This window comes from Achromobacter pulmonis, from assembly GCF_002885955.2.
In the GTDB taxonomy this organism is placed as follows: Bacteria; Pseudomonadota; Gammaproteobacteria; order Burkholderiales; family Burkholderiaceae_B; genus Achromobacter; species Achromobacter pulmonis_A.
Genome location: NZ_POQS01000005.1, coordinates 368119 through 424779 on the forward strand (window position 1 = coordinate 368119; position 56661 = coordinate 424779).

The following is a 56661-nucleotide window of genomic DNA, read 5'->3' on the forward strand; positions in this document are numbered from 1 at the left end:
CTGGGCAGCCGCAACATCACGGTCAACTGCGTGGCCCCCGGCTTCATCGATACCGACATGACGCGCGCCCTCGGCGAAAATCAGACCGCGGCTTTGCTGCAGCAGATTCCGCTGGGCCGCCTGGGAGCGCCCGAGGACATCGCGCACGCGGTGGCATTTTTGTCCGGGCCGCAGGCGGGTTACATTACCGGCACCACCCTGCACGTCAACGGCGGGATGTACATGCAATAAATCACGAACCGCGCGCAGGCCGCTCCGCACGGGGCGATGCGCGGTTCAACCGGAAACGCCGCACACGGGTTTCCTGCGCCATTCCCGGCGACAGATCAAGTGCGCGGTGTTATTTTTGTCACGGCCAGGCGTCGCAAAACTCCGCGCTTGGCTATAATTCGCGGGATTTTTCCCAATTGGAGATCTGCATGGAAAGCATCGAACAGCGCGTCAAGAAGATCGTCGCTGAACAACTTGGCGTCAACGAAGCCGAGATCAAGAACGAATCCTCCTTCCTTGACGACCTCGGTGCCGATTCGCTCGACATGGTCGAACTGGTCATGGCGCTCGAAGACGAATTCGAGACCGAGATCCCCGACGAAGAGGCCGAAAAGATCACGACCGTGCAACAAGCGATTGACTACATCAATTCGCACGGCAAGCAGTAAGCTGGGCTTACTCCCTTCCGGCGGTCCGAGGACGGACTTCGGGGCCAGCCGGAAAATCGGGGCGGTTTCAGGAGTTGCCTTTGCGGTGCGCATGCGGGAAGGGCGTGAAAACGCCCGACCCGCTTTTGTGTGTACCGCAAGCGCAGCGCATCCCGAAAACCGCCTTTCTTTTGTCTGTTTGAGGAGTCATCCGTGAAGCGACGTGTCGTCATCACCGGCCTGGGTATCGTTTCCCCCGTGGGGAACGACGTGACCACGGCTTGGGACAATATCGTCAACGGACGTTCTGGCATCAGCCGCATCACCCGTTTCGATCCCTCGGCCATCACCACCCATATCGCCGGCGAAGTCAAAGACTTCGACATCAGCGCCTATATCTCGGCCAAGGAAGCCCGCCAGATGGATACCTTCATCCATTACGGCCTGGCTGCCGGGATGCAGGCCTGGCGCGACAGCGGCCTGGAAGTCACCGAAGCCAACGCCGAACGCATCGGCGTGATCGTCGGCTCGGGTATCGGCGGCCTGCCGCGCATCGAAGAAACCCAGGTCGAATACCTGTCCAAGGGCCCGCGCCGCATTTCGCCGTTCTTCGTGCCGGGTTCGCTGATCAACCTGATCTCCGGCCACCTGTCCATCGCCTACGGCATGAAGGGCCCGAGCTACGCCGTCGTGTCGGCCTGCACCACCGGCCTGCACTGCATCGGCGATGCCGCCCGCCTGATCGAGTACGGCGATGCCGACGTCATGCTGGCCGGCGGCGCCGAGTCGACCGTGTCGCCGCTGGGCATCGGCGGTTTCGCCGCCATGCGCGCCCTGTCGACCCGCAACGACGATCCTCAGACGGCTTCGCGTCCCTGGGATCGCGACCGCGACGGATTCGTGCTGGGCGAGGGCGCCGGCGTGCTGGTGCTGGAAGAATACGAACACGCCAAGAAGCGCGGCGCGCGCATCTACGGCGAATTCGTGGGCTACGGCATGAGCTCCGACGCGCACCACATCACGGCGCCGGACAAGGACGGCCCGCGCCGCGGCATCGTCAACGCGCTGCGCAACGGCGGCGTCAACCTCGAAGACGTCCAGTACGTCAACGCGCACGGCACCTCCACGCCGCTGGGCGACAAGAACGAGACCGACGCGCTGAAGCTGGCCTTCGGCGACCACGCCAAGAAGCTGGTGGTCAACTCGACCAAGTCCATGACCGGGCACCTGCTCGGCGCGGCCGGCGGCATCGAGGCGGTGTTCACCACGCTGGCCGTCTACAACCAGGTCTCGCCCCCGACGATCAACATCTTCAATCAGGATCCGGAATGCGATCTGGATTACTGCGCCAACGAAGCGCGGCAGATGAAGATCGACGTGGGCCTGTCCAACTCGTTCGGCTTCGGCGGCACCAACGGCTCGATGGCCGTTCGCCGGGTCTGATTTGGCAGGCCCGGTCGGGGAGCGCTGGTCGTTTCGCGTGCCCGTCGTGCGTCCGGGCAGCGTCCAGGCGGTTTACGGCCTGGCGCTGGCCCTGGCCGCGGGCAGCGCGCTGACGGCCGCCTCCTGGCATGGCCCGGCCGCGCTCGCGGGGGCGGCGCTTGCGCTGCTGCTCGGGCTCGGCGGGCTGTTACACTCGGCACGGAGCGGCCCGTCCCCGGTATCCGCGTTACGTACGGCGGCCGGGGCAGGGCATTGGCAGCTGCGGCTGCCGCAGGGCTGGCGCGACGCAAGTCTGCTGGACCGGCGGCGCGGCCCGCGCTGGCTCACGCTCACCTTGCAGCCTTTGCCCACCGGGAGTACCGCCTTTACCCCTAGCACCATCACCCTCACCGTCTGGCAGCGGACGCTGCGACCCGAGTCCTGGCGGCGCCTGTGCCTGCTGACGGGCACGGCGCGGCGCACGCCGCCGGCGGCCGGCCCCCAGGAGGCGTCATGAGCGAGCGCGAAGTCGACGCCGAGCTTGTCGCGCGCGTCCAGCGGGGCGACAAGAAAGCCTTCGACCTGCTGGTGCTCAAGTACCAGCGCAAGATCCTCCGCCTGCTGGCCCGGATGATCCGCGACCCCGCGGAAATCGAAGACGTGGCCCAGGAAGCCTTCATCAAGGCCTACCGCGCCTTGCCCCAGTTCCGGGGGGAGAGCGCCTTTTACACCTGGCTGTATCGCATCGCGATCAACACCGCGCGCAACTGGCTGGCCTCCCAGGGCCGGCGTCCGAGCGCGCCCAATGCGATAGAAACGGAAGACGGTGAAACTTTTAACGAAACCGACAACCTAACCGATATAAGCACGCCGGAATCCATGGTCGCCAGCCGCGAAATCGCCGAAACGGTGAACGCGGCCATCGAGGAATTGCCTGAAGAGTTGCGCACCGCAATCGTCCTGCGTGAAATCGAAGGTATGAGTTACGAAGACATCGCCCAGAGCATGGACTGCCCGATCGGTACGGTGCGCTCCCGCATTTTTCGTGCGCGTGAAGCCATCGCCACCAAGTTGCGCCCATTGCTAGGCACCGATGACGAGCGTCGCTGGTAAGGAGTGGCAGTCATGCAAACAGCAGCCAAATCCGTCGAGATATCCGAGTCCTCCTGGGAGGAGTCGCTCTCCGCCTGGATGGACGGAGAGGAATCCGACGATATTTTTCCCGGCTTGTTGTCCCGCGAGGGACGCCAGACCTGGGACACCTATCACTTGATCGGTGATTCCCTGCGCAACGCCGACCTGGCGCTGACCCCCAGTTCGGCCTTCCAGGCCCGGCTGGCGCGCGCCCTGGACGCGGAATTGCCCATTGTCGCGGCGCCTCGGCGCCGCTCGCCTTTGCGCGTGGGCCTGTCCGGCCTGGCGGTGGTGGCGGCCGTGGCGACCGTCGCCTGGGTGGCGCAGCCCTACCTGACCGGCGAATCCGGCGGGGAAGTGCGGGTGCTGGCCGACGCCAGCGCGCCGTCGTCGGCCTCGGCCGCGGACGATTCCGGCCTGCGCGACTACCTCGAGGCGCATCGCCAGATGGCCGGCCCCAGCGCCGTGCGGCAGGTGTCGTTCGAGATGGGAGCGGGGCGCTGATGGCGTTGGTGATTCCATCGCGCTGGCCGGTGCTGGGTCTGGGACGAACCGCTACCTTGCAGGCCCATCGCGCCGCCTGGCTTGCCGTAACGCTGTTCACCGTTTTCCTGGCGGCGCAGGAGCCGGCCCGCGCCGCCGACGCCGCGCCGCCCGCCGAGGACGTGGTGCAGCTGCTCACCAGCATCCAGCAGGCGGCCCGCAAGCAGGACTACGCCGGCGTGTTCATGTATCAGCCGGGCGAGACCATGCAGTCCTCGCGCCTGGTGCACGTCCTGGACGGCACCGGCGAGCGCGAGCGCCTCGAGATCCTCGACGGCCAGCCGCGCGAATACCTGCGCCACAACGACGACGTGCAGTGCCTGATCCCCGAGCGCAAGACAGTGCTGCTGGAGCGCCGCCGCGGCGACCGCTTCCCCGGCCTGCTGCTGGGCGAGGCCGCCGGCCTGTCCGAGAACTACACGATCCGCACCGAGCCCAAGCTCTATCGCGTCGCCGGCCGCGAGTGCCGCCTGATCACCATAGAGCCGCTGGACAAGCTGCGCTACGGCTACCGGCTGTGCGCCGACGTCGAGACCAATCTGCTGCTCAAGGCCCAGACCCTGAACGCCGCGCGCGGCGTGGTCGAACAGGTGGCCTTCACCTCGCTGCGCCTGGGCGCCGAGGTCGATCCCCAGCTGCTGACTTCCCGCTGGAGCACGCGCGACTGGAAGGTGATGGAAGCCGCCATGAAGCCGGTGGACCTGGCCGCCCAGGGCTGGCGCATTCCGGCCCCCAAGGGCTTCAAAACCGTCATGCAGGTGACCCGGGCCATGGGCCGCGGCGCCACGGTCAGCCAGATGGTATTGTCTGACGGGTTGGCGGCCATTTCCGTGTTCATCGAGCCCTACGACAGCCAGCGCGGACACCGTCCGCCCCATGGCGCGGCGCAGCGCGGTTCGATTACCGTATATGGCACGCGCATCGCCGATTTCTGGCTGACGGCCGTGGGCGAGGTGCCCGTGGCCACGCTGGAACAGCTGGCCGAGTCCACAGAATACGTGCCCGCCGCCGGGTCCCGCTGATCCGGGGCGGCAAGCAGCAATTTCGGAGAAGTCTATGAATGCAATGACAGTGTCGAACGGGTATTTCCGACGCTTTCTGGCGGCCGCCGCGCTGGGCGTGATGATGTCCGTCGGCCAGGCGCCGGCGGCGCTGGCCCAGGCGCCGACGGTCGCTTTGCCTGATTTCACCAGCATCGTCGAAAAGGCCGACCCCGCGGTCGTGAACATCCGCACCACGGCCACCGTGCCGGTGCGCGGCATGGGACCGGGCGGCGGCAACGACCCCTACGAGCTGTTCCGCTGGTTCTTCGGCCCCGAATTCCAGCCACCGGGCGCGCCGCCGTCGCCGCGCCAGCGTCCCCAGCCCCAGCCCGAAGAGCGCACCGTGCCGCGCGGCGTGGGCTCGGGCTTCTTCATTTCCGAAGACGGCTACATCCTGACCAACAACCACGTGGTCGTGGACGCCACCGACATCTACGTCACCCTGACCGACGGCCGCGAATTCAAGGCCAAGGTCATCGGCACCGACGAGCGCACCGACGTGGCCCTGATCAAGATCGAGGCCAAGGACATGACGCCGCTGGTCATCGGCGATCCCAAGAAGCTCAAGAAGGGCCAGTGGGTGCTGGCGATCGGCTCGCCGTTCGGCCTGGATTCCACCGTGACCTCGGGCATCGTCAGCGCCATCGGCCGCGACACCGGCGAATACCTGCCCTTCATCCAGACGGACGTGGCGGTCAACCCCGGCAACTCGGGCGGCCCGCTGATCAACCTGGAAGGCGAGGTGGTGGGCATCAATTCCCAGATCATTTCGCGCAGCGGCGGCTTCATGGGCATTTCGCTGGCCATCCCGATCGACGAGGCCATGCGCGTCGTCGACCAGCTGCGCACCACCGGCAAGGTCACGCGCGGACGCGTCGGCGTGCAGATCGGCGAAGTCGGCAAGGACGTGGCCGAGGCCATCGGCCTGCCCAAGGCCGAAGGCGCGCTGGTCAGCAGCGTCGAGCCCGAAGGCCCGGCCGAGCAGGCCGGCGTGCAGCCGGGCGACGTGATCCTGAAGTTCAACAACGAACCCATCAAGCGCTGGTCCGACCTGCCGCGCATCGTCGGCGAAACCAAGCCGGGCACCCGCGCCGACATGCAGGTGTGGCGCAAGGGCAAGACCGTGACGCTGACCGTCAAGGTGGGCGAGATCCCGACCGAGAAGAGCCCGGCCGCCGGCAAGCAGGGCGCGGCGCCCGTGCCCGAGGCCACCAACGCGCTGGGCCTGGGCGTGGCCGACGTGCCGGCCGACGTGCAGAAGAAGCTGCGCATCAAGGGCGGCGTCCAGGTCAAGATCGCCGAGGGCGCGGCCGCCAAGGCCGGCCTGCAGGAAGGCGACATCGTGCTGGCCCTGAACGACACCGACGTCACCAGCGCCAAGCAGTTCGGCGAACTGGTCGCCAAGCTCGACAAGGGCAGGGCGGCCGGCCTGCTGGTGCGCCGCGGCGACCAGACCCAATGGGTGGCGGTTCCCGCCAGCAAGTGATGCTTTACGGCGACGCCCCTGAAAAGGGGCGTTTTTTGCCGTCGCGGGCCTGGCGGCAAAAAAATGGTTCAAGACCGGCTAAAATGGCTGGTTGCCGCAAGAGGGGGCGCATGGCGCCCCCTCGTTTTGCCCGGGCTATGCCCACAGGCACCCCTCTCGTCAGCCGTGCGTACTCCGGCGGCGGTGTCTTCCGGCCTTGTGCCGAGTGTTCCGTCCCCTTATAACTTCAAGCATGCAGCATATCCGCAACTTCTCCATCATTGCCCACATCGATCATGGCAAATCGACCCTGGCCGATCGCCTGATCCAGCGCTGCGGCGGATTGGCGGACCGCGAAATGTCGGCGCAGGTGCTCGACTCGATGGAAATCGAGCGCGAGCGCGGCATCACCATCAAGGCGCAGACGGCCGCCCTGCACTACAAGGCGCAGGACGGCAAGGTCTACAACCTGAACCTGATCGATACCCCGGGGCACGTGGACTTCTCCTACGAAGTCAGCCGCTCGCTGTCGGCCTGCGAAGGCGCGCTGCTGGTGGTCGACGCCTCGCAGGGCGTCGAGGCCCAGACCGTGGCCAACTGCTACACCGCCATCGAGCTGGGCGTGGAAGTCGTGCCGGTGCTCAACAAGATGGACCTGCCCCAGGCCGATCCCGAAGGCGCGCGCCAGGAAGTCGAAGACGTGATCGGCATCGACGCCTCGCAGGCCGTGCTGGCCAGCGCCAAGACCGGCATGGGCATCGACGAAATCCTCGAGGCCATCGTCGCCCGCGTGCCGGCGCCCCAGGGCGATCCCGACGCGCCGCTGCAGGCGCTCATCATCGACTCGTGGTTCGACAACTACGTGGGCGTGGTGATGCTGGTGCGCATCATCAACGGCGTGCTCAAGCCCAAGGACAAGATCCTGCTGATGGCCTCCGGCGCCACCCACCTGTGCGAGCAGACCGGCGTGTTCACGCCCAAGTCGCAGCAGCGCCCGCACCTGTCGGCCGGCGAAGTGGGTTTCGTCATCGCCGGCATCAAGCAGCTTGCCGACGCCAAAGTGGGCGACACCATCACGCTGGCCGGCAAGCCGGCCGCCGCGCCGCTGCCGGGCTTCAAGGAAGTCAAGCCGCAGGTGTTCGCCGGCCTGTACCCGGTGGAAAGCTCCGAGTACGACCAGCTGCGCGACTCGCTGGAAAAGCTCAAGCTCAACGACGCGGCGCTCATGTTCGAGCCGGAAGTCTCGCAGGCGCTGGGCTTCGGTTTCCGCTGCGGCTTCCTGGGCCTCCTGCACATGGAAATCGTGCAGGAGCGCCTGGAGCGCGAGTTCGACATGGACATCATCACCACGGCGCCGTCCGTGGTGTACGAGGTCGAGCAGCGCGACGGCTCCATCATCACGGTCGAAAGCCCGTCGCGCATGCCGGAGATCGGCAAGATCGCCGACATCCGCGAGCCCATCGTCAAGGTCACGCTGTTCATGCCGCAGGACTACGTCGGTCCGGTCATGACGCTGTGCAATAACAAGCGCGGCGTGCAGATCAACATGAGCTACCACGGCCGCCAGGTGCACCTGGTCTACGAGATCCCGCTGGCCGAGATCGTGCTGGACTTCTTCGACAAGCTGAAGTCGGTCTCGCGCGGCTACGCCTCGATGGACTACGAGTTCCAGGAATACCGCTCGGCCGACGTGGTGCGCGTGGACCTGCTGATCAACAACGACCGCGTCGACGCGCTGGCCATGATCGTCCACCGCAGCAACGCGCGCCACCGCGGCCGCGACGTGGTGACCCGGATGCGCGGGCTGATCCCGCGCCAGATGTTCGACATCGTGATCCAGGCCGCCATCGGCGCCGAAATCATCGCGCGCGAAAACGTGAAGGCCCTGCGCAAGAACGTGCTGGCCAAGTGCTACGGCGGCGACATTTCGCGCAAGAAGAAACTGCTGGAAAAGCAGAAGGCCGGCAAGAAGCGCATGAAGCAGGTGGGTAGCGTGGAAATCCCGCAGGAGGCGTTCCTCGCCATCCTGCAGGTGGAAGACAAATAGAACCAAAAGAAGGCGGTTAGCTGATGAGTTGGAACTTTGCCCTGATCCTGTTTGTATTGCTGGTGGTGACCGGCATTATCTGGGTGCTCGATCTGGCGGTGCTGCGGCGGGGCCGGGAACGCCGGGCCCAGGCGGCGATGGCGCAATACGACGCGGCCCTGGTCGGAGACGCCCAGGAAGCCGAGCGCCTGCGCCGCGAGGCCGGCGACGCGGCGCGCCGCGTGCCGTGGTGGGTGGAGTACGCGGTCAGCTTCTTCCCCGTGATTCTGTTCGTGTTCCTGCTGCGCTCGTTCGTCGTCGAGCCGTTTCGCATCCCGTCGGGCTCCATGCTGCCCACGCTGCAATCGGGCGACCTGATCCTGGTGAACAAGTTCAGCTATGGCCTGCGGCTGCCGGTCATCGACAAGAAGGTGATCGAGGTGGGCGAGCCCAAGCGCGGCGACGTGTTCGTGTTCCGCTATCCCGTGGACCCGGACGTCGATTACATCAAGCGCGTGGTCGGCCTGCCGGGCGACGAGATCGCCTACCTGGACAAAAAACTGTATATCAACGGCGAACTGGTGCCGCACGTGCGCGACGGGGATTATTTCGAACCCGACCGTGTCTCGTATATTGCGCAATATAAAGAGAAGTTGGGCGAAGTTGAGCACCAGATCCTGCTGGATGAAGGCAAACCGCAGGAATACGGGCCGATGTGGCAATTTCCCAACCGTCAGAACTGCCAATACAGCCGCAATGGGGTACGCTGCAAAGTACCCGAAGGCCAATTTTTCGCTATGGGCGATAATCGGGACAACAGCGCGGACAGCCGGTACTGGGGCTTCGTACCCGAATCCAATATCGTCGGACGCGCGTTCTTCATCTGGATGAATTTCAGCGACCTCAGCCGCATCGGCCGGTTCAACTGATTATGTCGCTAGCCACGCTAGAAAACCGCCTGGAGCACCACTTCGGTGATCCGGCATTGCTCGAACAGGCGCTGACGCATCGCAGTCACGGTTCGCGCCATAACGAGCGCCTGGAATTCCTCGGGGATTCCGTGCTGAACTTCGTCGTCGCCGCGATGCTGTTCGAGCGCTATTCCAAGATCGACGAGGGCGACCTCTCGCGCCTGCGGGCCAACCTGGTCAAGCAGGCCTCGCTGGCCGAGATCGCCCAGCGGCTGGAGCTGTCGCAATACCTGCGCCTGGGCGAGGGCGAACTCAAGAGCGGCGGTTTCCGCCGCCCCTCGATCCTGGCCGACACGGTCGAGGCGCTGTTTGGCGCCGTGTTCCTGGACGCCGGCTTCGACGCCGCGCGCCGCGTGATCGTGCGCCAGTACCAGCCGGTGCTGGCCTCGGTCGATCCCAAGACCCTGGGCAAGGACGCCAAGACGCTGCTGCAGGAATTCCTGCAGGGCCGCAAGCTGGCGCTGCCGCAGTACACGGTGGTGGCCACGCACGGCGCGGCCCACAGCCAGCAGTTCGAGGTCGAATGCGCCATCCCGGCGCTGGAGATCAAGGTCATGGCCGCGGGCGCCAGCCGCCGCGCGGCCGAGCAGTCGGCGGCCAAAGTGGCGCTGGAGGCCGCGTTGGCCGTCAGCCCGGCTTCCAAGGCTGCCCGCAAGTCGGGCAAGGCGCGCAAGACCGCGCAATTGTCGCTGCCGGTGGCAGTGGCTCAAGAGACTAAATGAGCGATACCCCTTTCCGTACCGGCTTCGTTGCCATCGTCGGCCGTCCCAACGTCGGCAAATCCACGCTGACCAACGCCCTGATCGGCTCGAAGATTTCGATCGTCTCGCGCAAGGCGCAGACCACGCGCCACCGCATCCACGGGGTGCTGACGCGCGAGCACGAACAGTTCGTGTTCGTCGACACGCCGGGCTTCCAGACGCGCCACGGCGGCGCCATGAACCGCATGATGAACCGCGTGGTCACGCAGGCGCTGGCCGACGTGGACGTGGTGGTGCACGTGGTCGAGGCGGGCAAGTGGTCCGAGGGCGACGCCAAGCTGCTGCCGCTCTTGCCCGCGCCGGAGCGCACCATCCTGGCCATCTCCAAGATCGACGCGCTCAAGAACCGCGACGATCTGTTCGCCTTCGTCTCAAAGATCATGGCGCTGCATCCGTTCGGCGCGGTCGTGCCGGTCAGCGCCACCAGGAACCAGCAGCTCGACCAGCTGCTGCAGGAAATCGCCGCGCGCCTGCCCGAAGGCGAGCCGATGTTCGAAGAGGACACGCTGACCGACCGGCCCATGCGCTTCATCGCCGCCGAGCTGGTGCGCGAGAAGATCTTCCGCCTGGTGGGCGACGAACTGCCCTACGGCTGTACGGTCGTGATCGAGCAATGGGAAGAGAACGACAAGGGCGCGCGCATCGCCGCCTGTGTGGTGGTCGAGCGCGACAGCCACAAGCCCATCCTGCTGGGCGCGGGCGGCATGCACATGAAGCGCATCGCTACGGAGGCGCGGCAGGACATCGCCAAGCTGCTGGACAAGCCGGTGCACCTGGAGGTCTACATCAAGGTGCGCAAGGGCTGGTCCGACCGCGAGGGTGCGCTGCGCGACCTGGGCTATGAGTAGAAGGGCGCCTCGCGTCCAGGACCGACCCGGCTATATGCTGCACGCCACCGCGTGGCGTGAGACGTCCCTCATCGTTCAGACTTTCTCGCGCGACCACGGCTGTGTGGCCATGGTCGCCAAGGGCGCCAAGCGCCCGTATTCCGTGCTGCGGCCCGTGCTGTCCGCGTTCCAGCCGCTGCTGCTGTCCTGGACCGGCAACGGCGAGGTCAAGACGCTCACACGCGCCGAGATCGCCGGCATCCGGCCGCTGACCGGCACCGCGCTGATGTCGGCCTGGTACATGAACGAGCTGCTGCTGCGGCTGCTGCCGCGCGAAGACGCCCACCCCCTGCTGTTCGACGCCTACGATTTCGCCCTGCAGCAGCTTTCGGGCGGCACGCGCGCGGCCGGCGCGCTGCGCCGCTTCGAATGGACGCTGCTGCGCGAGACCGGCTATGGCGTGGACGAGGCGCCGCCCGATTTCGACGATCCGGCGATCGAGCCGGCCCTGCGCCGCGACCTGCGCGAACGCCTGGCCGAAATCCTCGCCGGCCGGCCTTTGTCCACGCGCCGCGTGCTGCTGGACCTGCAGCGCATCTGAGCGCCATGACCTTCACGCTCAAACAGGTCGAGACCTTCCGCACCGTCTACGAGACGGAAAGCGTGACCGCCGCCGCCCGGCGGCTGGACGTGTCGCCGGCCACCGTCAGCGCGACCCTGGCCGCGCTGGAAGCCAGCATCGAGCTGCGCCTGTTCGAGCGCGTGCGCCAGCGCATGCAGCGCACCCCCGAGGCGACGCTGCTGTACGAGGAAATCCGGCGCCTGAACGTCGGCCTGGAGAGCCTGGGCCGCAAGATCCGCGCGATCCGCGGCGCCGCGCAGCCGCGGCTGCGCGTGGGCTGCATCCACGCCTACAGCGGCGCCATCATCAGCGACACCATCGCGCGCTTTCGCGCCCGCTATCCGGACACCGCGCTGTACCTGCAGATCCGGGATTCCAACACCTTGCGCGACATGGTGGTGTCGGGCGAGCTGGACCTGGCCGCCGTGGCCGACGAGTCCGAACTGGAAGGCCTGCGCGGCCACCGGCTCGCCAGCCTGCGGGCCGTGGCGGTCTTTCCGCGCAGCCATCCGCTGGCGCGCCTGGAGTGCGTGGAGTTCTCGCACCTGGCCGGCGCCGACGTGATCGCGCTCAACGCCGAGGACGGCTCGCGCAAGCGCCTGGACGCCTTGCTGGCGCAGGCCGGGCAGCATCTGAAGGTGGCGATCGAAACGCCGTATTCCAGCACCGTGTGCCAGCTGGCGCTGGCCGGCCACGGCGTGGGCATCGCCAATCCGGCGACCGCGCTCGGCATGGAAGCGGCCGGCCTGGACCATCGGCCGCTGGCCGCGCCCGTGCATTTCGAATGCCACATGATTCTGCACGGCAGCCGCCCCTTGTCGGAGGCGGGGAAGTTCTGGGCCACCTGTTTGCGCGCAGCGCTGGCGCCGCTGGTGGAAAGGTACGGCGTCTAGCCCCTTCGCCCATCCGAAGTCAGCAGCAGCACGACCGACGATTCCGCGTCCAGCAGCCCCGACCGCCGCAGCCGCGACACCGCCGCCAGCGCCGCGGCCGACGACAGTTCGGTGGCCAGCCCGGAGCGCTCCAGGCGCTGCTGCGCCTGCGCCGCGGCGGCGTCGGACACTTCCACGGGCGAGCCGCCCGAGCGCGCCAGCGCTTCCAGCGACTGCAGCGTGCTGGTGCTGCCGGCGATCGAGTACTGGTCCGTCACGCCCTCCCAGTTGCCGCGCGCATCGCCCGTGGCGCGCGCCCGCGACAGCCGGGCATAGGGCTCGACCGCGTGCATGCGGGGCAGGCGGTCGATGCGGCCGCTTTCCCGCAGATGCTGCCAGCCCAGGTAAATGCCCCACAGCAGGTCGCCGCGCGCGGTGGGCACCACGATATCGGTGGGCACGCCGCAGGCTTCGAAGATCTCCAGCGCGATGGGCTTGTAGCCTTCCACGCCATAGGCATGGGTGCCCACCGGCGGATTCAGATAGTTGGTGCCGGCGAACGCGCCGTGGTCGCGGCACAGGTCCGCGACATAGGGCCAGCGGCTCAGGCTGTCGTCGAAGGCGCGCAGGCGCGCGCCGAAGCGCTGCATGGCGTCGCGCTGCAGCGGCGGGCAGTCGCGCGTGATGGCGATGTCGGCCTCCAGGCGCGCCGCGGCGCAATAGGCGGCCAGCGATACGCCGGCGTTGCCGCTGGAGGCCGCCGCCACGCGGGTGGCGCCGGCCAGGCGCGCGCGCGAGACCAGCTGGGCCGCCATGCGGTCCTTGTGGCTGCCGGTGGGATTGGCGCTTTCGCACTTGAGCCACATCCGGCCGACGCCCTCGGCCTGCGCCAGCGCCGGCGCGGCCAGGCAGGGCGTGGCGCCTTCGCCCAGCGTCACCGGGTCCAGCACCGGCAGCGGCATGGCCGCATCCCCGCCGGGCTCGTAGCGGCATTCCAGCGAGGCGGGGTGGCCGGCCTCCAGGCAGCCGGGGCAGCCTTCGGGATAGTCGGCGACGGGCCACAGGCGTTCGCAGCGGATGCAACGCAGGCCGGACAATCTGGGGTTCATCTGCATGGTTCTTCAGTACCTCGAAGGAAGCGTATCCAGGGGAAGGGCGGGCGCGATCTGGAACAGGCAGTCGCCCTCGCCGCTGCGGGCGATGGCGCGCAGGCACACCACGGTGCCGCTTTGCGGGCTGACCAGCGCGCGCGGCGCAAGCTCGGGGCGGGCGGGTTCTATCAGCTGGCCGATGCGCTGGCGCGCCGTGACCGCCTGCCCCAGCTCCACGCCGGGGACGAACACGCCCGCTTCGCGCGCGCGCAGCGTGGCGGCCGACGCGTCCAGGTCGTAGAGCCGGACCTCGGGGTTGCGCGGCAGCGGGCGGCCGGGCAGCAGGCCCAGCTCGGTCAGGCAGCCCAGCAGCCCGTCGCGGCAGCGTTCGACCAGGGCGGCGCTGGTTTCGCGGCCGCCGCCGATCTCCGCGCTCAGGCGCAGCACGCCGTGGCGGCTGGCGGCGGCCGGCATGGACCCGGCTTCGACGCCGCGGAAGAACACGCATTGCGGCAGCCCGAAGGCGCGCGCCAGGCCCGCCAGGCGCGGATCGTAGGCGTCCTCGCCGTACCGGGTGATCACCGACGAAGGCAGGTAGCGCAGCGAGGCGCCGCCGCTGTGCACGTCCACCAGCGCCTGGATGCGCGGCAGCAGCCGGGCCTCCAGCGCGGCGGCCACGCTTTCGGTGTAGCCGCGCGCCGGCGCGCCCAGGAAAGCACGGTTCAGGTTGCCGCCGTCGGAAGGCGAGAGCCGGGTGCCGGCCAGCGAGGCCTCGACGTTGGCCGCCGGCAGCAGGTAGACCGTGCCGCGCTGGAGCATGCCGGGCAGGCTGTGCCACAGGTCCAGGATGGCCGCCTGGCCTTCCCATTCGTCGCCGTGCACGCCGGCCATCAGCGCGACGGCCGGCCCGGGGCCGGCGTCGATCCTGAGCACCGGCACCGTGACCCGGCGGTAGGCCGATTCGTTGGTGGCGGCGGCGCAGGAAAAATCCTCGCGGCTTACCGTGGCCATGCGCGCGCTCCTGCCTGGCTCAATCCAGCGTGGTGCCGGCGGCCTTGATGATGCCTTCCCATTTGGGCAGCTCCTTGCGAATCTGGGTCTGTACGTCCTGCGGCGTGCCGCCCAGCGGTTCCTGGGAGCGGCTGCGCAATTCCTTGCTGACATTGTCCGAGCGTAGCGCCTGGTTCATGGCCTCGTTGAGCCTGGCGATGACGGCGGGCGGCGTGCCGGCCGGCGCGACCAGCGCGCTCCAGGCCGACTGCTCGTAGTCGGGGTAGCCCTGCTCGGCCACGGTGGGCACGTCGGGGTTGGAGGCGGCGCGTCCGCGCGTGGTGACGGCCAGCGCGCGCAGGCGGCCGTCCTTCAGGTTGCCGATCAGCGGCGGCAGGTTTTCCATCATCGAATCCACGTGGCCGCCCAGCAGGTCGGACAGCTGCGCGGCCGTGGCCTTGTACGGAATCTGGCGCACCTCGGCGCCGGTCTGGGCGATGAACAGCTTGACGCCGACCTCGCTGGTGGTGCCGGGGTCGGCCGAGGTCATGGTCAGGCGCTGCGGCTGGGCGCGGCTGGCTTCGATGAAACCCTTCAGGTCGCGATAGGGCGAGGCCGCGTTCACCACGATGACGTTGGGCGTTTCGGCCACCAGGCCGATGGGCGCGATGTCGCGGTCCAGGTCGTACAGCTGCTGCTTGAACAGGTAGCGGTGCAGCACCAGCGTGCCCACGTGGGCGTAGCCGATGGTGTAGCCGTCGGGCGCGGCGCGCACCACGGCCTGGGTGCCGATGCGCCCGCCCGCGCCGACGCGGTTTTCCACCACCACCGGCTGGCCCAGCTGGCGGCTCATTTCCTGCCCGATGAGGCGGGCGGTGATGTCGGCGTTGCCGCCGGCGGCGGCCGGCACGATCAGCGTGATCGCGCGCTCCGGGTAGTCGGCCAGCGCGGCAGGCGCGGCCAGGCAAAGCGACAGGGCGGCAAGACAGGCGATGGCGTTGCGGTTCATGGCGGTTCCCGAGGCATTGAAAGCGCTGCCATTGTGCGGCGGCGGCCCCCGGAATCCGTTTGGGCCAATGATATGCATGTTCAGTAAAACCTAATCGCCGTCGGCGCGCCGCCCCAGCGCGTAACCCACGGCCGCCGCGCCCAGCGCGAAGGCGGCGCCCAGCAGCGCGACCAGGGCCGCGCCGTGGCCCAGCATGTCCACGCCCGCCTTGACCCAGCCGCTGGCCGCGTCGCCGGCGCGGTAGACCACCGTGTCGATCACGTTCTTGGTCTTGTACTTGTCCTCGGGCGGGACCGTGGTGAACAGCATTTCGCGCCCGGGCCGGATGAGCGCGTATTCGCCCACGCGGCGCGCGATCATGACCGCCGCCAGCACGCCGAAGACCGGATACGCCGCCAGGACCAGGAACCCGGCCGCCATCGCCAGCGGCACCGCGGCCAGCAGGAAGCGCAGCCCCAGCCGCGCGGCCACGCGCCCGGTGACGAATACCTGCGACAGCAGCGAAAGCGACTGGACCGCGAAATCCAGCATGCTGAAGACCCGGATGCGCTGCGCCGTGTCGGGAAAGGCGTCGGCCACCAGCCGCGCCTGCTCCATGTAGAGAAAGGTGTTGAGCGTGGCCAGCAGGATCACCAGCAGCGAGATTCCCATCAGGTAGCGCGAGCGGAACACGCCCGACAGGCCAGCCAGGATCGAGCCTTCGATGGGACGCCGCATGTCGTCATTGGCCATTTCCGGGCGGTCGGCGGCGCGCCAGCGCAGCAGCCGGGCCTTGAGCGGCAGCGTCGCCGCCAGCAGCAGCGCCGACAGCAGCAACAGGCCGGCCGGGCCCAGCGCGCCGGCCAGCAGCCCGCCCAGCAGCGGGCCGCACAGCCCGCCCGCGCTGGCGCCGGCGGCGATCAGGGCGAACAGGCGCTTGGCCGATTCCATGCGGAACACGTCGGCCATCAGGCTCCAGGCGATGGAGACCACGAACAGGTTGAACACCGACAGCCACACGTAGAACACGCGCGCGGCCCAGGCGCTGCCGGGCAGCAGGTGCAGCACCACGCCGAAGCCCGCCATGGCCAGGGCGAACACGGCGTAGACCCAGCTCACCAATGTGGCGCGCGGCACCCGCGCCGACAGCCAGCCGAACAGCGGCGCCACCGCCAGCATGGCCACGAAGGTGGCGGTGAACAGCCATTGCAGCTGGTCCACGCCGGCCTGTATGCCCATGGTTTCGCGGATCGGGCGCAGCATGAAATAGCCGCAGAACAGGAAGAAGAAAAAGGCGAAGCCGCAGGCCGCCGGGCCCAGTTCGTCCTCGCGTATGCCCAGCGTCAGCGCCGCTCGGCCCCGCAGGGTGGCTGGGGGCGCCATGCCGTCAGGCCAGCAGGGCGGCGATGCGTTCGCGCAGCGCGGCGTCGGGCTGCTGGCCAAACCCCGCGCGGGCGTTGTCCGCCATGTTGGCCGGCTTGGAGGTGGCGGGGATCACCGCCGTCACGGCGGGATGGCCGATGATGAATTTCAGGAACAGCTGCGCCCAGGAGGTGCAGCCCAGCTCCGCGGCCAGCGGCGGCAGCGCCATGCCGCGCACCTGGCGAAACAGCGCCCCGTCCTGGAACGGCCGGTTCACCAGCACCGCCACGCCCCGCGCCTGGCAGGCCGGCAGCAGGCGCTTTTCGGCGTTGCGCGCGCCCACGGACAGGTTGACCTGTACGAAGTCGGGCCGCTCGCGCTCGACCTGCGCGGTCAGCTCGTCGTGCGCATGGTCGGCGTAATGCGTGATGCCGACGTAGCGGATCACGCCCTGGCGTTTGAGGTCGCGCAGCAGCGCCAGCTGGTTGGCGGTGTCTATCAGGTTGTGCACCTGGACCAGGTCCAGCTTGTCGCTGCCCAGCGCCTTTTGCGACTGGCGCAGCTGGCGCATGGCCGACTCGCGCCCCTGCGTGCTGATCTTGGTGGCCAGGAAGGCCTGCGACCACAGGCCGCCGTTGCGGGCCAGCAGCGCGCCGGTCACGGCTTCGGCGTGGCCGTAGCTCGGGGCCGTGTCGATCAGCGAGCCGCCCGCCTGCAACAGCGTGTCCAGCACCTGGGCCAGCGGCGCCAGGGCGGCGGCGTCGCCGGGCGGAACGTTGAAGGTGTCGGCCGTGCCCAGCCCTATCACCGGCAGCGCCTCGCCGGTGGCGGGGATGGCGCGCGTCAGCATGGGCGCCTGCCGGCTGAGCGCGCGGGCGGTCCAGGACGGGCCGAGCAGGGCGGCGCCGGCGGCGGTCTGGATGAAGCGGCGGCGGTTCGGCATGGCGCGGGCTTCCCGAATGAAAAAAGGGCCTACATGGAAATGTAGGCCCTTTGGACTGGCAGGCGGACGGCGATTACTCGCGGTTACCGCCGAAGATGCCCAGCAGCATCAGCAGGTTGGAGAAGACGTTGTACACGTCCAGGTAGATCGCCAGCGTGGCGGACACGTAGTTGGTTTCGCCGCCGTTGACCACGCGCTGCAGGTCCACCAGCATGAAGGCCGAGAAGATCACGATGGCCAGGACCGAGATGGTCAGCATCAGCGCCGGCAGCTGCAGGAAGATGTTGGCCAGGGCCGCCACCAGGATCACCACCGCGCCGATGAACAGGAACTTCTGCAGCCCCGAGAGATCGCGCTTGATGGTGGTGGCCAGCGTGGCCATGGTGCCGAACACGATGGCCGTGCCGCCGAAGGCCGTCATGACCAGCTGGGCGCCGTTGCCCATACCCAGCACGAAGCCGAGCAGGCGCGACAGCATGATGCCCATGAAGAAGGTGAAGGCCAGCAGCAGGGCGACGCCCAGCGAGTTGTTCTTGTTTTTCTCGATGGCGAACATCATCCCGAACGCGCCCACCAGGAACACGATCGCGGACAGGCCGGGGCTGGCGCCCATGACGGTGTTGATGCCGGTGTACAGGCCCACGGCGGCGCCCAGCACGGTGGGGATGAGCGACAGCGCCAGGAGCCAATAGGTGTTGCGCAGGACCTTGTTGCGCGCGACCTCGCCCGGCGCGCCGGCCAGCGCGCCGGAACGGTTAAAAGGGGACGGACGATATTCGTTCATGGAGAACTCCTGTGTGCGGCGAAATGACGATTGCCTAGAATTAGATGCGAAGGATACCTTACAGTTCCCTGAAGAATCCAGTTTCGTCAGGAATTAGACCAGACGCCGGGCGAAGGTTCCAGGCGGATCAACCCGGGCGCACGTCGCGCAGCACGCGGGCCACGATGACGGGCAGCTCGGCGTCCATGCGGGCCTGGATCTGTTCGACGGCGTCGGCCAGCGCCTGCTGCATGAGCTGTTCCACCTCGGCCTGCAGGCGGGCGCTGAGCACCGCCGGGTCGGGCAGGGGGACGGATCTGGCCGGCGCGGGCTGCGCCACTTCGGTCAGCACCGGAAACGCCTCGTCGGCGTCGTCCGCGCCCGGGTGTAGCGCGGGTTCGGCCCGCTGGGTCAGGGTGGGGATGCCGGGGTCGTAGCGGCGAGAGGGCATGTTGGCTCCCGAAAATCGATGGGGCGGCGCGCGGAGCGCCGGCTGCCGGTTCAGCCGCCGGCGGACTGGCGGCTGAGGTCGTGGCTGTGCGGCGTATGGCCGGCCCCCTGGTAGGCGCGCCAGCGCTGGCGCGCGGCCTGCTTGTCCTCGGGGTCGTCGGAGACGATTTCGAGCAGCCTTTCGAAGGCCTCGAAGCCGGGCGGGCAGTCGTTGTCCAGGTTCAGCAGCCAGGCGGGGGGCGGCTGTTCGCCCTGGCCCGCGGCCGCCGCGGCCTGCTGCGGATCGCCCGCCGTCAGCACCACCGGGGTGTCGGCCGCCAGCGGGTCGTTGGCCAGCACGTGCGGCACGAAAGACGTGTCGTCGAACGCCCACAGCATGCGGTCGAACGCGGCCAGGCGGCTGCCGTCTTTACAGTACACCACCAGCCGCTGGCCTGCCAGGTAGCGCTTGCGCACGACCTGGCAGGCCATGCGCAGGCGGTCCGGCGCGCCGAAGGCGAAATCGATGCGCGTCATGCCGGATACCGTCGCAGGCGCTTCAAGCCTGGTCCAGCAGGTACTGCATCAGCAGCGGCACGGGGCGGCCGGTGGCGCCCTTGTCCTTGCCGCCGCGCCAGGCGGTGCCGGCGATGTCCAGGTGCGCCCACGGATAGGCCGTGGCGAAGCGCGACAGGAAGCAGGCCGCCGTGACCGCGCCGGCCGGGGGGCCGCCGATGTTGGCCAGGTCGGCGAAGTTGGACTTCAGCTGTTCCTGGTAGGCCTCGTCCATGGGCATGCGCCAGGCCGTGTCCAGCGAGGCGCGGCCGGCGGCGGCCAGCGCCTCGGCCAGCGCGTCGTCCTTCGAGAACAGGCCGCTGTTGACGTTGCCCAGGGCGACCACGCAGGCGCCGGTGAGGGTGGCGATGTCGATGACGGCCGAGGGCTTGAAGCGCTCGGCGTAGGTCAGCGCGTCGCACAGCACCAGGCGGCCTTCGGCGTCGGTGTTGAGGATTTCGATGGTCAGGCCGGACATGCTGGTGACCACGTCGCCCGGCTTGTTGGCCTTGCCGCTGGGCAGGTTTTCGCAGGTCGGGATCAGGCCGACCACGTCCAGCGGCAGCTCCAGCTCGGCCAGGGCGCGGAACGAGCCCAGCACGCTGGCGGCGCCGCACATGTCGTACTTCATTTCGTCCATGGTGGCGGCGGGCTTGAGCGAGATGCCGCCGGCGTCGAAGGTGATGCCCTTGCCGACCAGCACGATGGGGCCGGGGGCGTTCTTCGCGGTCTTCTTGGCGGTCTTGCTGCCGGCGTGGCGCAGCACGATGAAGCGCAGCGCCTCGTCGGAGCCGCGCGCCACCGACAGGAACGAGCCCATGCCCAGCGCCTCGACCTGCTTCTTGTCCAGCACTTCGACCTTGAGCGACTTGAATTCGCGCGCCAGGCGCTTGGCGGTTTCGCCCAGGTAGGTGGGGGTGCAGATATTGCCGGGCAGGTTGCCCAGCGTGCGCGTCAGTTCCATGCCGTTGGCGATGGCGGCGCCTTCGCGCAGGCCTTTCTGGGCCTGGGCGGCGTCGGCGCGCTCGACGACCTGCACGATCTTCTTGAGCTTGGGACGGGCGTCGCGGTCGGGCTTGCCGAAGCTCGCGTCGTAATGATAGGTGGCGTTGCCGGCGGCGATGGCGGCGCTGCGCGCGCGGGCCGCGACGGCCACGTCGGCGATGGGGTTGGCGACCAGCGTGGACACGCCTTCGGCGAGCTGGGCGGCCACGCAGGCCGCGGCGAAGGCCTGCTCGGCCGAGGCGTGGGCGCGGGCCGAGTATTCCTCCTGCTTGCCCAGGCCCACCAGCACCACGCGCTGCGCGGTCACGCCGGGCAGGTTGCGCAGCGTCAGGGTCGAGCCGGTGCGGCCGCGGAACTCGGCCTTGACCACCGCGCGCACGGCGCCGTTGGAGGCGCGGTCGATGAGGTCGGCGGCCGGGCTCAGCACGCCTTCCGCATAGACGCCGACGGCCAGGGCGGCGGTTTTCACCTGGTGCAGGGAAGCAGTGGTCTGTGTGCTAAATTCCATGAGGGTTTCCCGTGTACGTCTGTGTATGATGCGGTCGATTATCCCGCATATTCTCCCATGTCTCTATTCAAACGATCGGTCGTCAGCGAGATCACCAGTCACGCTGTCGTTGTCTTCTCCACTCTGCTCGTCGTGTGGCTCAGCGTGTTGCTCGTGCGCCTGCTCGGCGAAGCCGCGGGAGGCAACATCGGGGCCGACGTGGTGCTGGTGCTGGCCGCGCTGTCGACCATCACGGCGCTGCCGACCGTGCTCGCGGTCTCCGTCTTCATCGCGGTCCTGACCACGGTCACGCGCAATTACCGCGAATCCGAAATGGTGGTGTGGTTCGCCAGCGGCCTGTCGCTGGCCGACTGGCTCAAGCCCGTGCTGCGCGTGGCCATTCCGGTGGCGCTGGCGGTGGCCGGGCTGACGCTGGTGGCCGCGCCGTGGGCCTATCGCCAGATCGGCGAATACCACGAACGCTTCGAGCAGCGCTCCGACCTGGCCAAGGTCACGGCCGGCCAGTTCGCCGAATCCTCCGGCGGCAGCCGCGTGTTCTTCGCCGAAGATCCGCTCGACGCCAGCGACGAGCTCGGCACCGTGTTCGCGCGCGAAACCGGTCCCGAATGGCTGAGCGTCCTGACCGCCAGCAGCGCGCACAGCGAAACGCAGCCCAACGGCGACCGCTTCCTGGTGCTGGGCGAAGGCCACCGCTACGATCTCAAGCCGGGCACGCCGGAACTGCGCCTGGTGCACTTCGAGAAATACGGGCTGCGCCTGGAAAGCAAGGCGGGCGCCGATCCGGTGGCCGAGGCCCGCGCCGCAGCCGAGCGCTCGTCCAAGGCGCGCACCACCATGCAGCTCATGGAAGACAACACCGACAGCAGCTGGTCGCAGGTCATGTGGCGCATCTCGCTGCCGCTGGCGGCGCTGAACCTGGCGCTGCTGGCGATTCCCCTCGGGGCGGTCAACCCGCGCCTGGGCCGCTCGGGCGACCTGCTCATCGCGGGCCTGGTGGGCCTGCTCTATATGAACCTGATCAACCTGTCGCGCGCCTGGATCTCGGGCGGCAAGCTCAGCTTCGGCGTGGGCGTGTGGGCCATCCACGGCGTGGTGGCCCTGTTGACGGTGTTCCTGCTGATGCGCCGCCTGCGCGTGAAGGCGCCGCGCAACAACGCCTGAGCCCGGCCGTCACGGCAGGTATTTCATGGTGCCGCGGCGGCCGGCCAGCAGGTCGGCGTTCTTCAATATCGACCTGCGGATGAACTCCCACAAGACCGTCACGCGCTTGAGCTTGCGCAGGTCTTCGTGGCAGTACATCCAGAACGAGCGGGTGATGGCCACCTCGTCCTCCAGCACCGGCTTGAGCCGCGGGTCCTGCGCGGCGATGAAGCAGGGCAGGATCGCCAGCGACTGGCCCTGCAGCGTGGCGTGGTATTGCGCCACCACGCTGGTGCTGCGCAGCACCACCTTGCTGGCCGGCAGCAGGTCTTCCAGATAACGCAGGCGTTCGCTGAACAGCAGCTCGTCCACATAGCCGATGAAGGAATGGCCGGCCAGGTCCGCGCGCGACGTGATCGGCGGGTGCCGGGCCAGGTAGCCCGGCGTGCCATACAGGCGCAGCGTGTAGTCGCACAGCTTGCTGCATACGTAAGGGCCGCGCTGCGGGCGTTCGATGGTGATGGCCAGGTCGGCCTCGCGCTTGGACAGGCTGACGAAGCGCGGCACCGGCAGGATGTCCAGCGTGATGTGCGGATAGCGCCGCTGGAAGTCGGCGGCCAGCGGCGTCAGCACATAGCTGCCGAAGCCCTCGGTGGCGCCGATGCGCAGATGCCCGGACAGCGCCTGGCCGATGCCCGACAGGTTCTCGCGCGCGGAGTGCACCGCGCTTTCCATCTGTTCGGCGTGGACGAAGAGGCGCTGGCCGTCGTCGGTCAGCATGAAGCCGGCGCTGCGCGATTTCTCGAACAGCAGCGTGTCCAGCTCCGCCTCCAGCGCGCGGATGCGCCGCGACACCGTGGTGTGTTCGACCCCGAGCTTGCGCGCGGCCGCGCTGACCCGCTGCGTGCGGGCCACTTCCAGGAAATACCGCAGACTGTCCCAATCAAGCACGATCCGGCGCTCCGCGCCCGCGCCGCCATGGCGGCGGCGGGCATCCATCCTATTGTTCATTCATGCACAAGGAATGTGCATTTCTGGCCTTGCTTGTTGATTTTCACACATCTACACTGGGTTGGCAGGTCCAGGGGGAACCCCCGGGGCCGCAGGCCGCAAAGACGGCGCAACAACGCATAAAACTCAGGAGACAAATCCATGAAATTGCACGCACGCGGGCTGGCCGCAGGGCTGTGTCTGGGCGCCGCCCTGGTCGCCCAGGCCCATGCGGCGGATAAGCCGCCGGTGAAGATCGGGATTCTGACCGATATGTCGGGCACCTACGCCGCCATGGGGGGCGCGGGATCGGTGGCTGCGGCCCAGTTGGCGATCGACGATTGCCTGGCCGCGGAGTGCAAGGGCATGAAGATCGAGCTGGTGTCCGCGGACAACCAGAACAAGGCGGACGTGGGCGCGGCCAAGGCGCGCGAATGGTTCGACCGCGACGGCGTCACCGCCATCGCCGACCTGACCAACTCCGCCGTGGCGCTGGCGGTGCAGGGCATCGCGCGCGAAAAGAACAAGGTCGTGATGTTCTCCGGCCCGGCCACCACGGCCCTGACCAACAAGGAATGCTCGCCGGTCGGCTTCCACTGGATGTTCGACACCTATTCGCAATCGGCCGGCGGCGCCAAGGCCACGGTGCGCGCGGGCGGCAAGTCCTGGTTCTTCATCACCGTGGACTACGCCTTCGGCCACTCGCTGGAAGCCGACACCGCCAAGGCCGTGCAGGCCCTGGGCGGCACGGTCGCCGGCAGCGTGCGGCATCCGCTGAACGCGCCCGACTTCGCTTCCTACCTGCTGCAGGCGCAAAGCTCCAAGGCGCAGGTGGTGGCGCTGGCCAACGGCGGCCAGGACACGGTCAACGCCGTCAAGCAGGCGCGCGAATTCGGCATCGTGGCGGGCGGCCAGCGCCTGGTGTCGCTGCTGATCTTCCTGTCCGACCTGCGGGCGCTGGGCCTGGAGAACGCCCAGGGGCTGTCGTACGTCGACGGCTTCTACTGGGACTACGACGACAACACCCGCCAATGGTCCGGACGCTTCGAAAAGGCCTTCCGCGGCCTCAAGCCCACCATGACCCAGGCCGGCGTGTATTCCAGCGTGCTGCACTACCTGCGCGCGGTGGCGGCTACCGGCAGCACCGACGGCAAGGTGGTGGCCGACAAGATGCGCGAGCTGCCCATCAAGGACCCGATCATGCGCAATGCCTCGATCCGTCCCGATGGCCGCGTGATCCACGATATGTACCTGTACGAAGTGAAGAAGCCCGCGGAATCCAAGGGCGGCTGGGACTATTCCAAGCTGGTGGCCACCATCCCGGCCGCCGAGGCCTTCCAGCCCCTGTCCGATTCCACGTGCCCGCTGGTGAAGAAATAAGGCAATGCGGGCGCCGCCCCCGCGGCGTCCGCTGAATCCATGAACGCGGAGTCCGCTCCGCATCGACTAGGCAGTGTGAGGAGCATCAAATGAGTGAAGTCCCGCGCGTTCCGCTATTGATCGGCGGCAAGCTAGTGCAGTCCAAAACCACCGAATGGCGAGACGTGATCAATCCCGCTACCCAGGAGGTCGTCGCCAAGGTTCCCTTCGCCACCCGCGAGGAACTGGACCTGGCCGTCTCCAACGCCAAGGAGGCCTTCAAGACCTGGCGCAACAGCGGGCAGGGCTTGCGCATGCGCGTCATGCTGAAGTTCCAGGAGCTGCTGCGCGCCAACACCGGCAAGCTGGCCGAGATGATCACCCGCGAGCACGGCAAGACCCTGCCGGACGCCGAGGGCGAAGTCGGCCGCGGCCTGGAAGTGGTCGAACATGCTTGTTCCATCGCCAACCTGCAATTGGGCGAATACGCCGAGAACGCCGCCACCGGCATCGACGTCTACACCCTGATCCAGCCGCTGGGCGTGTGCGCGGGCATCACCGCGTTCAACTTCCCGGTGATGCTGCCGTGCTTCATGTTCCCGATCGCCGTGGCTTGCGGCAACACCTTCGTGCTCAAGCCCTCCGAGCAGGACCCGACGTCCTCGCTGTTCCTGGCCCAGCTGGCGCTGGAAGCCGGCCTGCCGCCGGGCGTGCTCAACGTCGTGCATGGCGGCCCCGACATCGCCAACGGCCTGTGCGAGCATCCCGACATCAAGGCGGTCTCGTTCATCGGCTCGACCCGCGTGGGCACCGAGATCTACAACCGCGCCTCGGCCGCCGGCAAGCGCTGCCAGTCCATGATGGGCGCCAAGAACCACTGCGTGGTGCTGCCCGACGCCGATCCCGAAGTCGCGCTGAACCAGCTGCTGGGCGCCGCCTTCGGCGCGGCCGGCCAGCGCTGCATGGCCTCGTCCGTGGCCGTGCTGGTCGGAGAAGCGCGCAACTGGCTGCCCGACTTCGTCGAACGCGCCAAGAAGCTCAAGGTCAACGCCGGCACCGACCGCGCCGCCGACCTCGGCCCGCTGGTCTCGCCCAACGCCAAGAAGCGCGTCGAAAGCCTGATCCAGAAGGGCGTGGACGAAGGCGCCAAGCTGCTGCTCGACGGCCGCGAACTGAAGGTGGCCGGCTTCGAGCAGGGCAACTTCGTGGGCCCGACCATCTTCGAAGGCGTCACCGAGAACATGACCATCTACACCGAAGAAATCTTCGGCCCGGTCCTGTGCGTGGTGGGCGTCGAAACCCTCGAAGAAGCGGTGGAGTTCATCAACCGCAACCCCAATGGCAACGGCGTGGCGCTGTTCACCCAGGACGGCGGCGCGGCCCGCTACTTCCAGAACAACATCGACGTTGGCCAGGTCGGCATCAACGTGCCGATCCCGGTGCCGGTGGCCTGGTTCAGCTTCACCGGCTCGCGCGCCTCCAAGCTGGGCGACCTGGGTCCCAACGGCAAGCAGGCGGTGCAGTTCTGGACGCAGACCAAGACCGTCACCGCGCGCTGGTCGGCCCATGCCAAGAGTGTGAACACCACGATCACGATGCGCTGAAAGCGGGACGCCTTGCGCCTAAGCATATACAAATAAGTCATATAGCAAGGCGTCCTTATTACTTATAATTGGCCCGTCTAACAGGGGCCAATTCATGAACCTGCAGCAATTTCGTTTCGTGCGGGAAACCATCCGGCGCGACTTCAACCTCACCGAAGCCGCCCGGATGCTCTATACCTCTCAGCCGGGGGTATCCAAGGCGATCATCGAGTTCGAGGACGAACTCGGCATCAAGATCTTCGAACGCCACGGAAAACGCATCAAGGGGCTGACCAAGCCCGGCCTGGCGGTGTCGCAGGTCATCGACCGCATCATGCGGGAAGTGGACAACCTCAAGAAGGTCAGCGACGAGTTCGCGCGCCGCGACGAGGGCGGCCTGGTCATCGCCTGCACCCACACCCAGGCGCGCTACCTGCTGCCCAGGGTCATTCCGGCGTTTCGCAAGCAATTCCCCAAGGTCCACCTGTCGTTGGCCGAAGGCAGCCCCGCCCAGCTGGCGGAAATGGTGCTGCACGAGCAGGCCGACCTGGCGCTGGCCACCGAATCGCTGGCCCTGACGCCCGGCCTGGCCACGCTGCCGGTCTACGCCTGGGAGCACACGGTAGTGGTGCGCCCGGACCATCCCCTGGCCGAACTGACCTCCAGCGCCGCCAAGCGGCTGACGCTGGCGCAGTTGGCCGAATACCCCATCGTCACCTATGACCGCGCCTTCACCGGCCGCACCACCATAGACGAGATCTTCGCCAACCAGGGCATACACCCGGACATCGTCCTGGAAGCCATCGACGCCGACGTGATCAAGACGTACGTCGACGTAGGATTGGGCATAGGCATCATCGCCGGCGTGGCCTACGACCCGCGGCGCGATTCCAACCTGGTCGGGCTGGCCGTGGGCCACCTGTTCGGCACGCATACCACCCGTGTGGGCGTCAAAGCGGGCGTGTTCCTGCGGGACTACGTCTACACGTTCCTGGAAATGCTGGCGCCGTCCCTGACCCGCGCGGTGGTGACCGAAGCCGTGCAGGGAAGCCCCAAGTAGGCTTGGCATGCCTTCGCGGGCCACCCGCACGGCGCCTTCGGGCGCCATTTTTTTTGTCGATCCGGGGATCTCGCTATCCCCGTTCAGGGGCTCATAAAAATAATTAAATAAGAACCGATCTCATTTGGGTTGACTAAAAAATGGGAATCATTATCATTACTACCAGTCTCAACGACCCAGCGAGGTTCATCATGACCGCAGGACTCAGTGCAGTGATAGTGGGCGCCGACCGCCTCGGCAACATTCCCGACCTACTCAAGGGGCACAACATTTCGATCACGCACCACATCAGCGGGCGCGATCCTTCGCACCAGAAAAAAACCTTGCAGCTGCCCTCGGGCACCCAGCTCGTCATCCTGCTGACCGACTTCCTCGGCCACAACGTCATGAAGACCTTCCGCAACGCGGCGCAACGCGGCGGCATCCGGGTCGTCGCTTGTCGCCGCTCGGTATGCAGCATGCAGCAGGCGCTGCAGCAGTGCGGCCTGTGCGCGCACGCGGGCACGGTGCACTAGGCAGGTCCTGCCGCCGGGGCAAGCTGGGTAGACCCGCTGCCGGCAGGCCGCAAGATCAAGGCAAAACGCCGCCGGACTTCGCAGTCCGGCGGCGTTTTGCTTGTGCGTTATCCGGGGGGCGGGCGGATCAGTTGGCCGCGCGGGCCGAGGCGATCAGGCTGTTGTCCAGGCGGCGGGCGCCGTTATAGCGCTTGGCCCAGTAGGTCATGGTCATGTTCTCGACGCGGACCACGCCGCCGGAACTGGGCGAGTGCACGAAACGGTCGTCGCCAAGATAGATGCCGACGTGCGAATAGCGGCGGCCCAGCGTGTTGAAGAAGACCAGGTCGCCGGCCTTCAGTTCGCTCTTGTCGATGACGGTGCCCTGGCGCGCCATTTCGGCGGCGTTGCGCGGCAGTTTCAGGCCCAGCGAGCGTTCGGCCGTGTAGGTGACCAGGCCGCTGCAATCGAAACCGGTGTCGGGAGAACTGCCGCCGAAGCGGTAGCGGATGCCGAGGTAGTTCAGCGCTTCGCTGACCATGGCGTTGTCGCTGTCGACGCCGGTGTGGGGCTTCTGGCGCTCGCGCTTGAATTTCTGCGCCACCAGCATGCCGATGGGGTCGTAGCTGGCGGTCAGCGCGCCGGATTCGTAGGGATCGATTTCCGACGTATAGGCGGTAGACTTTTGACTTGTGCCGGCACAGCCGGCCAGAACCACGCACGCCGCCAGCGCCAGCAATTGCAGACTGCGAGGCAGACCGCGGCTTGCTTGGCCCGGGGATGAATTCAGTCGCGCGCGTGTGGAGTGTCGATGCATTCGCCTGGGGAAGATCCGCTGATGACGGCAGAAAACACGGCGATCACCGTGAATCTGGCCAAGATGTCAGCAAAATCAACATTTTTGTACAACTTCGCGGGGATTCTACCAAACTTTCAAGTCCGGTTTGTGACGTTTGTGTCACTTTAAGGACTTTAATGTCCATGCAGCGTGGACGTCGGGCAGAATGTTTTGACTTGCGGCAAGCCTCGTGCAAGGTTCGCCTACCAAAATGTGGCTGAAAGATTCCAGAAAAAAGCAATCAGCCCAAAGGCGGAAGAAAGATAACAGGAGACATAAATGCAAAAAACCCGGGATTTCCATTACCGCTCGGTACATGACCGCGACGCGTTCTGGCGCGAACAGGCCGACCGCGTGCATTGGGAGACGCCGTTCGAGTCCGTGCTGGACTTTTCGCGCCCGCCGTTCGCCAAGTGGTTCACGGGCGGGCGCACCAATCTCTGCTACAACGCGGTCGACCGCTGGCTGCCGACCCAGGCCGACAAGCCGGCCCTGATCTGGGTCTCCACGGAAGTGGACCGCGAGCGCGTCTATACCCGCCAGGAGGTCTATGACGAGGTCAACGCGGCCGCCGCCATGCTCAAGGAACTGGGCGTGGGGCGGGGCGACCGGGTGCTGCTTTACATGCCGATGGTGCCGGAAGCCGTGTTCACCATGCTGGCCTGTGCCCGTATCGGCGCGGTGCATTCGGTGGTGTTCGGCGGTTTCGCCTCGGTCAACCTGGCGCAGCGCATCGACGATGCGGCGCCCAAGGTGGTGGTCTGCACCGACGGCGGTTCGCGCGCCGGCAAGGTGGTGCCGTACAAGCCGCTGCTGGACCGCGCGCTGGCCCTGGCCAAGTCGCCGCCGGCCTCGGTCGTGGTGTTCGACCGCGGCCTGGCGCCGTTCGAGCCGGTGGCCGGGCGCGACCTGGACTACGCCACGCTGCGCCAGCGCCACCAGGGCGCGCGGGTGCCGGTCGAATGGCTGGAGTCGTCCGAGCCCAGCTATATCCTCTACACCTCCGGCACGACCGGCAGGCCCAAGGGCGTGCAGCGCGACACCGGCGGCTACGCCGTGGCGCTGGCCTCGTCCATGGAATACCTGTTCAACGGCAAGGCCGGCGACACCTTCTTCTGCACCAGCGACATCGGCTGGGTGGTGGGCCATTCCTATATCGTCTACGGCCCGCTGATCGGCGGGCAGGCCACGGTGCTGTACGAAGGCACGCCGGTGCGTCCGGACGGCGCGATCCTGTGGAAGCTGGTCGAGCAGTTCGGCGTCAACACGCTGTTCTCGGCCCCGACCGCGGTGCGCGTGCTCAAGCGCCAGGACCCCGAACTGCTCAAGCGCCACGACCTGTCTTCGCTGCGCGCGGTCTACCTGGCGGGCGAGCCGCTGGACGAGCCTACGGCGCAATGGATCTCCAGCGGCCTGGGCAAGCCCATCATCGACAACTACTGGCAGACGGAGTCGGGCTGGCCCATCCTGTCGGCGCAGCCGGGCGTGGAAAAGGTGCCCACCCGCTATGGCAGCCCGTCGTTCCCGGTGTACGGTTTCGACGCGCGCATCGTCAGCGAATCCACCGGCGAGGACCTCGGGCCCGACCAGAAGGGCGTGGTGGCCATCGTGCCGCCGCTGCCGCCCGGCGCCATGTCCACCATCTGGGGCGACGACGAACGCTTCGTGCAGACCTACTTCACGTCCATCCCGGGTCGCCAGGTGTATTCGACCTTCGACTGGGGCCTGGTCGACGCCGACGGCTACTGGTTCATCCTGGGCCGCACCGACGACGTGATCAACGTGGCCGGCCACCGGCTGGGCACGCGCGAGATCGAGGAATCGGTCAACAGCCACAGCGCCATCGCCGAATGCGCGGTGGTGGGCGTGGCCGACTCGCTCAAGGGGCAGGTGGCGATGGCCTTCGCCGTGCTCAAGAATCCCGCCGGCGCCGAGACGCCGGAGGCGGCAAAGCAGCTGGAAGGCGATATCATGCGGCTGGTGGAAGATCAGCTGGGAGCGGTGGCCCGACCCGCCAGGATCAGGTTCGTGGGCGCGTTGCCCAAGACCCGCTCCGGCAAGGTCCTGCGCCGCGCGATCGTCGCGGTATGCGAAGGACGCGATCCCGGAGATCTGACCACCATAGAAGATCCAACCGCCCTGGAACAGATAAAGGAGTCGCTGCAATGAATACCAAGCCCGTGCTGAGCGCCGAAGACGTCAAGAAGATCCTGGCCGCGGCCGAAGCACACGCCCTGCAGAACAAGTGGGCCGTCACGATCTCCGTGGTCGATGACGGCGGCCACCTGTTGGGCATGCTGCGCCTGGACGGCGCGGCTCCGATCTCGGCGCACATCGCTCCGGCCAAGGCCAAGACCGCGGCGCTCGGCCGCCGCGAGTCGCGCGTCTACGAAGAGATGATCAACAACGGCCGCTACTCGTTCCTGTCGGCCCCCTCGCTCGACGGCCTGCTCGAAGGCGGCGTGCCGGTCGTGGCCGATGGCCACGTGGTCGGCGCGGTCGGCGTGTCCGGCGTGAAATCGAGCGAGGACGTGCTGATCGCTCAGGCAGGCATCGCCGCGCTGGGCCTATGAGCCGCCGGGCCGCCCCAATGGCGAATACCGGAGTGCGCAGCACGAAGGCTGCCCTATGAGCGATGGCATGCCGCCGCAGGCGCCGTCCGGCGCTTGCGCGAAAAACGCCGGGGCAGGCGACGACAGTCCCCTGAACCCCGGCGTGGCCAGGCGCGAAGTCTGGGCCTGGGCCATGTACGACTTCGCCAATTCCGGCTACACCACCGTGATCCTCACGGCGGTGTTCAGCACTTATTTCGTCGGCGTGGTGGGCGGGCGCGCCCCGTGGGCCACGCTGGCTTGGACCGCGGCGCTGTCGCTGTCCTATCTGCTCATCATGCTGACCATGCCCAGCCTGGGCGCCCGCGCCGACGCGCGCGCCGGCAAGCGCCGCCTGCTCTACGCGAGCACGGTGGGCTGCGTCGCGGCCACGCTGATGCTGACCCAGGCGGGTCCGGGCGACGTCTGGCTGGCGCTGGCCGCCATCGTCGTCTCCAACTACTGCTATTGCGTGGGCGAGTCGGTGGTCGCGGCCTTCCTGCCCGAACTCGCCAGGCCCTCGGCGCTGGGGCGGGTCTCGGGCTGGGGCTGGAGCTTCGGCTATTTCGGCGGCATGCTGACGCTGGGCCTGTCGCTGCTGGTCGTGACGCAGGCCGAGGCGCGCGGCGCGGGCGCCGAGCAATTCGTGCCCTGGGTCGTCGTCGTCACCTGTACGGTGTTCGCGCTGGCGGCGCTGCCGTCTTTTTTCATGCTGCGCGAGCGCGCCCGGCCGCAGCCCGGCCAGACGCAGGCGCTGCACATGCTCAAGCGCCTGGCCTACGCCTGGCGCGAGACCGGACAGCACTTTCCCGAGTTCCGCCGGCTGCTGATGTGCATCGCCTGCTACCAGGCCGGCATCTCGGTGGTGATCACGCTGGCGGCCGTCTACGCCTCGGAAGTCATGGGCTTCACCACGCCCCAGATCATGCTGCTGGTGTTCACCGTGAACATCGGCGCGGCGGCGGGCGCGTTCTCGTTCGGCTACGTGCAGGACCGCATCGGCCACAAGCCGGCGCTGGCCATCACGCTGGCCGGCTGGATCGCGATGGTGCTGGTGGCCTACGCCGCCGTGACCGCGCCGGTGTTCTGGGTGGCCGCCACGCTGGCCGGGCTGTGCATGGGCACGACCCAGAGCGCGGGCCGGGCCATGACGGGCGCGCTCGCGCCCGCGGGCCGGCTGGCAGAGTTCTATTCGCTGTGGACCTTCGCGGTGCAGCTCGCCGCCGTGATCGGTCCGCTGACCTATGGCCTGGTGACCTGGGCCACGCACGGCAACCATCGCCTGGCGATCCTGGTGACCGGCCTGTTCTTCGTCGGCGGCCTCATCCTGCTGGCGCGCGTGGACGTGCGCAGCGGCCTGGCGCGGCGGGGCGCCTGACTCGCGAAAGCGCCGCCGCGGCTGCTATCCTTATGGTCTGCCCAGCGGCGCCGCCACCATGCGGCGCCGATGCGCCAATGGCTTGTGCGGGCCGCGAGGCCTATGCCCTGCGATCCCGGCGCTCCAGGCGCCTGCGCACGCGGACTCCGGCCCGCATTTTGCGTAAGGTGCCCGTAAGAGCGTGGCGATACGGTTGCAGGTAGGTCTGAAAAAGCGGCACAAACAACAGAATCACCGATTGGAGACAAAAATCATGTCGAACGCTATTGAGTCCGTCCTGGTGGAAACCCGCGTATTCCCGCCGCCCGAGCGCGCGGCGCAGGGCGCCGCGATTCCCAGCATGGACGCCTACAACGCGCTGTGCGCCCAGGTCGAGAACGATTTCGACGGCTTCTGGGCCGGCCAGGCGCGCGACAACCTGCAATGGACCAAGCCCTTCACGCAGGTCCTCGACGAATCCGACGCGCCGTTCTACCGCTGGTTCGGCGACGGCGAACTCAACGTTTCGGCCAACTGCCTGGACGTGCACCTCACCAACGGCAACGCCGACAAGACCGCCATCATCTTCGAATCCGACGACGGCAAGGTCGACAAGATCACGTACCGCGAACTGCTGGCGCGCGTGTGCCGCTTCGCCAACGGCATCGCCGCGCTGGGCTACAAGAAGGGCGACCGCGCCATCATCTACATGCCGATGTCGATCGAAGCCGTGGTCGCCATGCAGGCCTGCGCGCGCCTGGGCGTGACGCACTCGGTGGTGTTCGGCGGCTTCTCGGCCAAGAGCCTGCAGGAGCGCATCGTGGACGTGGGCGCCACGCTGGTCATCACGGCCGACGAGCAGGTGCGCGGCGGCAAGACCATCCCGCTCAAGCCGGCGGTCGAGGAAGCCTTCGCCATGGGCGGCTGCGAAGCCGTCTCCAAGGTCATCGTGTACCGCCGCACCGGCGGCAAGGTGCAGTGGAACGAAGGCCGCGACCTCTGGATGCATGACGTGGAAGCCGGCCAGGCCGACACCTGCGAACCGGTGCCGGTCAACGCCGAGCACCCGCTGTTCATCCTCTACACCTCCGGCTCCACCGGCAAGCCCAAGGGCGTGCAGCACTCGTCGGCGGGCTACCTGCTGTGGGCGCTGCTGACCGTGAAGTGGACCTTCGACGCGCGCAAGGACGACGTCTACTGGTGCACGGCCGACGTGGGCTGGGTCACCGGCCACACCTACATCACCTACGGCCCGCTGGCCGCCGGCCTGACGCAGGTGGTGTTCGAGGGCGTGCCCACCTACCCGAACGCCGGCCGCTTCTGGGACATGATCGCGCGCCACAAGGTCAACACCTTCTACACCGCGCCCACGGCGATCCGCTCGCTGATCAAGGCGGCCGAGGCCACGCCCGAAGCGCATCCCGGCAACTACGATCTCGACAGCCTGCGCATCATCGGCACGGTGGGCGAGCCCATCAACCCCGAAGCCTGGATGTGGTACCACAAGAACGTGGGCCGCGAGCGTTGTCCCATCGTGGACACCTGGTGGCAGACCGAGACCGGCGGGCACATGATCACCCCGCTGCCCGGCGCCACGCCGACCAAGCCGGGTTCCTGCACCTTGCCCCTGCCGGGCATCGCGGCGGCCATCGTCGACGAGACCGGCGCCGACGTCGAGCAGGGCAACGGCGGCTTCCTGGTGGTCAAGCGTCCGTGGCCGGCCATGATCCGCAACATCTGGGGCGACCCGGAGCGCTTCAAGAAAAGCTATTTCCCGTCCGAGCTTCGCGGCTACTACCTGGCCGGCGACGGCGCGCAGCGCGACGCCGACGGCTATTTCTGGATCATGGGCCGCATCGACGACGTGCTGAACGTCTCCGGCCACCGCCTGGGCACGATGGAAGTCGAATCGGCCCTGGTGGCCCACGAAATGGTGGCCGAGGCCGCGGTGGTGGGCCGTCCGGACGATACGACGGGCGAGGCCGTGGTGGCCTTCGTGGTGCTCAAGCGCGCCCGCCCCGAAGGCGACGAGGCGCAGGCCATCGCCAAGACGCGGCGCGACTGGGTGGCCAGGGAAATCGGCCCCATCGCCAAGCCCAAGGACATCCGCTTCGGCGACAACCTGCCCAAGACGCGTTCGGGCAAGATCATGCGCCGCCTGCTGCGCGTGGTCGCCAAGGGCGAGGAAGTCACGCAGGACGTCTCCACGCTGGAGAACCCCGCCATCCTGGAACAGCTGTCCAAGCCGCTGTGAGCGGGCCCGGCCGGCGCCGTCCGGCCGCGCGCTGCGCGACAGGCGCATAATGTGAGGCGCCCGTGCTCTTTCCGGCACGGGCGCCTTCTTTTTTTCTCGCACCACACGGAGTCGAAGACGTGAGCCGCAGCAGTTTCGATCGCGCAGGGCTGGCCCTGATGCTCAGCACCATCCTGGTCTGGGCGGGTAGCTGGATCGCGATGAAGCTGATCGTGCCCTACATCGGCCCGTTCGATTTCGTCGCGCTGCGCTACGTATCGGGCAGTCTGGTGCTGTTCGCGCTGGCCATCGCGACCCGCCGGCCGCTGGCCATGCCGCCGTGGAAGCTGACACTGCTGATCGGCCTGACCCAGACCGCGGGCTTCCAGGGCTTCGTGCAGACCGCGCTGGTGACGGGCGGGGTCGGCAAGGTCTCGCTCATGGCCTACACCATGCCGTTCTGGGTGATCCTGTTCGCATGGTGGCTGCTGCGCGAACGGCCCACCGCCACGCACGCGCTGGGCATCGGCCTGGCCGCCGTCGGCCTGGTGTGCTTCGTCGAGCCCTGGAATGGCCTGGGCGACATCCGGCCGGTGCTGCTGGGGCTGGGCAGCGGCCTGAGCTGGGGCGTGGGCACCGTGCTGTCCAAGCGCATGTTCGAGCGCCATGCGCCGGACGTGATGACGTTCACCGCGTGGCAGATGCTGTTCGGCGGCCTGGTGATGGTGCCGGTGGCCTGGCTCATGCCGCAGATGCCGGCGCAATGGGGCTGGCAGCTATGGGCCGGCATGGTCTATATCGTGCTGATCGCCACCGCCGCGGGCTGGCTGCTGTGGCTGCAGGTCGTGCGCCGGGTGCCGGCCTCCATCGCCGGCCTGTCCAGCCTGGGCGTGCCGGTGGTGGCCATGCTGCTGGCCTGGCTGCTGCTGTCCGAGCGGCCCACTGCCGTGGAACTGGGCGGCATGGCGCTGATCCTGGCCGGCATCTGGGTGGTGAGCCGCGCCGCGCCGGCCCAGCGCGCCGACTGACCGGACTCCCCATCCCATTTATCGAGGACTAATCATGATCGATCTGCGCAGCGACACCGTCACCCGACCCTCGGCGGCCATGCTGCAGGCCATGGTCGCCGCGCCGCTGGGCGATGACGTGATGGGCGACGATCCCACCGTGATCCGGCTGCAGGAAGCGGTGGCCGCGCGCGCCGGCAAGGAGGCGGGCCTGTTCTTCCCGTCCGGCACGCAGAGCAACCTGGGCGCGCTGATGGCGCATTGCGGGCGCGGCGACGAATACCTGGTGGGCCAGCTGGCCCATACCTACAAGTACGAAGGGGGCGGGGCGGCCGTGCTGGGCAGCATCCAGCCGCAGCCGATCGAGCACGCCGAAGACGGCACGCTGCCGCTGGAAAAACTGGCGGCGGCGCTCAAGCCGGCCGACGACGCGCACTTCGCGCGCACCCGTTTGCTGGCGCTGGAGAACACCTTCCACGGCAAGCTGATCCCGGCCGCCTACGTGCAGGCCGCCACCGACTGGGCGCGCCGCCACGGCCTGGCCACGCATCTGGACGGCGCGCGCGTGTTCAACGCGTCCGTGGCCAGCGGCCTGCCGTTGGCGCAGCTGTGCCAACCCTTCGATACGGTGTCGATCTGTTTTTCCAAGGGCCTGGGCGCGCCGGTGGGCTCGGTCCTGGCGGGCAGCGCCGAACTGATCGCGCGCGCCCACCGCTGGCGCAAGATGCTGGGCGGCGGCCTGCGCCAGGCCGGCGTACTGGCCGCGGCCTGCCTGTACGCGCTGGAACACAACGTCGAGCGCCTGGCCGAAGACCATTCCAATGCGCGCCTGCTGGCCGAGGGCTTGCGCGGCATCGCCGGCGTCAGGGTGCTGAGCCAGGACACCAACATGGTGTTCGCCGAATTCGAGCCCGCGCGCTGCGAGGCGCTGACCGCCGCGCTGGCGGCCGAGGGCATCCTGATGCGCGCCGTCTATGGCGGCCCGACGCGCCTGGTCACGCACCTGGACGTGTCCGCCGACGACGTGCGCCGGGTGGTCCAGGCCGTGGCGCGGCACCTGGCCTGAGGCCGCGGGCGCAGCCTCAGCCGTGCCGTTCGCGGCTGTCGGCCGGGGCCTGTTCGCGCTCGTGCATGCCGTAGTCGCGCAGCACCTGTGCGACCCGCAGCCGGTAGCCGGCGAACACGCCGCCGCGCCCGGCTTCCTGCGCGCGGCGGTGCGATTCCAGCGAGCGCCAGCGCCGCACGGCGTCCTCATCGCGCCAGAACGATAGCGACAGCAGCTTGCCCGGCTGGCTCAGGCTCTGGAAGCGTTCGACGGAAATAAAGCCGTCGACGGCCCGCAGTTCCTCGACCAGTCCCGCGGCGATGGCCAGATAGGGCTCGGGGTTGCCGTCGGCCGGCTCGACTTCGAATATCACGGCGATCATGGGGTGTGGTCCTTGGCAGTGTCGGGATGGCGCCAGTATCCGGCGCGTGCGCGGCCCACGCTTCGGCGCGCGGCGAACTATGCCTGCGGCGGCCGGGCCTCGGCCAGCAGCGCGGCGTAGCCCAGGCGCGAGTCGGGCCACTGCAGCGTGAAGCCGCTGGCGCGCAGGCGGGCGTTGCTGAGTTTCTTGCTGCCGACGTTGGCCGGGGCGGGCGCGGTGCGCGGCGCGGGCGCGCCGGCCAGCCTGGCCAGCTCGGCGTACAGCGTATGCAGGGGCAGCGGCGTGTCGTCGCAGCCGATGTACACCGGCGCGGCCTCGGGCAGCAGCGCCAGATGCGCCACGGCCGCGGCGGCGTCGTCGATATGTATGCGGTTGGCCCAGTGTTCGGGCTGGCGCGGCGCGCCGGCCGCGCCGCTGCGCAGGCGTTCGATCAGCTGCAGCCGGCCCGGGCCGTACAGGCCCGCCAGCCGCAGCGCCGTGGCGGGCAGGCCGCGCGCCGCCAGCGCGGCCTCGGCCTGCAGCAATATGCGGCCGTTCTCGCCCAGGGGAGCAGGGGGCGTGTCTTCGGTGACCCAGTCGCCGTCGTGCTCGCCATAGACGGCGCTGGAGGACACGAACACGATCCGCGCCAGCCGCGAGGCGTCCAGCGCGTCCAGCACCCGCGCCAGGCCGTCGATGAATACGCCGCGATAGGCCGCGGCGTCGCGCGCGCCGGGCGCAGGCAGGTGGATCAGGCGCGTGACGCCTTGCGGCAGCGCGCCGATTCCGCCGGGCGCGGCGATGTCGCCGCGCAGCCAGCGGATGCCCGAAGGGCCGTCGGCCGGCGGATGGCGGCGCAGGGCATGGACCTCGTCGCCGCGCGCCAGGAAGCGCCGGGCGACCCGCAGGCCCAGGTCGCCGCAGCCGATGAGCAGCACGCGTTCGGTCATGGGATTCGCGCCATTGCGCGCCGCCCCGCGGGGCGGCGCCGGTTACATGCCGCTGTAGACCGGACCTTCGCCGCCTTGCGGCGCCACCCAGACGATGTTCTGGGTCGGGTCCTTGATGTCGCAGGTCTTGCAGTGCACACAGTTCTGCGCGTTGATCTGCAAGCGGTCCTCGCCGTGGTCGTCCTTGACGAACTCATAGACGCCCGCGGGACAGTAGCGCGCTTCGGGCCCGCCGTACTTGGCCAGGTTGATCCGCACCGGAACGGTGGGGTCCTTCAGCGTCAGGTGGATGGGCTCGTTCTCTTCGTGGTTGGTGTTCGAGATGAACACCGAACTGAGCTTGTCGAAGGTGAGCTTGCCGTCCGGCTTGGGATAGTCGATGCGCGCGCATTGCGAGGCCGGTTGCAGGCAGGCGTGATCGGGCTTGTTGTGGCGCAGGGTCCAGGGCATCTTGCCCTTGAACACCAGCTGCTCGATGCCGGTCATCAGCGTGGCGATCGTGCGGCCCTTCTTGAACCACTGCTTGAAGTTGCGCGCCTTGTTCAGCTCGGCGTGCAGCCACGAGGCTTCGAAGGCCTGCGGATAGGCGGACAGCTCGTCCTGGCGGCGATCCGCGACCAGGGCGTCGAAGGCCGCTTCGGCGGCCAGCTTGCCGGACTTGATGGCGGCGTGGCTGCCCTTGATGCGCGAGGCGTTGAGGAAGCCCGCTTCGCAGCCGACCAGCACGCCGCCCGGGAAGGTCAGCTTGGGCAGCGCCAGCAGGCCGCCGGCCGTGATGGCGCGCGCGCCGTAGGCGATGCGCTTGCCGCCTTCGAAGGTGCCGCGGATGGCCGGGTGCGTCTTGTAGCGCTGGAATTCGTCGAACGGCGACAGCCACGGGTTGGCGTAGTCCAGGCCCACGATCATGCCGACGGCCACCAGGTTGTTGTCCAGGTGGTAGAGGAACGAGCCGCCGTAGGTGTCGGAATCCAGCGGCCAGCCGGCCGTGTGGATGACCAGGCCCGGCTTGGACTGGGCCGGATCGACTTCCCACATTTCCTTGATGCCGATGCCGTAGGACTGCGGGTTGCGGCCTTCGTCGAGCTTGTAGCGTTCGATCAGCTGGCGGCCGAGCTGGCCGCGCGCGCCTTCGGCGAACACCGTGTAGCGGGCATGCAGTTCCATGCCGGGCTGGTAGTGGTCGGTGTGGCTGCCGTCGCGCGCCACGCCCATGTCGCCCGTGGCCACGCCGCGCACCGCGCCCTTGTCGTCATACAGGACTTCCACCGCGGCGAAGCCGGGGAAGATGTCCACGCCCAGCGCTTCGGCCTGTTCGCCCAGCCATTTCACCACGTCGCCGAGGCGCACGATGTAATTGCCTTCGTTGTGGAAACAGGGCGGCAGCAGCCAGTTGGGGGTCGCGCGCGCGCCGTTCTCCGACAGGAACAGGAACTTGTCCTGCGTGACGGGCACGTTCAGCGGCGCGCCTTTTTCTTTCCAGTCGGGGATCAGCTCGGTCAGCGCCAGCGGGTCCATGACGGCGCCGGACAGGATGTGCGCGCCGAGTTCAGCGCCTTTTTCAAGCACGCAGACGCCGATCTCCTGGTTCTTTTCAGCGGCCAACTGCTTCAGACGGATAGCAGTGGCCAGGCCGGCGGGTCCACCGCCGACCACGACCACGTCATATTCCATCGACTCGCGTTCAGACATTTGCAAAGCTCCCCGTATGTATTCCATATTTGGCTGGAAGTATTATCGGCGATTGTATTGCAGGCGGAGCCATGCCTGCCTTTGTATTTCATTCAGCCATCAGGAGTTATTGGTGAACCCGGACAATCTGTCTGCACGGATTCTTGCGGTGGGCGATACCCACCAGACGGAATTGCCTTTGCGTTGGGGCGATTCCGACGCTTTGAACCATCTCAACAACACGCTGTATTTTCGGCTCATGGAAGAGGCGCGGATGCAGATCCTCTATGGCGCCGGCTTCAAGCTGCCCTCCGAGACGGGCCTGATCCTGGCTCACGCATCCTGCGATTTCCTGCGTTCCTTCACCTATCCCGCGGACGTGCTCGTCAAGCACACGGTCACGCGCATCGGCCGTTCCAGCGCCGAATTCGAGCTGACCCTGGAGAAGGCCGGCGACCCGAGCGGCCCCTATGCGCGCGGGCGCAACGTGCTAGTCTGGATGGACTACGTGGCCAACGTGTCCGCCCCGTGGCCGCAGCAGGTGCTGGCGCAACTGGGCGCCATGTTCACGCCGGCCGCCTGAGGGACGCGCCGCGACTGCGGCAAAATGGCGATGGCGCCGGCCGGTCATGCCGGTAAAATCGAACGCAAAGCACAATAGCAACAGGAAAAACAGGGTCCGTTGCGGCGCGGGACGGGCTCTCTACGGTTTTACCTTAACTAGGAGTTGGAGCGATGGACAAGGTTTATGCAAGCGCGCAGGAGGCGCTGGCAGGCATCGTCAAGGACGGCCAGATGATTGCCGTCGGCGGTTTCGGCCTTTGCGGCATTCCGGAGGCGCTGATCGCCGCGTTGCGCGATTCGGGCGTCAAGGATCTCACCTGCGTGAGCAATAACGCGGGCGTCGACGGCTTCGGCCTCGGCCAGCTGCTCAACACGCGGCAGGTGCGCAAGATGATCGCCTCGTACGTGGGCGAGAACAAGGAATTCGAACGCCAGTACCTGTCGGGCGAGCTCGAACTCGAATTCACGCCGCAGGGCACGCTGGCCGAGAAGCTGCGCGCCGGCGGCGCCGGCATCCCGGCCTTCTTCACCCGCACCGGCGTGGGCACCATCGTCGCCGACGGCAAGGAAATCCGCGAGTTCGACGGCCACCAGTACGTGATGGAGCGTTCGCTGGTGCCGGACGTGTCGCTGGTCAAGGCCTACATCGCCGACCGTAGCGGCAACCTGGTGTTCCGCAAGACCGCGCGCAACTTCAACCCCAACGTCGCCATGGCCGGCAAGCTGACCGTGGTCGAGGTCGAGAAAATCGTTGACACCGGCAGCCTGGACCCCGACCAGATCCATCTGCCCGGCATCTATGTGCAACGGATCGTGCTCAACGCCACGCCCGAAAAGCGCATCGAACAACGCACCACTCGCCCGGCCTAAGGAGAACAGACATGGCATGGTCCCGCGATGAAATGGCGGCTCGCGCCGCGCGCGAACTGCAAGACGGTTTTTACGTGAACCTGGGCATCGGCTTGCCGACCCTGGTGGCCAACCACGTGCCCAAGGGCGTGGAAGTGTGGCTGCAATCCGAGAACGGCCTGCTGGGCATCGGCCCGTTCCCCACCGACGACGAGGTCGACGCCGACCTCATCAACGCCGGCAAGCAGACGGTGACGACGCTGCCGGGCTCTTCGATCTTCTCCTCGGCCGATTCGTTCGCGATGATCCGCGGCGGCAAGATCAACCTGGCCATCCTCGGCGCCATGCAGGTCTCCGAAAAGGGCGACCTGGCGAACTGGATGATCCCGGGCAAGATGGTCAAGGGCATGGGCGGCGCCATGGACCTGGTGGCCGGCGTGGGCCGCGTCGTGGTCCTGATGGAGCACGTGGCCAAGAAGAAGGACGGCACCGAGGACATCAAGCTGCTGCCCGAATGCACGCTGCCCCTGACGGGCGTGGGCGTGGTCGACCTGATCATCACCGACCTGGGCGTGATGGAAGTCACCGAAAACGGCCTGAAGCTGCTGGAACTGGCTCCCGGCGTGACGGCCGACGAAATCCAGTCCAAGACCCAGGCCAGGCTCGACGTGTCCGGCGTGTGATGCCGGGCCGTTGACCGGCCGAGTCTTTCGACGCCCCGCGAGGGGCGTTTTTGTTTTTTGCGGAAAGGACGGGCGGCTGGAGCCGTCCTTCGATCAAGCCCCGCCCGCTTCCAACAACATCCCCACATGCGGGATGCCATCCTCCATATATTCCTCGGTGACCACCACGAATCCGTGTCCGCCGTAGTACCCGCGCAGCCGCGCCTGCGCGCCCAGGTACACCGGCTGGCCGGGCCACAGGCGTTCGACCTCGGCCTTGGCGCGGCGCATCAGTTCGTGGCCCAGGCCGGCGCCGCGCGCGGCCGGCGCGGTGATCACGCGGCCGATGACGGCGCGGCCGTCGTTCAGGGCCGGTTCCAGCAGGCGGCAATAGGCCAGCAGCGCGCCGTCCTGCCAGGCCATCAGGTGTTCGGTCGCGCCGTTCAGGTCCTTGCCGTCCATGTCGAGGAAGACGCAGTTCTGTTCCACCACGAAGATTTCGGAGCGCAGGCGCAGGATGGCGTAGAGCTCGGCGGTGGTCAGGGCGGCGTGCGGTTTGCAGGTCCAGACGGGCATGGGGGCGTGCGGCAGGAGAGGGAGGGGCGGATAGGGTACCGCATGCCGGCGCCGCTTTTCAGGCCGCTCCGTTACATTTTTACGCGGGTATACCCCTAGTATGAAAATCTATTTTCTTATCTAAAATTTGCATGTAAACAGATTTACATAGATCTCCGCTACACATTCCCCCGCTTTCCCGATGACCAAGGCCGCACTCACGATCGCTGATCGGATCGCCCGGGCCCAGCCCGCGTTGAGCCGCACCCAGCACAAGATGGCCGACTACGTGCTGGCGCACCAGTTCCGGGTCGCCACCATGACCATCGACGAATTCGCCGCGGCGGTCGGGGTGTCCGTGGCCACGGCGAACCGTTTCGCGCGCGCCCTGGACCTGCCGGGCTATCCGCAATTCCGCGCCGAACTGGCGCGCGGCTTCGAGGCCGCGCTGGAGCCGGTCGAAAAGCTGCGCACCGAGCTGGCCCATTCGGCCAGCGCCGTGCAGATCTTCGCCGCCACGCTGGAAGAGGACGTGCGCAACGCGCAGCGCAACCTGCAGTCGCTGGACGCGGCCGCCTGCGAGCAGGCGGTGCAGGCCATCCTGGCGGCCGAACGCGTGTTCATCATCGGTTTCGGCGCCAGCGGTTTCCTGGCGGGGCTGCTGCAGCGCGGCCTGTGCATGCACCTGCATTCGGTCGAATCGCTGGCCGGACCCGGCGGCGTTTCGCACGCGGCGCGCCAGATGTCGCGCATGACTTCCCAGGACCTGGTGATCGCCATCGGCTTTCCGCGCTACCTGGCCGACACCGTGACCCTGGCCGGCGCGGCCCGCCAGGCTGGCGTGCCGGTGCTGGTGCTGACCGACAAGCCCACGTCGCCGCTGGCGCCCACGGCATCCGTGGTGTTGTACGCGTATTCCGCGCGCCAGCTCAGTCCCAATTCCGAAACCGCCGCGCTCGGGCTGATCGAAGCCCTGTCGGCGGCGGTGGCCTATCGGGCCAAGAATTCCGTCGCGGCCGCCGCTGGGGTGACCCAGTCCGTCATGCCGTGGCTCATCCATGGAGTAGGTAAACGATGATTCAACCCGTGATCGCGATCCACGGCGGCGCCGGCGCGATGTCCCGCGCGGCCATGTCGCCGGAGAAAGAACAGGAATACCTCGACGCGCTGGAATCCATCCTGGCCGCCGGCCAGGCGGTGCTGGCCCAGGGCGGCAGCGCGCTGGACGCCGTGACCGAAGCGGTCCGCCTGCTGGAAGACTGCCCGCTGTTCAACGCCGGCCACGGCGCCGTGTTCACCAGCGCCGGCACCCATGAGCTGGACGCCGCCATCATGGACGGCGCCACGCTGCGCTCGGGCGCCATCGCCGGCGTGCACCGCGTGCGCAACCCGGTGTTCGCCGCGCGCAAGGTCATGGAAAACAGCAAGCACGTGTTCTTCGTGGGCGAGGGCGCCGAAGCCTACGCCAAGGAAGAGGGCCTGGAGCTGGTCGATCCGTCGTACTTCTCCACCGAAGCCCGCCGCGAGCAGCTGCTGCGCGTGCAGCGCGAGACGCCGGAAGCGGCGGTGCTGGACCACGACGGCCAGGCCCTGGTCGCGCGCGGCCAGCCCGCGCCGGCCGACCCGCTGGACGCCGACAAGAAATTCGGCACGGTGGGCGCGGTGGCGGTGGACGCCCAGGGCAACCTGGCGGCGGCCACGTCCACCGGCGGCATCACCAACAAGCAGGTCGGCCGCGTCGGCGACGCGCCGCTGATCGGCGCCGGCACCTACGCCAGCAACAAGACCTGCGCGGTGTCCACCACGGGCACCGGCGAGATGTTTATCCGCATGGTCGCCGCCTATGACGTGGCGGCGCAGATGGAGTACTGCGGCGCCACGCTGGAAGCGGCGGCGGACCGCGTCGTGCATGAAAAGCTGCCCACCATCGGCGGCAAGGGCGGCCTGGTGGCCGTGGACGCGCAGGGCAACGTGGCCCTGCCGTTCAACACGGAAGGCATGTACCGGGGCTACGCCCGGGTCGGCGAAAAGCCGGTCACCGCGATCTATCGATAAGCGGCGGCAGGTTCATTTTTTCAGTATTTGGGGAATCAAAAAAGATGGTTGATCGCGCAAACAGCCTGGCGCTGCCGGATAACCGCGTGGTCCAGGTCGACGACCTGACGGTGCGCTTCGTGGGTTCCGAGCGCACGGTCGAAGCCGTGCGCAATCTGTCGTTCCATGTGGACCGGGGCGAAACCCTGGCCATCGTGGGCGAATCGGGTTCGGGCAAGTCGGTGACGTCGCTGGCGCTCATGCGGCTGGTCGAGCACGGCGGCGGACGCATCGCCCAGGGCAGCATGGCGCTGCGCCGGCGCAACGGCTCCGTGATCGACCTGGCCGGCTCCAGCCAGCGCGTCATGCGCAATGTGCGCGGCGCGGACATGGCCATGATTTTCCAGGAGCCGATGACCTCGCTGAACCCGGTGTTCACGGCCGGCGACCAGATCGCCGAATCGATCCGCCAGCACCAGGGCAAGGACGCGGCCTCGGCCCGCGCCGAAGCCCTGCGCATGCTGGAGCAGGTGCGCATCCCGGAAGCCAGGTCGGTGCTGGACCGCTACCCGCACCAGCTCTCGGGCGGCATGCGCCAGCGCGTCATGATCGCGATGGCGCTGGCCTGCAAGCCGGCGCTGCTGATCGCCGACGAACCCACCACCGCGCTGGACGTCACCATCCAGGCGCAGATCCTGCAGCTGATCCGCCAGCTCCAGGAAGAAATGCACATGGGCGTGGTGTTCATCACCCACGACATGGGCGTGGTCGCCGAAGTGGCCGACCGCGTGCTGGTCATGTACCGCGGCGACAAGGTCGAGGAAGGCCCGTCCGACCGGGTGTTCGCCGCGCCCCAGCACCGCTATACCAAGGCGCTGCTGTCGGCCGTGCCGAAGCTGGGCGCCATGCAGGGCACCGACCTGCCGGCGCGTTTCCCGCTGCTGCAGGTCGACGGCCAGGCCCAGCCCGAGGAAGCGCCCGCCGTCAGCGCGCCGCAGGCGGGCGAGGCCAAGCGCGAGCCCATCCTGAGCGTGCGCGACCTGGTCACCCGCTTCGACCTGCGCGGCGGCATCCTGAGCCGCGTGCAGCGCCGCGTGCACGCCGTGGAGCGCGTCAGCTTCGACCTGTACCCCGGCGAAACCCTGTCGCTGGTGGGCGAGTCGGGCTGCGGCAAGTCCACCACCGGCCGTTCGCTGCTGCGCCTGGTCGACAGCCAGGGCGGCGAGATCCGCTTTGGCGGGCGCGACATCGTGCGCCTGAAGAACAACGAGCTGCAGTCCCTGCGCCGCGACATCCAGTTCGTGTTCCAGGACCCGTTCGCCTCGCTCGACCCGCGCGTGACCGTGGGCTTCTCCATCATGGAGCCGCTGCTGGTGCATGGCGTGGCAAAGGGCCGCGACGCCGAACGCCGCGTGGCCGAGCTGCTGGAACGCGTCGGCCTGCCGGCCGAGATGGCGCAGCGCTATCCGCACGAATTCTCCGGCGGCCAGCGCCAGCGCATCTGCATCGCGCGCGCCCTGGCCCTGAACCCCAAGGTGGTGATCGCCGACGAATCCGTGTCGGCGCTGGACGTCTCGATCCAGGCGCAGATCGTGAACCTGCTGATCGACCTGCAGCGCGACATGGGCATTTCGTTCCTGTTCATCTCGCACGACATGGCCGTGGTCGAACGCGTCAGCCACCGCGTGGCGGTGATGTACTTGGGCCAGATCGTCGAGATCGGCCCGCGCCGCGCCNGTGAACCTGCTGATCGACCTGCAGCGCGACATGGGCATTTCGTTCCTGTTCATCTCGCACGACATGGCCGTGGTCGAACGCGTCAGCCACCGCGTGGCGGTGATGTACTTGGGCCAGATCGTCGAGATCGGCCCGCGCCGCGCCATTTTCGAGAACCCGCAGCACCCGTACACCAAGAAGCTGATGTCGGCCGTGCCGATCGCCGATCCGGCGCGCCGCCACCTCAAGCGCGCGTTGCTGTCCGATGAAATCCCAAGCCCGATCCGCAAACTGGGCGACGAGCCGGTGGTGCAGCCGCTGGTGCAGGTCGGAACGGATCACTTCGTCGCCCGCCATGCGGTCGGCGGAGCGTATTGAGTCTTTGCCGTACTTGTTTTTCTTCCACCAAACCCCCTAATTCCTCACGGAACCAGGAGTTGCAATGATGAAAGTTCTGCGCCCCACCAAGCTGATGGCCGCCGCCGCCGTGGCCTTCGGCATGCTCAGCGCGCCGCTGGCGCACGCCTCGAAGGACGTGACGTTCGCCGTCCAGATTGCGCTGGAAACGCTCGATCCGTACAACACCAACAGCACGCTGAACCAGGCTGCCGGCAAGGCCTATTACGAGGGCCTGTTCGAGTTCGACAAGGACCTGAAGATCCAGAAAGTGCTGGCCACCGACTACTCGGTCAGCGAAGACGGCCTGGTCTACACCTTCAAGCTGCGTCCCGGCGTGAAGTTCCATGACGGCACCGATTTCAACGCCGAAGCCGTCAAGGTCAACTTCGACCGTCCGTCCAACCCGGACAACCGCCTGTCGCGCTACATCCAGTTCAGCGTCATCGAAAAGACCGAAGTGGTCGATCCGATGACCGTCAAGATCACGCTGAAGAAGCCGTTCTCGGCCTTCATCAACGCGCTGGCCCACCCGGCCGCCATGATGATCTCGCCGGCCGCCCTGGCCAAGTACGGCAAGGAAATCGGCTTCCACCCGGTGGGCACCGGCCCGTTCGAATTCGTCGAATGGAAACCGGCCGAATACCTGAAGGTCAAGAAGTTCGACGGCTACTGGAAGAAGGGCTATCCCAAGATCGACACCCTGACGTTCCGCACTGTCACCGACAACAACACCCGCGCCGCCGTGGTGCAGACGGGCGAGGCGCAGTTCGCCTTCCCGGTGCCCTACGAGCAGGCCGCCGTGCTGAAGAAGAACGACAAGCTGGACGTGGTCGACAACAAGAACTCGATCATGGCCCGCTATATCGCCATGAACACGCAGCAAAAGCCGTTCGACAACGTCAAGGTGCGTGAAGCCATCAACTACGCCATCAACAAGGAAGCCCTGGCCAAGGTCGCTTTCTCGGGCTACGCCAGCGTGGTCGACGGCGTGGTGCCGGCCGGCGTGGACTTCGCCCACAAGACGGGTCCGTGGCCGTACGACATCAAGAAGGCCAAGGCCCTGCTGGCCGAAGCCGGCTACCCCAACGGCTTCGAAAGCACGCTGTGGTCCGCCTATAACGACGGCACCTCGGTGAAGGTCGTGCAGTTCCTGCAGCAGCAGCTGGCCCAGGTCGGCATCAAGGTCTCGGTCGAGGTGCTGGAATCCGGCCAGCGCGTGCAGCGCGTGCAGCAGGTGCAGAAGCCCGAGGACGCCAAGGTCCGCATGTACTACGCCGGCTGGTCGTCCTCGACCGGCGAGGCCGACTGGGGCCTGCGTCCGCTGCTGACCACCGCCGCGTTCCCGCCGGTGCTCAACAACGTGTCGTACTACTCGAACAAGTCGGTCGACGAAGGCATCCAGCAGGCCCTGGCCACGACGGATCGCGCCAAGAAGGCGGAAATCTACAAGAACGTCCAGGAAACCATCTGGAAGGACGCTCCGTGGGCCTTCCTGGTGACCGCCAGCAACCTGTACGTCAAGTCCAAGAACCTGTCGGGCGTGTACGTGGAGCCGGACACCTCGTTCTGGTTCGGCGACATCGACCTGAAGCAGTAACCCTAGCAGCAACCCCCGGGGCCGTCAGGCCCCACAGTAAGGCCGCATACGGCGGGGACGCGGTGTCCCCGCCGATGTCGCAGGAATTTCAATGCTGACCTACATCGTCAAACGTCTTTTGGGCATGATCCCCACGCTGCTACTGGTGGCCGTGGTCGTGTTCCTGTTCGTGCACATGCTTCCGGGCGATCCGGCTCGACTGGCCGCCGGCCAGGACGCCGACCAGGCGACCGTCGAACTCGTGCGCCAGGAGCTCGGGCTGGACCTGCCCCTGCCGCAGCAGTTCGTGCGCTACTTCAGCCACATGCTGCAAGGCGACCTCGGCACCTCGCTGCGCACCAAGCGCCCGGTGTCGACGGAAATCGCGGACCGCTTCATGCCCACACTGTGGCTCACCATCGCCAGCATGGTCTGGTCGGTGGCGTTCGGCATGGTCATCGGGATCGTGTCCGCCGTGTGGCGCAACCGCTGGCCCGACCGCCTCGGCATGACGCTGGCGGTGTCGGGCATCTCGTTCCCCGCGTTCGCGCTGGGCATGATGCTGATGGAGATCTTCTCGGTCAAGCTCGGCTGGCTGCCGACCGTGGGCGCCTCCACCTGGCAACACTACATACTGCCGTCCATCACGCTGGGCGCCGCCGTCGCCGCGGTGATGGCCCGCTTCACCCGCGCCTCCTTCGTGGAAGTCATCCAGGAAGACTTCGTGCGCACCGCCCGCGCCAAGGGCCTGACCGAGAAGCGCGTGGTCATCAAGCATGCGCTGCGCAACGCGCTGATCCCGGTGGTCACCATGATGGGCCTGCAGTTCGGCTTCCTGCTGGGCGGCTCCATCGTGGTCGAGACCGTGTTCAACTGGCCCGGCCTCGGCCGCCTGCTGGTGGACGCCGTGACCCAGCGCGACTATCCGGTGATCCAGGGCCTGGTGCTGCTGTTTTCGCTGGAATTCATCCTCATCAACCTGATTGTCGACGTGCTCTACGGCGTCATCAATCCCAGCATCCGTTACAAGTGAGGCGGCCATGAGCAATACCACCCCCGCCGCGACCCTCGCCGCCGCGCCCAAGAACGACGTGCGCACCCCCGCCACCGAGTTCTGGCGCAAGTTCAAGAAGCAGAAGCTCGCCGTCGGCGCCGGCATCTTCGTCCTGCTGCTGGTCGCCGTCGCGGTCTTCGCGCCGTGGATCGTGCCGTTCGACGCGGAAAACTACTTCGACTACGACGCACTCAACGCCGGGCCCTCGGCCGCGCACTGGATGGGCGTGGACTCGCTGGGCCGCGACATCTTCAGCCGCATCATCATGGGCGCGCGCATTTCGCTGGCCGCCGGCTTCCTGTCGGTCGCCATGGGCGCCGTCGTCGGCACCTTCATGGGCCTGATGGCCGGCTACTACCAGGGCTGGTGGGAGCGCATCACTATGCGCATCTCCGACGTGCTGCTGGCGTTCCCCGGCATGCTGCTGGCCATCGGCGTGGTCGCCATCCTGGGCTCCAGCATGGTCAACGTGATCGTCGCCGTGGCGGTGTTCAGCGTGCCGGCCTTCGCCCGCCTGGTGCGCGGCAACACGCTGTCGATCAAGCAGATGACCTACGTCGAAGCCGTCAAGAGCGTGGGCGCGTCCGACTGGACCATCATCATGCGCCACATCCTGCCCGGCACGATCTCGCCGATCGTGGTGTACGGCACGATGCGCATCGGCACCTCGATCATCACCGCCGCCAGCCTGTCCTTCCTGGGCATGGGCGCGCAGCCGCCCACGCCCGAGTGGGGCGCGATGCTCAACGAGGCCCGCGCCGACATGGTGATCGCGCCGCACGTGGCGATCTTCCCGGCCCTGGCGATCTTCCTGACCGTGCTGGCGTTCAACCTGCTGGGCGACGGCCTGCGCGACGCGCTCGATCCCAAGATCGACCGCAAGTAATCCTTCGCCGCCGTTCTTCGTCGCGCAACGCGCGCGCTGGCGCGCGCCGGCGGCGAAGACCGGCGGTGTTTTGCATTCTGGAGCGTGGCGACACGCAGCAAGCATGGAAAAACAAGTGCTGGAAATTCCCCGCATCGGGCGCCTGCCCGCGGGTCCGCTGGATTCGATCTGCGACGTGGGCGACGTGACCGTCGGCCACTGCACGCTGTCGGAAGGCGCGCTGCAGACCGGCGTGACCGTGGTGCGTGCGCACGGCGGCGATCCCTATCTGGACAAGACGCCCGCGGCCGCGACCGTGCTGAACGGTTTCGGCAAGAGCACGGGCCTGGTCCAGGTGCAGGAACTGGGCGTGCTGGAAACCCCGATCGGCCTGACCAACACCTTCGGCGTGGGCACCGTGGCCAATGCCCAGATCCGCGCCGCCGTGGCCGCCAACCCCGAGATCGGGCGCGGCATGGCCACCGTCAATCCGCTGGTCTTCGAGTGCAACGACGGCTACCTGAACGACATCCAGGCGCTGGCGGTGCAGGAAGCGCACTACGCGCAGGCGCTGGCCGCGGCCGGCAAGCGCTTCGAGCAGGGCGCCGTGGGCGCCGGCCGGGGCATGTCCTGTTTTTCCTTCAAGGGCGGCATCGGTTCGGCGTCGCGAGTGGCCGCCATCGAAGGCGATCCGGCCTATACGGTGGGCGCGCTGGTGCTGGCGAATTTCGGCCGGCTGCCCAACCTGACCGTGGCCGGCCGGCCGTTCGGCCGCCGCCTGGTCCAGCAAGTCGCCGGCGGGCAGGCGGGCGTGGCGGAGAACGCCGCCATCGCGCCGGAGAAAGGCTCCATCATCCTGCTGCTGGCCACCGACGCGCCGCTGGATTCGCGCCAGTTGCGCCGCCTGTCGCTGCGCGCGGGCGCGGGCCTGGCGCGCACCGGCTCGGTGTTCGGCCACGGCAGCGGCGACATCGCGCTGGCGTTTTCCACCGCCTACACCGTGCCGCAGCAGCCCGACCGGCCCATGCCCGCGCTCGCCATGCTGCACGAGGCGCGCATCGATCCGCTGTTCGAGGCGGCCGCCGAGGCCTGCGAGCAGGCCATCATCGCCGCGCTGTGGCGCGCCGAGGCCGTGACCGGCCGCGACGGCCATCGGCGCGCGGCCATCCGCGAGGCCGCGCCGGACTGGCGCCAGTGGCTGGCCGACACGGAATTCTGAACCTCCACCCAAGGCACTCCCCATGAAGATCCTCATCTCCACCGATATCGAAGGCGTCGCCGGCGTCTTCCATTCCGAGCAGGTCCGCGCCGGCAACGGCGAATACGAGCGCGCCCGCGCCTGGATGACCGCCGAGGCCAACGCGGCCGTGCTGGGGGCGATCGCCGGAGGCGCGGAGGAAATCCTGGTCAACGATTCGCATGGCGGGTTCCGCAACCTGCTGCCCGACGGCCTGGACGAGCGCGCCCGCCTGGTGCTGGGCAAGCCGCGCTACCTGGGCATGATGGGCGGGCTGGAAGAGGGCTGCGACGCCGTCGTCATGATCGGCTACCACTCGCGCTCGCAGGGCCGCGGCATCCTGGCCCACACCATCAACAGCTTCGCCTTCGCGCGCGTGTTCATCAACGGCATGGAGCTGGGCGAGGCCGGTCTGTACGGCGCGCTGGCCGGGGAGATGGGCGTGCCGGTGATCCTGGGTTCGGGCGACGACGTGTTCATCGAGGAAACCCGCGATCTCTTTCCCGGCGCCGAATGGGTGCAGACCAAGACGGCGCATGGCCAGGGCAGCGGTGTGACCCTGTCGCCGGCCGCCTCGCGCCGCGCGATCGCCGCGGCCGCCGAGACCGCGGTGCGCAAACTGAAGGCGGGCGGCGCCGGCAAGGCCGTTCCTTTCCGCATTCCCGCCCCTATAGAATGCCGGTTGCAGACGCAAAGCGCCGCCCTGGCCGACCTGTTCTGCATGTGGCCCAGCCTGGAGCGGGTCGATGGCGCGACCCTGCGGTTCACTACCGACAGCATGCAGTCCGCCATCCGCACGCTCAACAGCCTGGCGGCCATGTCCTTCATGTTGCGCTAGGGCCCACAGCCTTCGAGGATTCCATGCCAAGCACCGACGCCCGTATCGCCCAATTGCGGCAGGCCATGAGCCGCCGCGGCCTGTCCGCCTATATCGTCCCGTCTTCGGACCCGCATCTGTCCGAGTATCTTCCGGAGCGCTGGCAGGGGCGGCGCTGGTTGTCCGGTTTCACGGGGTCCGTCGGCACGCTGGTGGTCACCGCCGATTTCGCCGGCCTGTGGGTCGACAGCCGCTACTGGGTGCAGGCCGAGGCGCAGCTGGCCGGGACCTGCGTGCAGCTGATGAAGATCGCGCTGGCGTCCACGCCCGGCCACGTCGACTGGCTGGCCGCCAACACCGGCCCGGGCGACGTGATCGGGGTGGACGGCCAGGTACTGGGGCTGGGCGCGTTCCGCGCGCTGTCGGCGGCCGCGGCGTCTTGCGGCGCCGCGCTGGAGATCCGGCTGGACCTGCTCGACGAGATCTGGCCCGGCCGCGCCGGCCTGCCGACCGCGCCGATCTACGACCACGTGGCGCCCGAGGCCTGCGTCACGCGCGCCGACAAGCTCGCGCAGGTGCGCGAAGCCATGCGCGCACACGGTGCGGACGTGCATTTCCTGTGCACGCTGGACGACATCGCCTGGCTCTTCAACCTGCGCGGCGCGGACGTGGACTACAACCCGGTGTTCGTCGGCCATGCGCTGGTCGGCCTGGACCACGCCACGCTGTTCGTGGCCGACGGCAAGATCGACGCCGCCCTGCGCGCGCTGCTGGCGCGCGACGGCGTGGAGGTGGCCGACTACGCCCAGGCGGCCGATGCGCTGGCCTCGCTGGAACTGGACCAGAAACTCCTGATCGATCCGGCGCGCGTGACCTGCGGCGTGTTCCATGCGATGGACCCGGCCGTGCCGCGGGTCGAGGCCATCAATCCGTCGACGCTGCTGAAATCGCGCAAGACCGACGCCGAACTGGCCCAGGTGCGCCAGGCCATGGCGCAGGACGGCGCGGCGCTGTGCGAATTCTTCGCCTGGTTCGAAGGCGCGCAGGGCCGGCAGACCATCACCGAACTGACCATAGACGAGCAGATCACCGCGGCCCGCGCGCGCCGGCCCGGCTACGTCTGCCCGAGCTTCGCCACCATCGCCGGATTCAACGCCAACGGCGCGATGCCGCATTACCGCGCCACGCCCGAGTCGCACGCCGTGATCGAAGGCGACGGGCTCTTGCTGATCGATTCGGGCGGCCAGTACCTGGGCGGCACCACCGACATCACCCGCGTGGTCGCGGTGGGCGAGCCCAGCGCCGACCAGAAGGTCGATTTCACGCTGGTGCTCAAGGGCATGATCGCGCTGTCGCGCGCCTCGTTTCCGCGCGGCACGCCGTCGCCCATGCTCGACGCCATCGCGCGCGCGCCGATCTGGGAAGGCGGAGCCGAGTACGGCCACGGCACGGGACATGGCGTGGGCTATTTCCTGAACGTGCACGAAGGGCCGCAGGTCATTTCGTACCGCGCCGCGCCGGGTCCGCACACGGCGATGGAGCCGGGCATGATCACCTCCAACGAACCCGGCATCTACCGCCCGGGGCGCTGGGGCGTGCGCATCGAGAACCTGGTGGCCAACCGCGCCTGGCTGACTTCCGAGCTGGGCGAGTTCCTGTGCTTCGAGACGTTGACGCTGTGCCCGATCGACACGCGCTGCATCGAGCCCTCGCTGATGCGCCCCGACGAGATCGCCTGGCTCAACGACTATCACCGCACGGTGTACGACCGCCTGTCGCCGCTGGTCCAGGGCGAGGCGCTGGCCTGGCTGGAACGCCGCACGGCGGCGATCTGAACGGCCGCGGCCCGGCGGCGCGCCGGGTCGCGATAAAACAGGGACGCAGCACGCGCGCGACAGCGCGGGAGTGCTGCCAAATGTTACGCCTGTTCGCTAAGGGAAAACCCAAACAAGTTCCGCCTCCCGGCTATAATCCAAATTTCCCGCACGCGCCCGTTCGTCCCGGGTGCTCATTACGATGACCAAATACGTATTTGTCACCGGCGGTGTGGTGTCTTCCCTGGGCAAGGGCATCGCCGCCGCGTCGCTTGCCGCCATCCTCGAGTCGCGTGGCCTGCAAGTCACCATGCTGAAGCTCGATCCGTACATCAACGTCGACCCGGGCACCATGAGCCCGTTCCAGCATGGCGAGGTTTTCGTCACCGAAGACGGCGCCGAGACCGACCTGGACCTGGGCCACTACGAGCGCTTCATTTCCGCTCGCATGCACAAGGTGAACAACTTCACCACCGGCCAGATCTATGAATCCGTGCTGCGCAAAGAGCGCCGCGGCGACTATCTGGGCAAGACCGTGCAGGTCATTCCCCACATCACCAACGAAATCCAGGACTTCATCGCCCGTGGCGCCGAAGCCGCCTGGAACGGCAACACCGACGTCGCCATCGTCGAGATCGGCGGCACCGTGGGCGACATCGAGTCCCTGCCGTTCCTGGAAGCCGCGCGCCAGATGAGCCTGCGCATGGGCCGCAACAACGCGGCCTTCGTGCACCTGACGCTGGTGCCGTTCATCGCCTCGGCCGGCGAACTCAAGACCAAGCCCACCCAGCATTCGGTGCAGAAGCTGCGCGAAATCGGCATCTACCCGAACGCGCTGCTGTGCCGCGCCGACCGCCGCATCCCGGACGACGAGCGCGCCAAGATCTCGATGTTCTCCAACGTGCCGCTGGACGCGGTGGTGTCGGTGTGGGACGCCGATTCGATCTACAAGATTCCGGCCATGCTGCACAAGCAGGGCGTGGACAACATCGTCTGCGAAGCGCTGGGCCTGACCCCGCCGCCGGCCGACCTGTCCATGTGGGACAACCTGGTCGAAGCGCTGGAAAACCCCCAGCACGAGCTCACCATCGGCATGGTCGGCAAGTACGTCGACCTGACCGAATCGTACAAGTCGCTGACCGAGGCCCTGGTCCACGCCGGCATCCACACGCGCTCGAAGATCAACATCGAGTACATCGATTCCGAAGACATCGAGACCCGCGGCACCGACCAGCTCAAGCACCTGGACGCCATCCTGGTGCCGGGCGGCTTCGGCAAGCGCGGCACCGAGGGCAAGATCGCCGCCATCCGCTACGCCCGTGAAAACGGCGTTCCCTACCTGGGCATCTGCCTGGGCATGCAGCTGGCCGTCATCGAGTTCGCCCGCCACGTCGCCGGCCTGGGCGGCGCCAACAGCACCGAGTTCGATCCGTCCGCCCCGCATCCGGTGGTGGCCCTGATCACCGAATGGATGGACCGCGAAGGCAAGGTCGAAAAGCGCGACCACTCGTCCGACCTGGGCGGCACCATGCGCAAGGGCGCGCAGCGCGTGCCGATCAAGCCGGGCACCCGCGCGCAGGCCATCTACGGCGACGAAGTCAACGAGCGCCACCGCCACCGCTACGAAGTCAACAACGTCTACGTGCCCCGGCTCGAAGAGGCCGGCATGGTGATCAGCGCGCGCACGCCCACCGAGAACCTGCCCGAAATGATGGAACTGCCCAACCACCCGTGGTTCGTGGGCGTGCAGTTCCACCCGGAGTTCACGTCCACGCCGCGCGACGGCCATCCCTTGTTCTCCAGCTATATCCGCGCCGCCATCGAGCAGAAGGCTCGCCGCGGCCAGGAAGCGTAATGCGCGGCTGCGGTCTCGAGTTCCGCGTGCGGATCTCCGGGACCGCGGCCCCGCGTAGCGGCGCCGCCCTGTACGGCGGCGCTGCTTTCGGATACAACCAATTAGCATCGGATATGCGTCGCCAGGCCGCCTTGCGCGACACTGGCGGCGTCGCCGCATCCGGCGTCACACCGAAACCAACGCAACTGTCCTGAAGGAACCCCATGAGTGCTTACCTCATCGCCGACGTCACAGTGACCAAGCCCGCGCAATACGAGGACTACAAGCGTCTGTCCACGCTCGCCATGCGCGCGTACGATGCAAAGGTCCTGGTGCGCGGCGGCGAGTCCAAGCACCTCGAGGGCCGTAAGCCTGGCCGCACCGTCGTCATGGAGTTTCCCTCCCTGGCCGCGGCCCAGGCCTTCTACGACTCCTGGCAGTACCGCCGCGCCCGCAATGCCCGCGAAGGCGCGGCCGTCATGAATATGTTTATCGTTCAGGGAATGTAAAGTCATGAGTGCAATCGTCGACATCATCGGCCGCGAGATTCTGGATTCGCGCGGCAACCCCACCGTGGAATGCGATGTGCTGCTGGAATCCGGCGCCATGGGCCGCGCGGCCGTGCCGTCGGGCGCCTCCACCGGCGCGCGCGAAGCCATCGAACTGCGCGACGGCGACAAGAGCCGCTACCTGGGCAAGGGCGTGCTGCGCGCCGTCGAGAACCTGAATACGGAAATCTCGGAAGCCCTGATGGGCCTGGACGCCCAGGAACAGACCTTCGTCGATCGCACCCTGATCGAGCTGGACGGCACCGAATCCAAGGAACGCCTGGGCGCCAACGCCATCCTGGCCGCTTCCATGGCCGTGGCCCGCGCGGCGGCCGACGAATCCGGCCTGTCGCTGTACCGCTATTTCGGCGGCAGCGGCCCCATGAGCATGCCCGTGCCGATGATGAACGTCATCAACGGCGGCGCGCACGCCAACAACACCCTCGACCTGCAGGAACTGATGATCCTGCCGGTGGGCGCCGGCAGCTTCCGTGAAGCCCTGC

Annotated in this window: 54 protein-coding genes and 2 pseudogenes (2 of these 56 cut by a window edge); 41 read left to right on the forward strand and 15 right to left on the reverse strand. The window is 67.7% G+C overall.

Annotated elements, in window-relative coordinates; genetic code table 11:
• The 14 genes from fabG to C1I89_RS20640 form a co-directional block, all read left to right on the forward strand.
• Positions 1-231 carry the 3' end of a 3-oxoacyl-ACP reductase FabG gene (gene fabG, locus C1I89_RS20575; protein WP_102774556.1) on the forward strand. It extends 522 nt beyond the left edge of the window, so the window shows 231 of its 753 coding nt (coding positions 523-753); the start codon falls outside the window, past its left edge; it ends in the stop codon at positions 229-231.
• Positions 232-419: 188 nt separating this feature from the next.
• A complete protein-coding gene (gene acpP, locus C1I89_RS20580) occupies positions 420-659 on the forward strand; it encodes an acyl carrier protein (RefSeq protein ID WP_003813816.1) in 240 nt (79 codons plus the stop codon).
• Positions 660-851: 192 nt separating this feature from the next.
• On the forward strand, positions 852-2081 hold the full coding sequence (fabF, locus tag C1I89_RS20585; protein ID WP_102774420.1) for a beta-ketoacyl-ACP synthase II: 1230 nt from the start codon (positions 852-854) through the stop codon (positions 2079-2081).
• Positions 2082-2118: 37 nt separating this feature from the next.
• On the forward strand, positions 2119-2577 hold the full coding sequence (locus C1I89_RS20590) for a hypothetical protein (protein WP_102774557.1): 459 nt from the start codon (positions 2119-2121) through the stop codon (positions 2575-2577).
• Positions 2574-3173: an RNA polymerase sigma factor RpoE gene (gene rpoE / locus C1I89_RS20595; protein ID WP_043543305.1), complete on the forward strand. Its 600-nt coding sequence runs from the start codon at positions 2574-2576 to the stop codon at positions 3171-3173. The genes C1I89_RS20590 and rpoE overlap by 4 nt, the downstream gene beginning before the upstream one ends.
• A 12-nt stretch (positions 3174-3185) precedes the next feature.
• On the forward strand, positions 3186-3698 hold the full coding sequence (locus C1I89_RS20600; protein ID WP_102774421.1) for a sigma-E factor negative regulatory protein: 513 nt from the start codon (positions 3186-3188) through the stop codon (positions 3696-3698).
• Positions 3698-4759: a MucB/RseB C-terminal domain-containing protein gene (locus C1I89_RS20605; protein WP_102774422.1), complete on the forward strand. Its 1062-nt coding sequence runs from the start codon at positions 3698-3700 to the stop codon at positions 4757-4759. Before C1I89_RS20600 ends, C1I89_RS20605 begins: the two co-directional genes overlap by 1 nt.
• A gap of 34 nt (positions 4760-4793) precedes the next feature.
• The gene (locus C1I89_RS20610; protein WP_102774423.1) at positions 4794-6266 is read left to right on the forward strand and encodes a DegQ family serine endoprotease; all 1473 of its coding nucleotides are present in this window, start codon (positions 4794-4796) and stop codon (positions 6264-6266) included.
• Positions 6267-6498: 232 nt separating this feature from the next.
• The gene (gene lepA / locus C1I89_RS20615) at positions 6499-8292 is read left to right on the forward strand and encodes a translation elongation factor 4 (protein WP_102774424.1); all 1794 of its coding nucleotides are present in this window, start codon (positions 6499-6501) and stop codon (positions 8290-8292) included.
• Between the two features lie 23 nt (positions 8293-8315).
• A complete protein-coding gene (gene lepB, locus C1I89_RS20620; RefSeq protein WP_102774425.1) occupies positions 8316-9200 on the forward strand; it encodes a signal peptidase I in 885 nt (294 codons plus the stop codon).
• Positions 9201-9202: 2 nt separating this feature from the next.
• Positions 9203-9964: a ribonuclease III gene (gene rnc / locus C1I89_RS20625; protein ID WP_102774426.1), complete on the forward strand. Its 762-nt coding sequence runs from the start codon at positions 9203-9205 to the stop codon at positions 9962-9964.
• Positions 9961-10851 (forward strand): GTPase Era, encoded by an 891-nt coding sequence (gene era, locus C1I89_RS20630; protein WP_102774427.1) that lies wholly within the window; start codon positions 9961-9963, stop codon positions 10849-10851. Before rnc ends, era begins: the two co-directional genes overlap by 4 nt.
• Positions 10844-11431, forward strand: coding sequence for a DNA repair protein RecO (gene recO, locus C1I89_RS20635; RefSeq protein WP_102774428.1), 588 nt, complete (start codon positions 10844-10846; stop codon positions 11429-11431). Before era ends, recO begins: the two co-directional genes overlap by 8 nt.
• A gap of 5 nt (positions 11432-11436) precedes the next feature.
• Positions 11437-12345 (forward strand): LysR family transcriptional regulator, encoded by a 909-nt coding sequence (locus C1I89_RS20640; protein WP_102774429.1) that lies wholly within the window; start codon positions 11437-11439, stop codon positions 12343-12345.
• On the opposite strand, the gene C1I89_RS20645 is transcribed toward C1I89_RS20640, so the two are convergent.
• The 9 genes from C1I89_RS20645 to C1I89_RS20685 form a co-directional block, all read right to left on the reverse strand.
• Positions 12342-13439, reverse strand: a complete 1098-nt coding sequence (locus tag C1I89_RS20645; RefSeq protein ID WP_102774430.1) for a pyridoxal-phosphate dependent enzyme — start codon at positions 13437-13439, stop codon at positions 12342-12344. The genes C1I89_RS20640 and C1I89_RS20645 overlap by 4 nt on opposite strands.
• 6 nt (positions 13440-13445) lie before the next feature.
• Positions 13446-14426 carry a succinylglutamate desuccinylase/aspartoacylase domain-containing protein gene (locus tag C1I89_RS20650; protein WP_102774431.1) on the reverse strand — a complete coding sequence of 327 codons (981 nt, stop codon included), beginning with the start codon at positions 14424-14426 and terminating at the stop codon, positions 13446-13448.
• 19 nt (positions 14427-14445) lie between these two features.
• Positions 14446-15414 (reverse strand): Bug family tripartite tricarboxylate transporter substrate binding protein, encoded by a 969-nt coding sequence (locus C1I89_RS20655; protein WP_102774432.1) that lies wholly within the window; start codon positions 15412-15414, stop codon positions 14446-14448.
• Positions 15415-15504: 90 nt separating this feature from the next.
• Positions 15505-16776, reverse strand: coding sequence for an NTP/NDP exchange transporter (locus C1I89_RS20660; RefSeq protein WP_102774558.1), 1272 nt, complete (start codon positions 16774-16776; stop codon positions 15505-15507).
• Between the two features lie 4 nt (positions 16777-16780).
• Positions 16781-17698: an aldo/keto reductase gene (locus C1I89_RS20665; protein WP_102774433.1), complete on the reverse strand. Its 918-nt coding sequence runs from the start codon at positions 17696-17698 to the stop codon at positions 16781-16783.
• Positions 17699-17771: 73 nt separating this feature from the next.
• A complete protein-coding gene (locus C1I89_RS20670) occupies positions 17772-18482 on the reverse strand; it encodes a Bax inhibitor-1/YccA family protein (protein WP_102774434.1) in 711 nt (236 codons plus the stop codon).
• Between the two features lie 127 nt (positions 18483-18609).
• Positions 18610-18912, reverse strand: a complete 303-nt coding sequence (locus C1I89_RS20675) for a hypothetical protein (RefSeq protein WP_102774435.1) — start codon at positions 18910-18912, stop codon at positions 18610-18612.
• A gap of 50 nt (positions 18913-18962) precedes the next feature.
• On the reverse strand, positions 18963-19427 hold the full coding sequence (locus C1I89_RS20680; RefSeq protein ID WP_102774436.1) for a DNA polymerase III subunit chi: 465 nt from the start codon (positions 19425-19427) through the stop codon (positions 18963-18965).
• Positions 19428-19449: 22 nt separating this feature from the next.
• Positions 19450-20958, reverse strand: coding sequence for a leucyl aminopeptidase (locus tag C1I89_RS20685; protein ID WP_102774437.1), 1509 nt, complete (start codon positions 20956-20958; stop codon positions 19450-19452).
• Positions 20959-21015: 57 nt separating this feature from the next.
• Here C1I89_RS20685 and lptF point away from each other — a divergent pair, with 57 nt between their 5' ends.
• On the forward strand, positions 21016-22119 hold the full coding sequence (gene lptF, locus C1I89_RS20690; protein WP_102774438.1) for an LPS export ABC transporter permease LptF: 1104 nt from the start codon (positions 21016-21018) through the stop codon (positions 22117-22119).
• Positions 22120-22128: 9 nt separating this feature from the next.
• Here lptF and C1I89_RS20695 read toward each other — a convergent pair whose 3' ends face one another.
• Positions 22129-23049 (reverse strand): LysR family transcriptional regulator, encoded by a 921-nt coding sequence (locus C1I89_RS20695; protein ID WP_102774559.1) that lies wholly within the window; start codon positions 23047-23049, stop codon positions 22129-22131.
• A gap of 201 nt (positions 23050-23250) precedes the next feature.
• Here C1I89_RS20695 and C1I89_RS20700 point away from each other — a divergent pair, with 201 nt between their 5' ends.
• From C1I89_RS20700 to C1I89_RS20715, 4 genes are all read left to right on the forward strand, one after another.
• Positions 23251-24468 carry an ABC transporter substrate-binding protein gene (locus C1I89_RS20700; RefSeq protein WP_102774439.1) on the forward strand — a complete coding sequence of 406 codons (1218 nt, stop codon included), beginning with the start codon at positions 23251-23253 and terminating at the stop codon, positions 24466-24468.
• A gap of 89 nt (positions 24469-24557) precedes the next feature.
• Entirely contained in the window at positions 24558-26051 is a 1494-nt protein-coding gene (locus C1I89_RS20705) for a CoA-acylating methylmalonate-semialdehyde dehydrogenase (protein ID WP_102774440.1), read from the forward strand.
• Positions 26052-26145: 94 nt separating this feature from the next.
• Entirely contained in the window at positions 26146-27090 is a 945-nt protein-coding gene (locus C1I89_RS20710; RefSeq protein WP_102774441.1) for a CysB family HTH-type transcriptional regulator, read from the forward strand.
• Positions 27091-27281: 191 nt separating this feature from the next.
• Positions 27282-27605, forward strand: a complete 324-nt coding sequence (locus C1I89_RS20715; RefSeq protein WP_102774560.1) for a DUF2325 domain-containing protein — start codon at positions 27282-27284, stop codon at positions 27603-27605.
• 127 nt (positions 27606-27732) lie between these two features.
• On the opposite strand, the gene C1I89_RS20720 is transcribed toward C1I89_RS20715, so the two are convergent.
• Positions 27733-28401, reverse strand: coding sequence for a C40 family peptidase (locus C1I89_RS20720; protein ID WP_168202247.1), 669 nt, complete (start codon positions 28399-28401; stop codon positions 27733-27735).
• 300 nt (positions 28402-28701) lie between these two features.
• On the opposite strand from C1I89_RS20720, the gene C1I89_RS20725 reads away from it, so the two are divergent.
• From C1I89_RS20725 to ltaE, 6 genes are all read left to right on the forward strand, one after another.
• Positions 28702-30591 (forward strand): propionate--CoA ligase, encoded by a 1890-nt coding sequence (locus tag C1I89_RS20725; RefSeq protein ID WP_102774443.1) that lies wholly within the window; start codon positions 28702-28704, stop codon positions 30589-30591.
• Positions 30588-30995 (forward strand): GlcG/HbpS family heme-binding protein, encoded by a 408-nt coding sequence (locus C1I89_RS20730; protein ID WP_102774444.1) that lies wholly within the window; start codon positions 30588-30590, stop codon positions 30993-30995. The genes C1I89_RS20725 and C1I89_RS20730 overlap by 4 nt, the downstream gene beginning before the upstream one ends.
• Positions 30996-31062: 67 nt before the next feature.
• The gene (locus tag C1I89_RS20735) at positions 31063-32391 is read left to right on the forward strand and encodes an MFS transporter (protein WP_440130654.1); all 1329 of its coding nucleotides are present in this window, start codon (positions 31063-31065) and stop codon (positions 32389-32391) included.
• Positions 32392-32644: 253 nt separating this feature from the next.
• On the forward strand, positions 32645-34624 hold the full coding sequence (acs, locus tag C1I89_RS20740) for an acetate--CoA ligase (protein ID WP_181391010.1): 1980 nt from the start codon (positions 32645-32647) through the stop codon (positions 34622-34624).
• Between the two features lie 119 nt (positions 34625-34743).
• The gene (locus C1I89_RS20745) at positions 34744-35631 is read left to right on the forward strand and encodes a DMT family transporter (RefSeq protein ID WP_102774447.1); all 888 of its coding nucleotides are present in this window, start codon (positions 34744-34746) and stop codon (positions 35629-35631) included.
• Between the two features lie 34 nt (positions 35632-35665).
• Positions 35666-36676: a low-specificity L-threonine aldolase gene (gene ltaE, locus C1I89_RS20750; RefSeq protein ID WP_102774448.1), complete on the forward strand. Its 1011-nt coding sequence runs from the start codon at positions 35666-35668 to the stop codon at positions 36674-36676.
• A gap of 16 nt (positions 36677-36692) precedes the next feature.
• Here ltaE and C1I89_RS20755 read toward each other — a convergent pair whose 3' ends face one another.
• The 3 genes from C1I89_RS20755 to C1I89_RS20765 form a co-directional block, all read right to left on the reverse strand.
• The gene (locus tag C1I89_RS20755) at positions 36693-37037 is read right to left on the reverse strand and encodes an antibiotic biosynthesis monooxygenase family protein (RefSeq protein WP_102774449.1); all 345 of its coding nucleotides are present in this window, start codon (positions 37035-37037) and stop codon (positions 36693-36695) included.
• Between the two features lie 77 nt (positions 37038-37114).
• The gene (locus C1I89_RS20760; protein WP_102774450.1) at positions 37115-37966 is read right to left on the reverse strand and encodes an NAD-dependent epimerase/dehydratase family protein; all 852 of its coding nucleotides are present in this window, start codon (positions 37964-37966) and stop codon (positions 37115-37117) included.
• Between the two features lie 42 nt (positions 37967-38008).
• Complete coding sequence (locus tag C1I89_RS20765) at positions 38009-39655, reverse strand: electron transfer flavoprotein-ubiquinone oxidoreductase (protein WP_168202249.1); 1647 nt, start codon at positions 39653-39655, stop codon at positions 38009-38011.
• Between the two features lie 112 nt (positions 39656-39767).
• On the opposite strand from C1I89_RS20765, the gene C1I89_RS20770 reads away from it, so the two are divergent.
• The 3 genes from C1I89_RS20770 (at position 39768) to C1I89_RS20780 (ending at position 41730) form a co-directional block, all read left to right on the forward strand.
• Positions 39768-40217, forward strand: a complete 450-nt coding sequence (locus tag C1I89_RS20770) for an acyl-CoA thioesterase (RefSeq protein WP_181391011.1) — start codon at positions 39768-39770, stop codon at positions 40215-40217.
• A 152-nt stretch (positions 40218-40369) separates the two neighbouring features.
• Positions 40370-41068, forward strand: a complete 699-nt coding sequence (locus C1I89_RS20775; protein ID WP_102774452.1) for a CoA transferase subunit A — start codon at positions 40370-40372, stop codon at positions 41066-41068.
• A gap of 11 nt (positions 41069-41079) precedes the next feature.
• Positions 41080-41730, forward strand: a complete 651-nt coding sequence (locus C1I89_RS20780) for a CoA transferase subunit B (protein WP_102774453.1) — start codon at positions 41080-41082, stop codon at positions 41728-41730.
• 93 nt (positions 41731-41823) lie between these two features.
• Here C1I89_RS20780 and C1I89_RS20785 read toward each other — a convergent pair whose 3' ends face one another.
• On the reverse strand, positions 41824-42285 hold the full coding sequence (locus C1I89_RS20785; protein WP_102774454.1) for a GNAT family N-acetyltransferase: 462 nt from the start codon (positions 42283-42285) through the stop codon (positions 41824-41826).
• 181 nt (positions 42286-42466) lie between these two features.
• Between C1I89_RS20785 and C1I89_RS20790 the strand changes: the two genes are divergently transcribed.
• The 13 genes and pseudogenes from C1I89_RS20790 to eno form a co-directional block, all read left to right on the forward strand.
• Positions 42467-43342, forward strand: a complete 876-nt coding sequence (locus tag C1I89_RS20790; RefSeq protein ID WP_102774455.1) for a MurR/RpiR family transcriptional regulator — start codon at positions 42467-42469, stop codon at positions 43340-43342.
• Positions 43339-44319, forward strand: a complete 981-nt coding sequence (locus C1I89_RS20795; protein ID WP_102774456.1) for an isoaspartyl peptidase/L-asparaginase family protein — start codon at positions 43339-43341, stop codon at positions 44317-44319. The genes C1I89_RS20790 and C1I89_RS20795 overlap by 4 nt, the downstream gene beginning before the upstream one ends.
• Before the next feature lie 44 nt (positions 44320-44363).
• Positions 44364-46022 (forward strand): annotated as a pseudogene (locus tag C1I89_RS20800) (dipeptide ABC transporter ATP-binding protein); the annotation flags it as partial.
• Positions 46018-46392: pseudogene (locus C1I89_RS35930) on the forward strand (oligopeptide/dipeptide ABC transporter ATP-binding protein); the annotation flags it as partial. The pseudogenes C1I89_RS20800 and C1I89_RS35930, both read left to right, overlap by 5 nt.
• A gap of 64 nt (positions 46393-46456) precedes the next feature.
• Complete coding sequence (gsiB, locus tag C1I89_RS20810) at positions 46457-48010, forward strand: glutathione ABC transporter substrate-binding protein GsiB (protein ID WP_102774458.1); 1554 nt, start codon at positions 46457-46459, stop codon at positions 48008-48010.
• A 91-nt stretch (positions 48011-48101) separates the two neighbouring features.
• Positions 48102-49022 carry a glutathione ABC transporter permease GsiC gene (gene gsiC, locus C1I89_RS20815; RefSeq protein ID WP_102774459.1) on the forward strand — a complete coding sequence of 307 codons (921 nt, stop codon included), beginning with the start codon at positions 48102-48104 and terminating at the stop codon, positions 49020-49022.
• 7 nt (positions 49023-49029) lie between these two features.
• A complete protein-coding gene (gsiD, locus tag C1I89_RS20820; RefSeq protein ID WP_102774460.1) occupies positions 49030-49929 on the forward strand; it encodes a glutathione ABC transporter permease GsiD in 900 nt (299 codons plus the stop codon).
• Positions 49930-50032: 103 nt separating this feature from the next.
• Entirely contained in the window at positions 50033-51127 is a 1095-nt protein-coding gene (locus C1I89_RS20825; RefSeq protein WP_102774461.1) for a DmpA family aminopeptidase, read from the forward strand.
• Positions 51128-51149: 22 nt separating this feature from the next.
• Positions 51150-51983: a M55 family metallopeptidase gene (locus C1I89_RS20830; protein WP_102774462.1), complete on the forward strand. Its 834-nt coding sequence runs from the start codon at positions 51150-51152 to the stop codon at positions 51981-51983.
• Positions 51984-52006: 23 nt separating this feature from the next.
• Complete coding sequence (locus C1I89_RS20835; protein WP_102774463.1) at positions 52007-53797, forward strand: aminopeptidase P family protein; 1791 nt, start codon at positions 52007-52009, stop codon at positions 53795-53797.
• A 181-nt stretch (positions 53798-53978) separates the two neighbouring features.
• Positions 53979-55631 carry a CTP synthase gene (locus tag C1I89_RS20840; protein ID WP_102774464.1) on the forward strand — a complete coding sequence of 551 codons (1653 nt, stop codon included), beginning with the start codon at positions 53979-53981 and terminating at the stop codon, positions 55629-55631.
• Positions 55632-55834: 203 nt separating this feature from the next.
• Positions 55835-56119, forward strand: a complete 285-nt coding sequence (locus tag C1I89_RS20850) for a DUF1330 domain-containing protein (RefSeq protein ID WP_102774466.1) — start codon at positions 55835-55837, stop codon at positions 56117-56119.
• Positions 56120-56123: 4 nt separating this feature from the next.
• Positions 56124-56661, forward strand: the 5' end (the start) of a protein-coding gene (gene eno, locus C1I89_RS20855; protein WP_102774467.1) for a phosphopyruvate hydratase. The gene runs 749 nt beyond the window's last position; only the first 538 of its 1287 coding nucleotides appear in the window; the start codon lies at positions 56124-56126; the stop codon falls past the right edge of the window.

Coding starts and splice junctions, on each gene's coding strand:
- rnc (WP_102774426.1), top strand. CDS start 9,203: ATGTCGCTAGCCACGCTAGAAAACCGCCTGGAGCACCACTTCGGTGAT.
- C1I89_RS20670 (WP_102774434.1), bottom strand. CDS start 18,482: ATGAACGAATATCGTCCGTCCCCTTTTAACCGTTCCGGCGCGCTGGCC.
- C1I89_RS20645 (WP_102774430.1), bottom strand. CDS start 13,439: ATGCAGATGAACCCCAGATTGTCCGGCCTGCGTTGCATCCGCTGCGAA.
- C1I89_RS20775 (WP_102774452.1), top strand. CDS start 40,370: ATGGACAAGGTTTATGCAAGCGCGCAGGAGGCGCTGGCAGGCATCGTC.
- C1I89_RS20655 (WP_102774432.1), bottom strand. CDS start 15,414: ATGAACCGCAACGCCATCGCCTGTCTTGCCGCCCTGTCGCTTTGCCTG.
- C1I89_RS20830 (WP_102774462.1), top strand. CDS start 51,150: ATGAAGATCCTCATCTCCACCGATATCGAAGGCGTCGCCGGCGTCTTC.
- C1I89_RS20660 (WP_102774558.1), bottom strand. CDS start 16,776: ATGGCGCCCCCAGCCACCCTGCGGGGCCGAGCGGCGCTGACGCTGGGC.
- C1I89_RS20700 (WP_102774439.1), top strand. CDS start 23,251: ATGAAATTGCACGCACGCGGGCTGGCCGCAGGGCTGTGTCTGGGCGCC.
- C1I89_RS20835 (WP_102774463.1), top strand. CDS start 52,007: ATGCCAAGCACCGACGCCCGTATCGCCCAATTGCGGCAGGCCATGAGC.
- C1I89_RS20605 (WP_102774422.1), top strand. CDS start 3,698: ATGGCGTTGGTGATTCCATCGCGCTGGCCGGTGCTGGGTCTGGGACGA.
- C1I89_RS20675 (WP_102774435.1), bottom strand. CDS start 18,912: ATGCCCTCTCGCCGCTACGACCCCGGCATCCCCACCCTGACCCAGCGG.
- C1I89_RS20665 (WP_102774433.1), bottom strand. CDS start 17,698: ATGCCGAACCGCCGCCGCTTCATCCAGACCGCCGCCGGCGCCGCCCTG.
- C1I89_RS20840 (WP_102774464.1), top strand. CDS start 53,979: ATGACCAAATACGTATTTGTCACCGGCGGTGTGGTGTCTTCCCTGGGC.
- lepA (WP_102774424.1), top strand. CDS start 6,499: ATGCAGCATATCCGCAACTTCTCCATCATTGCCCACATCGATCATGGC.
- gsiC (WP_102774459.1), top strand. CDS start 48,102: ATGCTGACCTACATCGTCAAACGTCTTTTGGGCATGATCCCCACGCTG.
- acpP (WP_003813816.1), top strand. CDS start 420: ATGGAAAGCATCGAACAGCGCGTCAAGAAGATCGTCGCTGAACAACTT.
- era (WP_102774427.1), top strand. CDS start 9,961: ATGAGCGATACCCCTTTCCGTACCGGCTTCGTTGCCATCGTCGGCCGT.
- C1I89_RS20705 (WP_102774440.1), top strand. CDS start 24,558: ATGAGTGAAGTCCCGCGCGTTCCGCTATTGATCGGCGGCAAGCTAGTG.
- C1I89_RS20640 (WP_102774429.1), top strand. CDS start 11,437: ATGACCTTCACGCTCAAACAGGTCGAGACCTTCCGCACCGTCTACGAG.
- C1I89_RS20720 (WP_168202247.1), bottom strand. CDS start 28,401: ATGCATCGACACTCCACACGCGCGCGACTGAATTCATCCCCGGGCCAA.
- C1I89_RS20710 (WP_102774441.1), top strand. CDS start 26,146: ATGAACCTGCAGCAATTTCGTTTCGTGCGGGAAACCATCCGGCGCGAC.
- C1I89_RS20790 (WP_102774455.1), top strand. CDS start 42,467: ATGACCAAGGCCGCACTCACGATCGCTGATCGGATCGCCCGGGCCCAG.
- C1I89_RS20685 (WP_102774437.1), bottom strand. CDS start 20,958: ATGGAATTTAGCACACAGACCACTGCTTCCCTGCACCAGGTGAAAACC.
- gsiD (WP_102774460.1), top strand. CDS start 49,030: ATGAGCAATACCACCCCCGCCGCGACCCTCGCCGCCGCGCCCAAGAAC.
- C1I89_RS20765 (WP_168202249.1), bottom strand. CDS start 39,655: ATGTCTGAACGCGAGTCGATGGAATATGACGTGGTCGTGGTCGGCGGT.
- C1I89_RS20725 (WP_102774443.1), top strand. CDS start 28,702: ATGCAAAAAACCCGGGATTTCCATTACCGCTCGGTACATGACCGCGAC.
- ltaE (WP_102774448.1), top strand. CDS start 35,666: ATGATCGATCTGCGCAGCGACACCGTCACCCGACCCTCGGCGGCCATG.
- C1I89_RS20850 (WP_102774466.1), top strand. CDS start 55,835: ATGAGTGCTTACCTCATCGCCGACGTCACAGTGACCAAGCCCGCGCAA.
- C1I89_RS20795 (WP_102774456.1), top strand. CDS start 43,339: ATGATTCAACCCGTGATCGCGATCCACGGCGGCGCCGGCGCGATGTCC.
- C1I89_RS20825 (WP_102774461.1), top strand. CDS start 50,033: ATGGAAAAACAAGTGCTGGAAATTCCCCGCATCGGGCGCCTGCCCGCG.
- lptF (WP_102774438.1), top strand. CDS start 21,016: ATGTCTCTATTCAAACGATCGGTCGTCAGCGAGATCACCAGTCACGCT.
- acs (WP_181391010.1), top strand. CDS start 32,645: ATGTCGAACGCTATTGAGTCCGTCCTGGTGGAAACCCGCGTATTCCCG.
- rpoE (WP_043543305.1), top strand. CDS start 2,574: ATGAGCGAGCGCGAAGTCGACGCCGAGCTTGTCGCGCGCGTCCAGCGG.
- C1I89_RS20735 (WP_440130654.1), top strand. CDS start 31,063: ATGCCGCCGCAGGCGCCGTCCGGCGCTTGCGCGAAAAACGCCGGGGCA.
- C1I89_RS20650 (WP_102774431.1), bottom strand. CDS start 14,426: ATGGCCACGGTAAGCCGCGAGGATTTTTCCTGCGCCGCCGCCACCAAC.
- recO (WP_102774428.1), top strand. CDS start 10,844: ATGAGTAGAAGGGCGCCTCGCGTCCAGGACCGACCCGGCTATATGCTG.
- lepB (WP_102774425.1), top strand. CDS start 8,316: ATGAGTTGGAACTTTGCCCTGATCCTGTTTGTATTGCTGGTGGTGACC.
- C1I89_RS20680 (WP_102774436.1), bottom strand. CDS start 19,427: ATGACGCGCATCGATTTCGCCTTCGGCGCGCCGGACCGCCTGCGCATG.
- C1I89_RS20715 (WP_102774560.1), top strand. CDS start 27,282: ATGACCGCAGGACTCAGTGCAGTGATAGTGGGCGCCGACCGCCTCGGC.
- C1I89_RS20760 (WP_102774450.1), bottom strand. CDS start 37,966: ATGACCGAACGCGTGCTGCTCATCGGCTGCGGCGACCTGGGCCTGCGG.
- C1I89_RS20730 (WP_102774444.1), top strand. CDS start 30,588: ATGAATACCAAGCCCGTGCTGAGCGCCGAAGACGTCAAGAAGATCCTG.
- C1I89_RS20610 (WP_102774423.1), top strand. CDS start 4,794: ATGAATGCAATGACAGTGTCGAACGGGTATTTCCGACGCTTTCTGGCG.
- gsiB (WP_102774458.1), top strand. CDS start 46,457: ATGATGAAAGTTCTGCGCCCCACCAAGCTGATGGCCGCCGCCGCCGTG.
- C1I89_RS20785 (WP_102774454.1), bottom strand. CDS start 42,285: ATGCCCGTCTGGACCTGCAAACCGCACGCCGCCCTGACCACCGCCGAG.
- C1I89_RS20755 (WP_102774449.1), bottom strand. CDS start 37,037: ATGATCGCCGTGATATTCGAAGTCGAGCCGGCCGACGGCAACCCCGAG.
- C1I89_RS20780 (WP_102774453.1), top strand. CDS start 41,080: ATGGCATGGTCCCGCGATGAAATGGCGGCTCGCGCCGCGCGCGAACTG.
- C1I89_RS20600 (WP_102774421.1), top strand. CDS start 3,186: ATGCAAACAGCAGCCAAATCCGTCGAGATATCCGAGTCCTCCTGGGAG.